Origin of the sequence: Dyella sp. AD56 (assembly GCF_002878475.1) — a bacterium.
Lineage (GTDB): Bacteria > Pseudomonadota > Gammaproteobacteria > Xanthomonadales > Rhodanobacteraceae > Dyella.
The window spans coordinates 115,343-172,533 of the sequence record NZ_NRDP01000015.1 but is presented as its reverse complement, the minus strand read 5'-3'; the positions used below and the strand labels follow the sequence as shown (position 1 = coordinate 172,533).

The following is a 57,191-nucleotide window of genomic DNA, read 5'->3' as shown; positions in this document are numbered from 1 at the left end:
CGATCACAGGCGCCCTCGCCTTTTCGCTGCTGATGGCCGGCCATGTCGCCGTTGCCCGCGCCGATGCGCCATCCCCAGACGTGAATGCCATCGTCAAAGCGGTGATGGAAGACCAGTACGGCACCCAGTACGACAGCAAGCACGCATGCTGGACCTTTGCGCATACCTCCGAGCAGGGGAATGCGTTGACGTATTGCATGAGTGCGGGCAAGCCACAGATGGTGGATACGGCAAAGGGCAAGTTGCTCTACGTCTACGCCGCCAATCGGTATGACATCCACGACGACGATCGCTATAACTACGGTCATGTCGATCCCGGCCTGATGGGCGCTTTCGCCGTGCGGATCGATGCGAAGGGGCAGTGGACCTATCAGTCGCTCGATAACGCCATGGAGTTTGGTTCCAACGGTTATTGCGGCTGCAACAAGGCGGATTTCGTCACCTTGAGCCAACAAGGCGATGCCGGTTGGTTGTTCATCAGTGGCGGGGTGTGGCAGGGCACCGTCGTCGCTGACTACAACATCGTGATGGCGCACAAGGGTGGCTTTGTCGACGTCAGCAAGATTCCCCAGGTTAAGGAATCCGCGCAGGACGTCGAATACAACGTCAAGGTTGCCTCTGCTCCGGCTGGGTCGGGCATGTTTCCGCTCGATGTGACCAAGACCAAGGGCGGTGCAACCGTCAAAACGTTCCAGGTGAAGTTCGATCCCAAGGCTTTCGCATACGTGTTGCCTGCGGGAGATTGAGCGCGAAACGCCCGCGCTACTTTTGACTATTCAAGGACGAAGACATGTCAAACACGACCGATGATCGCTGGAACACTGCCAGGCAGGACTTGGCTAATGCCGCCGCCAGGGCGGGTGTCGATCCAGGGGTGCTGGCCAAGATTGCCGGCTTCGAATCACAGTACAACCCGCATGCGCGTCCCATTGCGTCCCACAAACATGCGGAACTGAATTCGGTGACGCAGTTCGATGGCGTCAAAGCCATGTCGTCTGCCTACGGCTACGGCCAGTTCACCAATGACACGTGGACGGGCATGGTGCGCCAGTACGGCGAAAAGTACGGCGTGATCGATGCTCGTCACCTGACCGAGGCGCAGGCCAACGCGCCTGAATTGCGCAACGACACGACGTTGCAGGCGGGCATGCTGGCCGAGTTCACTCGCGAGAACATCGTGAAAGGTGCCTGGCTCGGCGGCGCGGATGCCGACGCGAACGTGTATGCCCTGCATAACCTGGGCGGCGCGGGTGGCGCAGCCTTCCTGAAGGCGGTGCGCGAGCATCCAAACGAGCGTGTGGACGCTGTGCTCTCTGCCAATGTCATCAAGCGCAATCCGGGACTCTATGGCGACGGCACTGGAACAGTGGAGGCTGCCTACACGCGCATGGGGCAGCAGATGGAGCGCTATGAGCACTACGCGGAAGACATCCGGCACGTGACGCCCAGTCAGACAGCCGCCGCATCCTTGTCTAAGTCGCAGCCGGCGTCGTCACCGCACGTGCAGGAGCCGCCGCACGCCACGCCGACACATGCAACGCGGCCCGCAGATGTGCTGAGGGAAGGTGCCCATGGCGAGGATGTTCATGCACTGCAGGAGCGACTCGAGAAGCTCGGCTACACCGGCGTCCGGAACACCAGCCTGCATGTGGACGGCCACTACGGTCCCGTCACGCGCAACGCCGTCGAGGCTTTCCAGCGCGATCACCATCTGACGCCCGATGGCGTCGCCGGCCCTTTGACCATGAAGCAGCTGGACAACCAGTTCCGCCTGCACGCACATGACGCATCCGCCAAGACGCAAGGAACGCCGCTACTGAACGATCCGGCGCACGCTAACAACGCCTTGTTCCAACAGACCATGGCGGGTGTCCGTACGGTCGACCAACAACAGGGTCGTTCCTCCGACCAGCACAGCGAGAACCTGGCGGCTGCGCTGACCGTTGCTGCGCAGGGCAAGGGGTTATCGAAAGTTGATCACGTCGTGATGAGCGACGACGGCAGTCGTGCTTGGGCAGTGCAGGGCAACATCGATTCGCCATTCAAGCAGATGGCTTCCGTCGATGTGGCGAAGGCCGTCAATACGCCTGTGGCGCAGAGCACGGAAGCGCTCGCGCAGACGGCCAAGGTGGCGCCCGATGCCGCTCAGCAGCCAGCGATGCAGGTTCTTCAGCCCTCTGCCGAGGGGCCGCATCGCTGAGCGCGCTTCGGCATGGGTCATTGCCCGTGCCGGATTACGGCGCCCGTGACGGCGAGGCTGGGTGGCCACGCGATATCAGGGCAACAGCTTGCCCGGATTGAGAATGCCATCCGGATCGAAAGCGGCCTTCACGTTGCGCATCAGATGCAGCGTGGAGGGCTGCAAGGCGAGCGGCATGAATTCCTTTTTGACCAGCCCGATGCCGTGCTCGCCCGATAGCGTGCCTTCAAGCGAAATCACCAGCGCGAAGATTTCAGCGAGGCAGGCATGTGACCGCTCGCGTTCCGCATCATCGCGTGGCAGCAGGTTGACGTGCAGGTTGCCGTTGCCGGCATGGCCGAAGCTGACGATCAGCACATCGTGCTTTTTGGCCAGCGACTTGATGCCATCCACGAGTTCCGGCAGATGGCTGACGGGTACCACCACGTCTTCGTTGATCTTGTTCGGCGAGATGGTGCGCTGGGCGGGCGATAGAGCCTTACGCGCGGACCACAGCGCCTGGGTTTCCTCAGCGGTTTCGGCGACGCGCAGTTCTTCCAGTCCATCCCCGCGCGCCGCACGCGATACGGCATCCACGGCGCTCGGTAGCGTTTCCGGTTCACCGTCCACTTCAATCATCAGCATCGCGCCGGCCAGCGGCACGCCATCGCCGCCGTAATCGCGGGCAAGCTTCAGTGCGACATCGTCAATGAATTCTAACGCGCAGGGCGTGACTGGCTGGGCCATGATCCGCGCGACGGCTCGCGCAGCGGCGGATACGTCGCGATAGGTGGCGCGAAGCGTGCGCAACGCGGAGGGCTTGGGCGTGAGCTTGAGCGTGGCTTCCGTGATGAGCGCCAGCGTGCCTTCCGAGCCGATCAGCAGACGCGTGAGGTCGTAACCCGTCGCGCCCTTGCTGGTGTACGTGCCGCAACGGAAGCCGTCGCCGGTGCCGGCCACTGCGCGTAAGCCCAGCGTGTTCTCGCGCGGACTGCCGTACTTCACCGTGCGCGGGCCCGCTGAGTTGCAGGCGAGGTTGCCGCCGATGCTGCACCACGGCGAGGACGACGGATCGGGTGGCCAGAAGAATCCGTGTGGTTTCAACGCCTGCTGCAGGTCACCGTTGAGCACGCCTGGTTCCACCACGGCGAGTCGATTGTCCGGATCGATGCGCAGAATGCGATTCATGCGCTCGAAGCTGGCGACCACACCGCCGTCCACCGGCACCGTGGCGCCCGTTGTGTTGGTGCCACGCCCGCGTCCGATCAACGGTACGCGATGTTCGCGGCACGCGCGCACCAAGGCTTCCGTCTGCTCGTGCGAAGTGGGAAACACCACGGCATCGGGCAGGGCGTTGCGCCGCGAGTTGTCGTAAGCGTAGGCAAGGCGCTCGGCCATGCCCGTGGCCATCGCGTCGCCAGGAAAGTGTTCACTCAGCGTGCTGAGCAGGGCGTCGGGGAGGTTCATAGGGCCAGTATCCCACTCTCCCGCCATGATCGCCGCCTGCCCGTGGGATCAATTCGCTGGCGGTGTCTGTGGCGCCATCATCTTGGCTGGGGGCAGTGCCGGCTCAGCCGGAAGCAGCGCATCGACCCGTTGGCGGATATAGGGGTAGAACGGGTTGGAGCTGACCCGCAGGATGTCGTCCAGGTTGAGTATCAATGCCCCGCGCTCGCCACGCGGTGCGGCCGAGCCCAGGCGGATACCGAAGTCCTCTGACATGTCCGGCTCGGTACCGTACAGCGGATCATTGGACGGGAACGGTAGAGCGATGTGTGAGAGCGAGAAGATGTTGTCCGGATACAGAATGGATAGCGGCACAGTCGTCGCTGTGGTCTGGCCGGCATCGGTCGTACGCGCAACGGTGTGGTCGTCGTTCTCCGCCGCATTGCTGATAACGGTGGTCGTGAAAGCCTGAGGGCCAGACGGCAGCATGCGGCTGAGGGCGGTGAGCGAGCTCGCCTTGAGCAGCGTGTCGAAGCGGTGGTCGCGATTGACGTCGAACAGCACCACCTCGCTGCCGTTGGCTGGCACATGCGCATAAAGCGTGTGCATCACCGCGGAGGCGCTCACCGTATCGTCCACCACGGACTGAAAGGCGAGGATGGGCGGCAGGCGGGAGAGCTGCTTGTCGCGCGCCATGCGCAGCATCTGGCTGCGGATCGCATCGGTAAGCAGATAGGTCTGGCGTGCCGCATTCACCGGGAACGAGTTGTACTTGTACGGGTTGTATTCCGGTAGCAAGTCCAGCCACGCCGCCTTGGCAAATCGCGGCAGCATGGCGGGCAGGCCGGCGAGCCCGGCGAAGCGGGCGAAACTGGTCACGCCGATCATTGGTGACAGCAGCACAAGTCGCGTGGGCATGGTCAGGTCACTGTGCTCGCAAGCATCGAGCGTGTACTTCACCGCGAGCGCACCGCCGTTCGAATAGCCGACCATATGGATAGGCGCATTCGGCCCCACGCGCCGGCGCGCCTCACGCATGGCAAGCCGCGTAGCGGCCAGCCAATCCGGCCAATCCACCTTGGTAAGCGCCGCCGGTACCGTGCCGTGACCCGGCACGCGCAAGCCGATAGCAACAAACCCATGCGCCCGATACAGCTCAGCGATGTCGCGCAGGCTGTACGGCGAGTCGGTCAGACCATGGATAAGCACTACCGCGCCCACCGGTGTCCCCACAGGTTCCAGCACGTACGACCGGTTCCAGTCGTGAGCAAAATGGCCCGGATACATCGGCGCGCCGTCGAAATACCGGTTGGAGACGACACGCTGGGAAGGCTCCAGTTTGTCGGTGACCTGCGTTTTCACCTCATCGAAAGCGCGCTGTTCGGCAGCCAGATAGCCGGGCCAGTCGCTGGCGTCGAGCTGCGAGGGTGACAGTTCGTCGGGGACGAAGGTCTGCCACGGGGCAAGCGGTTCACCCTGCTGCGAATCCCAGGCGCGGATGCCCAGCAGCGAAACGAGGAAGACCAGGACGATGACGGCCGTCCATTTGCCCAGCTTGATCAGTACCCGAACCATGGCTTCCCCGCGAACGATGCCGCCATCGGCGACAGGCGGCAGCAGTCTGCCTCAAAAAGCATGGGAAAACCGTAGAGGAAAACCGATGCCGGCCGTACGCCGCCGGCTCGACATCGATGTTAGGCCTATGGGCTGGCTCAGATAGCCAGCTTGGGAATATCCACCTTGGGCAGCAAGCGCGCGGTGAAGTAGCGATCCTCGTAATAGCGGATCTTGTCGCACAGCACCGGGTGAGGGATGCCTTCGTAGAAGAACACCTCCTTCTCCGGGCCCATGGCCTTCAACTCCTGCGGAAGCATCAGAGCGCGGCGTTCTTCCGACTGGCTGCGCGACTTGTCGTTACGCCCCTTGGTCACGTTCTCCTTGCGCACGGTGGTATAGCCGAGCATCTCGGAGTAATCGTTGGCGTCCTGTTGCTCGCGCGGCGCGTAGACAATCTGCAGTGCGTGGTTGGTGATAAGGGCGCGGGATATGTCCTTGCCGTAGGCGGCATCGAGCTGGGCCATGCTCTGGATGATAGGCAGCAGACGAATGTTGTAACCCGCCATATAAGCCACGGCGGTGGCGATGATCTCCACCTTGCCGATCGAGGTGAACTCGTCCATCAACAGCAAGCACTGGTGCTTCAGCTCAGGGTTGTTCTGCGGCAGCTCTTTGGTATTGAGGTTGATCAGCTGGCTGAAGAACAGGTTCACGATCAGCCTGCTCTCGGCCAGCTTGTTGGGCTGAATGCCGATGTAGATGGTCATCTTCTTCTTGCGCACATCGGTGAGCAGGAAGTCGTCCGTGCTGGTGGCCTCATCCAGCACCGGATTGATCCAGGCGTTCAACGGCTCCTTGAAGGTGCCAAGAATGGAGGCGAAGGTTTCGTTGGCCTGCGAGAGCAGATTAGCGAATGCCGACTGCGCATTGCCGCTGAGGAAGGGCTGCTGCGCCAGATGGCCGTACAGCTGCCGCAAATCGGTGCCGTCGCCGGAAGAGAGTCGGTACACATTGCCCAGCGTTGGCTTGACGCGCAGCGCCTGCGGCAGGCCTTCACGCTCGTCGGCGTCCCATTTTTCGAACAAATAGAGGGTGAAGGCCATGAACGCATTACGCGCCTGACTGACCCAGAACTTCTGGTCGTCCGAGCCATCGGGATAGAGCATGGCCGAGATGCTCATCAGATCCGATACGCGGAAGGCGGGGTCGTTGGACACATAGCTCAACGGATTCCAGCGGTGCGTACGGCGATCTTCGGCGAACGGGTTGAACAGGTAGATTTCGTGGCCCTGGCTGGCTCGCCAGCCGCTGGTCAGCTCGAAGTTCTCCTGCTTGATATCCAGCACCACCGCGGACTCGCGGTACTCCAGCAGGTTGGGAATGACCACACCCACACCCTTACCCGAGCGGGTAGGCGCCGCGAGTATCACGAACTGCTGGCCGCTCAGGCGTACCAGATCACCCTTGTATTTGCCCACCAGGATGCCGTTGTCGGACGCCTTGAGCATGTCCTTCTTGCGCAGGTCGCCGCCATGCGCGAAACGGGCATCGCCATGCATCGCCTGCTTCTTGCGGCGGGACAGTGGATACAGCGATACCAGCCACAACAGCACCGGTATGCCAAAGCCGAGATAGCCCGCCCAGCGGAGGCGACCGATATAGGGCTGCACCTGCGGCAAGTCGAGTGCGCGCACGTAGTTGAGGTAGGTATTCCACGCTAGCGGCTCGTTACCGAGACCCAGGAATTTCAGGGCGAGGAAACCGGAAAGGTACTCGCCAGCGATGATCGCCAGCAGAGCCAGTCCAATGGCAACGTACACTTTGGTCTTGCTCATGCAATCTTCCTGAAGCGTTTCCTGGCGGGTCCGCGCCGGGTTTCGGGGTGGATACGAATGTCGGTCGAACCGTTGGATCGAGGCCTGTCAGGGGCCAGCCATCGGTGCGTTTGGTTGCAGTTGCTGGTTGGGTGCGTTTTGCGCCAGCGCGTGCCCTGCTTGCGGCTGAGCCTGCTGCTGCCATGTCGCACTGCTTCGTTCAATCGGAGTAGCCATGGCCTGTGCCGTATCCACATGCGCAATGCGCTTGAATGGCGACTTGAGGTCACCTTCCACTGCATAGGCACGCGAGGCATCGTCGCTGAGCACCACGTGGTGAATCTGGTTCATGCCGCCCTGACGCGCCGCTACAGTCAATGCCGCCGCAAGATTGTCGCTGCGTTGGTCTGATGAGCGCTGATGCGAAGCGTCGAGTTGCTGGACGGCACCGCGCGCCTGCTGGAAGAGCGCATGGTCGGGATGCGCCGCGTCGTTGAGCATGGATTTCTCCGCGGCCGGCTTGTTGTCAAACCATGAGCCCGGATGGCTCAAGGTATCGAACACTTTCGAGGCCTTCTCGCTTGCGGCTTCCTCTGCAGCGTGCAGCGCCTTGCCTGCGCTCTCGAACGCATGCTCAGCACCCGCGGCGACGTTCCTGGCGGCGTCACCGACCCTATGCGCAGCCGATGTCGCTGCGTGCTCGACGGCAGCCACATCACGTACCACCTCGTTCTTGACGGCAGTACCTGCGCGTTCGGCGGCTTCGACAGCTTCGTGCGCCACATGCGTTGCGGCATGCCAGCCTTCGGTCGCTTTCTCGGCCACGGTGTGGCCCACCGCCTCGCCCGCATCCACGACCGTTTTGGGAATCTCCCAGCCAAGGGACAAGCCCTTGCGCAAGTCGCCCACGTCGTTGCGATAGCGGTCGATCATCTGCTGGTGCTCGCGATACAGCGCCTCACCTTGCGGCCCGACGATCGAGTGGCCAAGCAGCTTGCTGTCCGGCACAAAGTTATCGATGGCGTGAGCGTTGAAGTCGATCGCCTTGAACGGATTGCGCGGGCTCAATAATGTGCTGTCGTCGCGATAGCCAGCCTTGGTCAGCGTGTCGATATCCTGCTGCACGGCATAGGTGCGTACTTCGCCAAAGTGCGGGCTGGCCGCACTCACCACGTCTGTGGCACGCACGTGGTCGATCACTTGATGGCCGCCCTCGGGCACGCCCTGCCACAGCCCGGCAGCACCATAGGCGTTGAAGGTTTCGCCCTTGAGTCCGAACTTGGATGCGTTGATTTCCGCAAGCGTGCCGCCAAGGGAGTGGCCGGTTACCGTCACCGGCATGGGGCCGGTTTCCTTCTCCAGCGCATGCACCTGATCGAGAACGCGCTGGGTGAAGGCGATGGCGTCAGGCGATTGAGCGTTGACGCCAGCGATCACCATGCCCGCATCGGTACCACCGTCTTTCAGTGGCTCGCGATCGAACTCCGTACCGCGGTACGCAATGATGACCTCATGCGTATCCAGGCGCTCATAGGCCGTGGCCTGAAAGCCCGTGCCGGTGTCCGCGTAGTCGAGGGCCTTGTAACTGACACCACCCAGTTCGACGCGCTGCCCTTTGACCGGTGTCTGGTAGGCGTTCTGCGAGAGCAGGGCGTAGTCGGATGTGCTGACCGTCATGGGGTGATCTCCTCAGCGGTCAACGTGGCGGAGAAGGTGCTGGTGGGATCTTTGTAATCCTCACGACGTGCTCGGCCGCTGTCCGTCAGGGAGGGCGCGTCTGGCTTGGTCGAGTCTTCGTAGAAATGTTTGGAGAAGTAAGTGACAACCGGCGTACCGGCCTTGATGTCCTTCAGGAAGATCGACGGGCTGAAATCCATCTTGCCGACTTTCAGCTCAATGCCGGCCGCCACCAGTTCCCACTGGCAAACGCCAAGGCCGTAGTAGTCCTCATCGACAAAGCGATCCGCATACAAGGTGCCCTTGTAGACGTTGTCGCTCACATGCGTGAGCGTCAGGGGAATGTGCTCCTGCGGTACGACCGTGGCGCCACTGATGGGCGTCAGAGGTACGCAACGACCATTGCTGACCTGGTAATCGACCGAGCCAGCCACGCTGTCGAAGGGGCCTGGCGCTCCGTCGATCCTGAGCGTGATGTCGTAACGCTGCTTGGGAGTCGGATTCTGCTTGATGTCAGGCTTTTTCATAGGGCTACCGCAGGCGGAAGAGGTCAGGGCAAGGAACAGGGCAAATGCGATCCCGTTGGACGAGTGTCGCCAGCTCCTTGGTCTAGGGATAGCTATCGACATGGTCGATACCTCCGTGGTGTGCAATGAGCCTTCCAGGTCGGAGCCATTGCGATGATGTTGCATATCATCATTGCTGGTACTCCTCGGCGGTCAGCATCGTGGAGAAGGTATTGCCGGAATCCCCATAGTCTTCCCGACGTGGGTTGCCGCTGTCGTTGAACGGGGGCATCGCGGGATTATGTGCACCAGTATCGACTTGCTTCGACAGGTAGATGAGGACTGAATTGCCGGGTCGAACGTCCTTCACGAAAAATCCTGGACTGAAGTTCATCCTGCCGACTTTCATATCGAAATCTGCGGCCATGATCTCCCAGTGACATACACGAAGCCCGTAGTAATCCTCGTCGACGAAGCGGTCCACATGGAGCTTGGCCTTGTAGACCTTGGTGCCCGCCTTAGTCAGCGGATCTGTATACGGCTGATTGGCGAAGGCCGGCTTTCCGTCAGCGTCGTGAGCTGAAGACGAGGTCGGTTTGGCCGAGCTCAACACTTATTTTATTTGCCAAAAGCAAAAGGACAGACGGCGGTATACAGCCTCGCCGATACCGGGTTGAAGCACTCTTCGTCGGTAACCACGTATGTGCCGGTGGCCGGATCTAAGGGGGCCCAGCAGTCCGGCGGCCAGCCCAGCGTACAGAACAGGAAAGGGTTGTTGTCGTAATACGGAATGACGGTATAGAACGGCGTAGCGATGGCGCTGGTACCTATCGCCATCAAAACAACGGCAAGCAGCGGTTTGAACAGTCGCATATAACGGTCCTTCGTCAGCGGGTGGAGTAAGCATCTAGCCGGTGGTCGTCCCTTCGCTTAAGTAGACGCGAAGGTTCGACCCGGAGGCTTTCAACGTATATGTTCCGCGGTAGGTACGGGCTGTTGGTGCGCTAGCGTGGCGGAGTGTTCTCGCTCCAGGTCTAATGAACTTGGATCGGACGGCTGCAGGCGGTGTAGTAAGTGTGGCAATTGTTCGCGCCGGCGCTTTTGCATGTGCTCATGCCTCTCTGCGACGCTTTCTCGATAGTGGTGTCGGCGGCGGCGTTATACCCAGAATCACTTACCGTGAACGCAACGCAGCCGTTCTCGTAGGGTATTTCTACTTTGCATGCGGCCCCGCCTTTCTGTTTGCAATCAGCCATGGCTGCTCGCTCTGCAGCGCTCTGGCTTAGTTGGTCGATGGCGACGCCAAGCACACCGTGTGGTTCATCCGACGCGATGGCGCCCCATCGCGATTCCCACTTAGGGGGCGGCGGTTGGGGTGCTTGAGATTGCTCCGGAGGTGGCTCATTGCCAGGTAAGCAGGTGCTCACGCCTCCGGCGGTCGAGAGGATATCCCCAGGAGCGCATCCGGCAACTTGTGCGTTCGCGTGCAAGGACATCGCGCCCATGACAAGCATTAGGCACATCAGAGTGAAGGCTTTCATATTTGCGTGCCTCCGGATTTGACGGCGTCTTGGTTGGCTACAGATTGAGCGAGACCGCGAGGCGTTGTGGCGGGGTTGCTGAACCCACCGCTGCCGTGCTGCTGTGTTTGGCTGGTTTGACTGGTGGCAGGAGCCCCACCTCCGGCGTATGCAGGGTTGTATCCGCCGCCGCCACTATAGGCAGAACCGCCCGCTTGCTTGCCGGCGCTCACCTGTGGCGCCGGAATGAAGTTACCCATAGCGCCGTTGAAGAAAGCCGCCGCCATCGGTGGCGTGGTGATGATGATTACCGTCATCAACAGGCCGACACCACCCTGCTGCATGGCAGCGGTATTGAAGCCGGGGTTGCCCAAGCCCGCGAGGCGGGTGATGAGGTCGGCCGACCAGATGGCACCGGCGACGCGATAGGTGAGGTCAAGCACGATGGCGATCATGCCGCTGAGTACGGCCATGGAGAACATGGTGCCGACAGCATAGGTGAGCCATCGCCGGAAGAGGTCTTTGGTCTGATCAAACATCAGGCTGAGTATGAACAATGGACCGAGGCCTACGATAAGCGCGAGCGCCACCTGATACATCAATAGCATGGCGCCCGCAGTCATCGCCGGTGCAGCAATACCCAGGGTGGCGAGCAGCGAGGCGCGCGCTTTGGCGTTGTCGGATACGACATCGCCAATAGGTACCTGCACCATGTCGATGGCGCTGGAGGCGGCGGACACGAGCACGAGATTTTTATCGATCTGCGATGCGGGCGAACTGTCCGATCCGTTGACGATCTGATTGACGGCTTCCGGTAGCTGTTTGTAAAGCAGGTCGTACAGGTCGCCACCGCCGACCGACCAGGCTTTGGCTGCCGCAACGATCAGTGAAACTTTGATCATGTGCGTCACGGTGGTCATCATGGACTCGTGCGACTGCCCCGTGACCATGCGGTAGCCCCGGAAGAAGACCCACAACGTCACCAGGATGAACGCGAAGTTCGCGACCCAGCCGGTGGCGTTGCCCATCATGTCAACGCCGTACTGCTCAACCTTATTGGTGAGGTAGTTGTAGATCAGTGCAAAGTATGCGGAGTCCATGGGCTTTCACGATGTTCAGGTGGGGCCTCGGCGCAACATGATGGAGTGGTTTCCCATCACGTCACGAGCGCTGGCTTTGGATCAGTTGCCGACGGACAGTGCTGCGCCGAAGGTGACGACCTGCATGGCATTGCCGAGCATGGTGCCTTTCATGGCGGTCTGGGCGAGCATGGACTGTCGTTCCTTGAGGGTGGCGATGATCGCGTCGTCCGCCTTGATCTGCTGGTCGACATTGGCCATCTCTACGCTCAGTGCGTTCTGCGACTGGCTGGTCTGGGCCTGTGAAACTTGGCGGCTGCCAGAGGCGAAGGCGTCGAGACTGTTCAGGCCACTGACGAGACTGCTCAGATTGTTGGAGTAGTCATTCATGCGGTTGAGCATCCCGGCCACGATGTTGTACTTGTGGATCTGCCGCATCACGATCTGGTAGCAGATCTGGGTCTGCTGGCCCTTGATATCACTGCTCATGTCCACGCCGAAGACATTGGCGACCATGCTAACGGGATCGGCGCCCGGACATTGGTTCGTTGCCGTGGTCTGCGCATCGGAGTCGCTGATGATGGGCAGACTATTCGAGATGGGCAGCAGATTGAGACCCATGCTGCTGATGGTGTTCTTGATGGTGCTGTAGGTCTGTTCCAGCTGGCTCAGCTGATCGGCCAGGCTGGTGATCTGCGTCGCCTGGTTTGCCGTTACCAAGCCCTGCATGGTGGGGTCGTTCACAATCCACTGGGCATTCGCCGGCATGACCGTGAACCCGCCAACGGAAAGACAAGCCAGAAGCGCCACAATCTTGATTTGTATGCGATGCGTGAGTGGACGAATCATGTCGGATGCCTCTTTGGGTGGCGGGTAAAGTGTTGCGGTTAAAGCTCAATGGGCCGCGCGGCGAAGCGGTGCTTCAGTCTTGGTCTTGCCCTTGCCGCTGCCTTTGCGCTGGTCGTAGAACGTCTGCAGCCATTGTTCCGGGCCCAGGCTGTCGACCGGAGCGCCTGCGGCATCTGCGTGCTCCTTGAGTACGCGATGCATGATGTCGATGTTGTCGGTAGATGCGGAGATCACTGCCAGGGAGTCATCCATACCGCGCAGGTTCAACTGGCAAACAGCCGATGCGTGGCCTTGTTTGACCAGGAAGCACCGCGAACGCTCGTCCAGGCTGACCACCACCTGATACTCCGCCTCGGTCAGCTTCAGCCCCTCCACGTAGTCTTCGCGGCTCGCATTGGGGTTGGGCAGCAGAACCATCGTGGCGGTCTGCTCGATGAGCGAGGCAGCGATGTCGCTGGCCAGTGCGTCTTCCGGGCTTTGCGTGGCGAAGATGCCAAGGCCGTTCTGCTTACGGATGGTCTTCTGCTTGTTCTTGGCGAACTCCTTCAGGCCGCCCTGGCCATCGAGGATCTTCCAGAACTCGTCCATCACATAGATGAGCGGCCGACCGTCGATGAGCTCTTCCAGTCGGTGCAGCAGGTAGTTGATCACCGGTACGCGCACTTCCGGGTTATCGATCACGTCGGTGTAGTCGAAGCCGATGATCGGGGCCTTCTTGAGGTCGATCGTATCCACCGGGTTATCAAACACCCAGCCCAGCGAGTGGCCCGTGGTCCACTTGCGCATGCGGATGAACAAGCCGTCGTCACCCATGTTGGGCAGGCTCTTCTGGAAGTTGGCCATGGTTCGCAGGTGCATCGGCGTATCGAGGATGTTCTCCACCGCGCGGTGGATGTCCTCTTCCTCGCGGGAGCTGTAGATCGTTTTACCGGCCAGAACTTTGATGAGCTCAACCAGGAACTGGACGTTGGCTTCGGTACGCTGGCACTGGAAAGGATTGAAGCCGGTGGGCTGCCCGTTCTCCAGTGCCAGGTAGTTGCCGCCACAAGCGCGCACGAAGATCTCCGCGCCACGATCCTTGTCAAAGAAAAAGATAGTCGGCGTTGGCGAGAGCTTCTGCACTTGGCTGAGCAGGAAGTTGATCAGTGCGGTCTTGCCGGTACCTGACTTGCCGATCACCATCGTATTGGCGATGGCTTTTTCACCCAGCGAGTTCTCGTTGGGATGGGTGGCATGGAAGTTGAAGTAATAGGCCTGGCCGTTGGTGGTCTGCAGCGTAGTAACGCAGTCCCCCCACGGGTTGTTGGCCTTCTTGCCGGTGGCGAAGTTGTGCAGCGGCGAAAGCCCAAGAAAGTTCAGTGAGCTGACGTTGGCCAGACGCGTGCGGTACTTCCAGTTGCCTGGGAACTGCGCATAGAACGCCGAGGTGACAGCTAGATCTTCCTTCACCGAGACGAAACCCGCGTTGGAAAGCTCTGCACGTGTGACCGCTAGCTGCTGCGCCAACAACTCCTGGCTAGTCGCGTAAACGGCCATGGAAAAGTGATATTCGCCGAGAACAAAGTTGCCGGACGCCAACTGGTCCATGGCGTGGTCTAGCTCGATGATCTGGCTCACGGCCTTGTCGCCGGAGGAGATCATCATGCCCTTGGTACGTTCCAGCGCCTTGATCGCATCGTGGCGGCCCATAGGGCTGAACGAGTGGGTGATGACGTACTCGAAGTCCAGGTACTTCAGGCCGTTGAGAATGCCGGGGTAGGTGCCCTCCGGGTATTCCTTGACGTTCAGGATGGCGCCGAAATGGCTGACGCCGCTCGGCGTGGTGATTGCGAAATCGCCACTTTTGGCCGAAAAGCGCAGACGGCTGATCGGGAGATAAGCGGGCACGGGTGCAGATAGCACCGGCACAGGTTCATCCATGCGGTTCAACAGATAACCGAACAGCTCTAATGTTTCGGAGAACACCAAGCCGTTGGACGCTTCGTACATACCGAGGCGGTACGGAGCATAGTCCTTGAGTACAGCCTCCACGTTGCCGGCTAGCTCGTTGACCGTGGCGACCGCGTGAGCTTGCGCGGATTCGAGCTGACCGACATCCGACGTCTTGTCCTTGAAGCGTTTGCCGCCGACTACCGGGCGGTAGATCAGCGTCAGGTACAGCTCGTTCTGCATCAGCTTCTGACTCGACAGTGCATCGTAGTACTGGTCGGACATCTGCTGATTGAATGCTTGCTTGAACTCACTGTGATCACGCAGCCGTCGACGACGTCGTACGTCGTGAACCCAGAAGGCTACGTTAACGAAGTCGGGCGCACGCAGCGTCTGCAGCATGCGATTGAAGGTGTTATGGCGGTGCTCCAGCTCCCACTCATCGCGCCCGACGAAGGGTAAGCCTTCAAGGCGCCACGTCATCAGGTAGTCGCCCTCAACGGTCTTGATCACCGTTGGCGATACATGGGTGGACAGCGGAACGTGTGCGCTGATGGGGGCGTCTGGGGTAAACATGAGGGGAGCTGCCGGTCAAGGGTAAGGGTGAGGTCTTCGACGGAGCAAAACAAAACGTGGAGTAGAGGCATGGGCTGCTATCTGGCTTGCCGCCCATGCCTTACGCCATTACTTCTTCCTGTCGCGCGAATCGCGGTAGCTGTTGGGAGTGAACGCCCACATGCCGTCATGCAGCTGCAGATTCCGTACGCGTGTGCGGAACTGAAGACGCAGGCCAAGCAAGCGGAAGATCAACTCGTCTCGCTTGGCCATCTGGCGCATCACCATGATGGCTGGCGGTATCAGCAACAGAAAGTAAAGATTGAAGTACATGCCAAGCAGCAGCCCGCCGCCCGCGACCAGAAAAAAGGGCACGTAAGGTACGCCCATGAACATGGGCGGGCGGGTGCAGCCGCGAAACAGCACGTTCTTATGCATAGTGCTGCAGAAACTGCACGGCCGAATGCACGTGATCCAGCAGCATGGTGGTGTTGTTGGAGGTGCCGCCGCAGGTGGTGCTGGCGCTGGAGCTGCCGCCGATGACCATCTTGGCGATCTGCGCGGCAGCGCCGATGAGCACGCCGCCGATGAGTGCCGGCGCCACCTCGGTGATGCGCTTATGCGCAAAGGCGATCTGATAGCCGGAGAAAATGATGGCGATCGTCACGATGGCAAACGATGCGACGTTTAGCAGCGTGTTGACGGTACCGAGAACGCCGCAGAGGTTGGATTGCGCATCATCGGCGAACGCCATGCCCGGAAGGATGATGGCAGCCGTCATGGTCAAGATGACGGCGCGATCCAGCATGCGCTTGCGCTGGGCGGTGGTATTGATGAAGGGTTTGATTGCCATGGGTGTCTTTCCTTGTCGATCGATTGAGAGTGGTTGGAAGTGGGCACCGCGACGCGTCTCGCTGCACGTCCGTAGCATTGGCCCTGCCGGGACTCGACCATTCCGCGACAGCGGAACTATCGGTGCTTGGTATCCGAAGGAAGTCGCGGCGTCTTGCGAGTCATGACGTCGCGGGCTTTCCGTCGGTGTATGTCAGATTTCAAAACACGAAGGCGTCGTCATGCCCTCCCAGTCGAAGATCTGCGCGATCGACTCCCGGCTGTGATGCCGCTGTTTCCTGCTTAGGGGCTGCCACAGGATCGTTGGGGCCACGCACTTGCGGTTCGAAGATGTCGTTATTCGACGGTGAGGCGGGTATTGCCGGATCAGGGGCCGGCAGATGCGTGCCGGCCACCGCGGCGGCCTGGATATCCAGCGCCGAAGGCTGTGATCCCGAAGCTGCCGGTTCAACCTCGGCTGCATTTGCTGGTAGATGGGTACCCGCAACGGCCGCGGCCTGGATATCCAGGGCGGAAGGTGGCGTATTGGTAGGCGACTCCCTGCTGGGTATCGCCTGCGCTTCCGGCATCAGGTTCTGCGCGATCTTCGCCACGGCAGCGGCGCCGGCATTGTCGATGACCGAACTGCGCATGCGGACCAAGTACTCGGACGCGGTCATGGGTTGGGTACGCGTGGTTTGCGCGAGTTGGATAGGAGTGGCGCGCGCCTGTCCGGATATCGCGGACGACGAGCGATTCATCGAGTCAAACACCTTCTGCACGTAGCCGTCTTCGTAGCCCTTGGCGAAGTTGCCCGAGTAGTAGCAACTGAAGGCTTTGCCCCAATCGCCGCCTGCCTGTGCGTAACACTGGGCCAGGATCTGGGTGCCTGCCACCAGGTTAGGGCACACATCGAAGGCTTTCTCGTACGAATCGAGGCCGAACTTTGCAAAGTTGGTGCGATTGACCTGAGCGATGCCCAACGAGTAGTTGTAACCCTGGCTTTCCAGCATGCGTGCCGTGGCTACAGCTTCGTCAAGGTTTTGTGGCTGTCGCTCGAGGTGCGCGCCGACCACTCCGATAGCGAACGGGTTGCTGCCGGATTCCACGTTGACCACGTGCTGCATGACCTGTGCCGGAACGGCGAGTTCATGACAGCTGGCGATGTTGGCGATGGGCATCATCCGTGTCTCCCTTATCCGTGGTTGCCTTCGGCCTGGCGGCCAGGGTTGAAGTCGATACCGGTGATGTAGCGACGGCCGGCATGTGCCTTGATATGCACCACGATGTCGATGGTCATCATCAGCAAGCGTTTGATCGTGGAGAACTCGAGCCCCGAGCCTTCATTGGACGCTTTCACCATCAGCGCCAGCTGGTCCCAGGTCTGCTCCGTGCTGCCGGCATGGCAACTGGTGATGGAACCCGGGTGGCCTGAAGCGCAGTTGCGGATGAAGTAGAACGACTCATCGCCACGCAGCTCCGCGAGGATGATGCGGTCGGGCTTCATGCGAAGGCAGGCTTCCATGCAGCTCTTGGCCGTGACATTGCTGGCACTCTGGCCGCCCTTGGAATAGAGCAGGTGTACGACGTTGGGCTGATCAATGAACAGCTCACGAGCATCCTCGATGGTGACGAGGCGCTCATTGGCCGGGATGTGGTGCACCAGCGACTTCATGAAGGTCGTCTTGCCGCTGCCGGTGGCACCGGAGACGACGATGTTCTTCTTGTTGAGCACCGCTTGGCGGAAGAAATCCGCGTAGCGACGCTGGGAGCGCAATTGCAGTAGCTCGCGATCCTGTTCGCTGATGCCGTGGGTGTCTTCAAGAATCTCGTTGAAGAAGCCGTCGTCCTGGTACTGCGCCAGTGTCTTGGTCTGCTTGGAGGGCAAGCGAATGGTGATGGAAATGCTGCCTGCCTCCACCGCCGGTGGGATAACAAATTGCGCGCGTTGCCCTGTGGGAAAAGTCAGGGACACCACCGGGTCGACATCGGTGATGCGCTGGCCGGTGTTGCTCTCATTGACCACGGCTGTGCAGAACTGGCGGGCACGATCGAAGGTCAGCGAGGGCATCTCCACCTTTTGCCACTGGCCGCCAGCTTCCAGATACAGCTCTCCCGGCCGATTGACGCAAATCTCCGTGACCTCGGACGAGGCCATGAATTCCTGGATGCCCAGCACGGAGTACTGGTACTCCAGGAATTCGTTCGGAATGTTGGCGAGGGTTTCGTCGGCCATGGTCGTTGGGCGGGATCGATTAGTAGCGGGCGAGCACGCCGGTGAAATCCACGTCTTTGGCGACGTAGATGGTCACAACGGTGCCTTGGTTGATGGTGACGGTCGCGGGGCGATTGGCGGACCGGCGAACGGCCTGGTTTGCAAGATCCTGGACGGTCTGCGCGGTGTTGCTTTCGAACGGCTCCTGGACCACGACGCCGTTGGCGGCAACGGAATTGGTCTTGGGGCCATGTTCGGCCGCCTCGTACTTGAACGCGTCGCTGAGCATGCTGATCAGCAGTGCGGAACTGATGCGACTGGCCCAGTGCGCGTTGTAGTAGCCCGGATGGCCTGCGCCGCCCAGGTTGTCCACGCCAGGGCTGGCCATGTTTACGTCGATGCCGGTCGGAGTGACGATGCGATCCCAGATGACTGCAACGCGGGGGCCGTTGGGCTCTTGGCTATAGCTTCCCAGCACCTTCGAGCCCTTGGGGAGCAAGAGATGCTTGCCGTTGAACGAGTACACGGGCTCAGTGACGATGCAGGAAGTGAAACCCGGGATATCGGTGATGATGTGGGTTTCCAGCACGCAACGGATGTAGGTGCCCCGCAGCATGAGGCTGTCCGGGTGCGTCAGCGGTTGCGCGTTTGACACATCGGGGAGTGCTTTGGCGCCATACGCCGAGTTGCCGGGCATGCGGAAACGATTGGTGCCGTCATCGCCGCCAGGCATACCTGGGATGCCTGGCATCCCAGGCGGGAACGGCCCACCGTTGCCGCCTTGGGGCAAGGCCTGTCCACTGCCGTCCACTGAACTGACGCCCGAGGCACGCTCTGCAGCGGCAATGCGACGTTCGAGCAGCGTCGGCTCATGCGGACCGACGGGGCCTGCGGGCCTGCTGTTTTGCGGCAGCGGGGGCGCTAAGGCAATGGGCTGCTGTACAACTTGTTGTGGCTGAGCGGGGGCGAGCGGCAGGGGCGGAGCCTTAGGGGCCTCTGGTACGCGGACCGTCTCCTCTTTCTGCGCTTGGGGCTTAGCGTTCTTCTGGGAATTGCCTGCGAAGAACATCCATGCCCCGGCGAATACGAGCAGCCCCGCCAGTGCGGCGAGCATGCCCATCGCGCTGCGGTTCATGCTGCGCAGCTCATTGGATTTCAGCTGCGGCGCGCCTGCATCAAGGTCAGGCGAGGATTGCTGCTGGTGATGGGCAGCATAGGGATTCGCGTTACCACTCGGCTCACGTGGTGGCACGCCCTGGCCAGAGCCGCCGTTGCCCTGCTGTTCTTCTTCGTAGTGGTTCATTTGGCGGTGTTCCTGCGCAAACCAACGACGTTGTCGCCGTGACGAATGACCAAGAAGGGATACGTCCCGTGGACAACGATGGTGTTGCCCTCCACGGTCGTATTGACGACGGAATCTTCGCCGTGCGCGGTCTCACGCATATAGACGGAAGGGAAGTTTCCGGTAGGAAACTGCTTCATGTCGCTCATCTTGATGTAGGTGAACTGGCCGTCGTCATACACATTGACGGGCACCAGCCACGGCGCCGCCTTCGAGCGTGTCGCATAGTCATAGTTGAAGTTGTAGTAGCGCCCTTTCACCAGGGATGTATTCAACTCCGGCGTCTGCGAGGCCTTGATCGCTTCGTTCGAGAACGAGGTGTCGCCGGGGTAGGCGAACGTGATCTTGTATTGCACGCCTTTCGTGCGCGCCTGATCCAGCGTGTGCCAGTCCGTGGCGACCACTTTGAGCTCGAAGATGTACGAGTGGGTGGCCGTGCGTATCATCAGATTCGTATCCACATCGACGTTCTTCGGCTTGATGTAGAACACGTTGTCACGACGGTTCAGCTCCCATCCGCTGCTGAAGCCGGTGCTGTAGTCGAGGATCTTTTCGTTGGGGCTGAGCTCGATCTGCGTGGTAATGCCAAGGCCAGTGCGGACCTGATACACGCGATCAGCCTGATAGTCGTATTGCTGCACTGCCTGCGCGTGGACGTTGCGAGGCGTAGTGACTGCCGCGAGGCAAAGCGCGGTAGCCAGGGCGAATTGACTCAGTCGGTTCATCACCCACGCCCTCCGTTAGGGTTGGTCCGGGGGCTGGTGGCAGGTGTTTGACGTGGCGCAGACGGTTCCTGGTTGCTTTCAGGAATCGTCGGTGGCGGAGGGATCACGCCGGGCTGCAGTGCTTCACCCACACTGGAACTACTGGCGGGTGCACCGGTGCCGGGCTGGTGGGCAGCACTTTCATCGCCAGTGGCAGGCACTTCGTCGGGTGGCGCGGTCGCATAATCGCTGTCGACGCGATACTCAGTCACCTGGAACCCGAGAGGGTTTTCGATGCGGTACTGCTCGTCCATCCGCAAGTTGGTCTTGTAGGTGAAGGAGATCGTCGCGATCTTGCTGTCCAGCGGTACGGTGGCACCCGTCTGCTTGTCGTACACGCTGCGCTGGAAACGTACCGTGGCGCCCTTCGGGGGCGTGTCGGGGCCGCCGCCCAGTAGCACGATGCTGAGAATCTTCACGCGAACGGCGCGATTCCTTCCGTAGATCTTGGATGGGCTGGCTTCGTTGCGTGGCGAATACAGCTCGGTATACGCGGACGCGACGCTGGACGCCGACATAGTTTGTACGGTTGCCCAGTCGCGCAGGTTGATCATCGCCGAGTCATACGATTCGCGCGCGAGAACGAAGTGCGCGATGTTGCTGCGATTGATCGCCTCGCTCGTCGTGATGCGCTTGTTGTTGAAGTCGTCGGTGAGGCGCGCGACGGTGCTCGTGCCGGTGTAGGCATCAGCCATCACCACGAACGGCACCTTCTCTTTCAGCGGCAGCATGTAGAAATAGCCGCCGGCCAGGATCAGCGACATGCCGATGGCCGAGAACGCGACCCACCACGCGCGACGTTCGCTGCGCCTGGCGAGATCCGCCACGGTGATCTCGAAGTTGACCGACTTGGCTACGGCCTCATCGATCTTGGTGGAAGTCTTTTTCTTTAACATCTGCGAAAGCCCTGCGCGGTCATCTCAACGGTTCCCTGGTCGACGTTACTTGGCCTGTGCAGGCATGGTGTTCTGAGGAGGGGCAGTGCCTTGCTGGCTCTCGCTCGTGGGTGCTGCGGCGCCACCGCCCGCAGCGCTTGCAGCGCTTACGCGTATCTCATGGCCGTCCGTAGTGACCGACACGCCCTGAGCCGCATAGATGGACGAAAGCTCGGACGCAGCCGAATAGACGTCCGTGGTGTGGATCTGCGTGACCGCCTTGTACAAGGTGTAGTCCGACTGCAGCTGATAGGAGAACTGCAGGCCGGCGTCCTTGGTCCAGCGCCTGAGCATGGTGCGAAGCGTTTCGTCCATCGGCGCGGCGTAATAGGTATAGGCCTGGTTGAGCGGGATTTCCGAAGGGGTGTCCTGGAAATGGTTCACTGGTTTCCACGAGCCGCGGAAGTCCTTGGCCGGTGGTGTGCCGCAAGCAGCGAGGCTCGCCGCGGCCAGCAGCACACAGCACGAGAGGGCACGCTTGGAGAGTTCCTTTTTCACGACGTACTCGCAGACTGGATAGAGAGGGTGGTTACGTTGGAGAACTTCAGTGGCCCGGTGTTTCGATCACGCACATCGGCACGCGCCAGCCTTAGGGGTGGCGTTGGAAAGCGACGGATTCAGTGTTGAGGCTGTATGAGTTGCGAGAAAACACGTGCCACGTGAGCACGCATGCGATCAGCGCCAGCCGGCGAGCGCATGGGGTTTGACGCAACAGCGGGCAGCAAGCGTGTCCGCAAGATGATGACCGTAGATTCCATTCCGAGCTCCCTGTTCCTTGGTCCAGCGACGCTGTGGGCGTTCTGGAATTCCCGCCGGTGCCCGCGATATCGCCGCGTGGCAGCGGTAGGCACCTTATTTAGTAGATCGCACAGATTCTTCTCATGACTACCGTCAGCACCGAAAAATGTGACGGAGTCTGCTTACTTTTTCCCGCATGTCGCTTGTGTTGCCGAATATGTGCAGGCGTATGACGCCACTACTGCGGTCGTGGCCTTCACATTCAAACGTTTGGATAGCCAGCGCCCCTGTCCCAGAAACACGCAAAACAAGTGCATTTCAACTCGACGGACACATGCCTGCTTTTGCAGACTGGTTTGAAGCCGTGAAGTGGTGTCTGGGAAAACGGTTTCACATGTAAGAAAGCAACGGTCTTGCGTTGCTGACTATTGTGCTGAGAAAACTCTTAAAGTGTGTCAGCAATGAAACGATTGACGTGTAGGGTTTTGACTACGCGTGATGAGAGGATTCGTATCATGTCGTGTCAGATTCTTGATGAATCTGAATTTGGTGGCGCGTTGCGTTCACGTTTGACGCATGCGGCCATGGTGCTGAGGCGCGAAGTGCTCAGCAGCTTTCGAACGCGTTGCGCCAATGATTCATGCGCGCGTTGGTGATCGGGCCGTCGTAACTAATTACGTCGAAACGGCAGGGCTGTTGCGCGCGTTTCGGATGGGCGGCGAGCCACAGTTCTGCGGCGGCGATGAGGCGAGCTTGTTTGCTCGCGGCGACAGAAATGGCGGCGCCGCCATGAGTGGCGTGGAGCCGGTGGCGAACTTCTACGAAGACAACGGTGCCGCCTTCGAGCATCACTAGATCAAGTTCGCCGTAACGCGTGGTGTAGTTGCGATCGAGCACAACGAAGCCTGCGCGTTGGAGTTCCGCGCAGGCGCGTTCTTCAAAAGCGGCGCCAGCCGCGCGCATCAATGCTGCGTGGCAGGCTGTTCGGTCGGCGGCTGCTGCGGGGTGCCGGTCGCATCAGTCGGCGGTGCCAGTGCGGGCGCGGTGTCCATCTGCAAGCTGCCGTTGATCGGATGGGCAAGGCCATCCTGGAACTTGGCCCATACCAATACACGTCGAATGCGACCGAACTGATCCGACGTCAGCTGTCCGCTCGCGCCCGGTAGGTAGCTGCCCGCGTGTGCGCGCAGCCAGTCGAGGTAGGGCGCGAGGTTCCACGCGTCCATGCCAAAGGCGAATAGGCGCGCGGAGGTGCCTCGTGCGGCGGGCAGCTGTGAGGCGACGTCGGCGTGGTTGGGCAGGCCCGGCTGCGCATCGAACATCCACGGCGCATCGCAAAATTCTACGCCTTCGAGGTCGCGATTGGCGCTGGCGTCATCCGTGCCGGCATAGATATGTGAGGTGCCGAACACCGGCAGGTTCACACGGGCGAGTTTGATCTGCGGCAGCAGCAGACGTGCCTGCTGGGGGCGCATGCTGATGAACAGGCCCGTGTTGCTGCTGGTGCTGGGGTCACCGTTGTCGGTGGGCATGCCGAGGCCGGAAATGGTGGAGGCAAAGTTGACCCCGCTGCCAGCCAGATTGCCGGTGCCGGCCACTTTTCCGCCGCGCGCTTCAAACTCGGCCTTGAACGATTTGGCTGCACGCTGCGCGAAATCGTCGCTGCTTACGATGACGAAGGCGTTGGTGATACCGCCTTCCGACATGTGATCGGCAGCTTGCGCACCTTCGGTTTCCGGCAGCAGGCCAAACTCGCTGACGCCATTGGAGGGCAGGCTCTTGTCGTCCGGATGGTTGAGCGCAAGCAGCGGCACGGGCAGCTCTGGCAGGCTGAACAGCGCGGACACCTCGCCGCGGGTCAGCGGACCAATGACCAGTTGCGCGCCATCGGTCACCGCCTGCTGGTAAGCCTTCACTGCACCATTGGTGGTGCCACCGCTGTCGTAGATGCGTACAGGCGGACGCGGTGTGTGGTTACGCGCGGAATCGGCATAGGCCGAAAAAAAGCCTTCCCGAATCGCCGTGCCCGCCACTGCAAGATTGCCGCTGGTCGGCAGTAGTAGGGCGATATGGGCGGGCATCTTGAAGCCCTCGCGCACGTTGGCGCCTTCGCCCGGGATCATGGTGCCCACTTCCTGTTCGAGCGCGGGCGCCGGACGTGCCACAGCCACACCGAGCTGCGTCAGCGCTTCGTTGACCCAGGGCAGCATGCGATCGCTCGGCTGCATGGCTGCAGCGCGTTGCTTGAGCGGGTCAACGCCAAGTTTGCTGAGCAGGGAGACGATCTCCTTGCGATTCTGCGCTTGGTCCAGACCGCTCAATTGAGCATCCATCTCTACGCGCGAGCGCGCGGCACCCCACAGATCGCCGGTTTGCTGCATCGCCTGGGAGCGCAGCTCCAGCAGTCGTAGCTGGAGTGCGGGAGGTACGCTGATGTTGGGTTGGGTCGTCAGTTGCAGGGCGCGCGGTGCGTTGTGTTGCTTCAGCGCCCACTCGGCCTGCAGTAAGTCGAGTCGGGAGGGCTCGTCATCGGTGAGGCGCTGGCGGCGGATGCCATCAAGCAGCGGGGCGGCGCGATCAAGCTGGCCTTCCTGGCGGTAGGCCTCGGCGGCAAGCAGTTGATAGTGATCGCGGTTGCCGCCGGTCTGAGCCAGTGCGAGATACGCCTGGGCGGCTTCATCGAACTTGCCCTGCTGCACCAAGGCATCGGCTTGCTGGCTGGCCGCGATTTCGGCGGGCGACTTTTGCGCTGCCGGTGGTACGCAACCAACGAGTGCAAGAGAAATCAGCAGGGCAACGCCTGCGGCGCGATACAAGCGCATGGCCAAATCCCTTCGAGCTTTTTTGACGACGTGGTGGAGCGGATGGGCGATGATAGCCCATTGGCTCGCCGCACTAATGTCCAGGAAACAGCAAGATGTCACAGATTCAGCCCGGCCTGCTATGGGTGGTCGCCACGCCGATCGGTCATCGGGATGACTTTTCCGCGCGTGCTGTGGAGACCTTGCGTTCAGTTGCGGTGATTGCCGCTGAGGACACCCGGCACAGTCGACCCTTGCTCATGCATTACAACATCGGCACGCCGCTCGTGGCGCTCCACGAGCACAACGAGCGCGAAATCGTCGATGCCATCGTTCGTCGTTTGCTGGGTGGTGAATCGGTGGCGCTGATTTCCGATGCGGGTACTCCACTTATTAGTGATCCCGGGTTTCGTATGGTGCGCGCGGCTCGCGCGGCGGGCATCCGTTGCGCGCCAGTGCCCGGTGCTTGCGCGGCCATTGCGGCGCTTTCCGTGGCTGGATTGCCCAGTGACCGCTTCGTTTTTGAGGGTTTTCTGCCGCCCAAGACGGCCGCGCGCCGTACGCGCCTGCAGGAACTTGCGGGCGATGCGCGTACGCTGATCTTTTACGAGTCTTCGCATCGCGTGGCCGAAAGCCTGGCCGATATGCGCGATGTGTTTGGTGAAACGCGCGAAGGCGTGCTGGCGCGTGAGCTGACGAAATTGTTCGAGACTGTCATCGATGTGCCGCTCGGTGAGCTAGCGGCTCGCGTGGCCAGTGACCCGAATCAGCAGCGCGGCGAGTGCGTGATTCTCGTCGCGGGGCGTGGCGAAGAAACGGATGCGCGCGAAGCGGAGGGGCGGCGTGTGTTCGCCATCCTGCGCGAGGAACTGCCGCCGGCGAAGGCGGCCAAGCTGGCGGCGGCGATCACGGGCGCGCCGCGCAAGCTGCTCTATGAGGGTTGATGGGGCCTCAGGCCGGCATCGCCCGTAAAAAGCCCGATTCTCATGGGGCTTTGCTCGCTGTGTTCCTTTAGAATAGGCGGTGGAGTCGGCCGGACAGTCGCGTCGCGCGCAAGCGCATCGAGGAAAGTCCGGGCTCCATAGGGCAAGGTGCCAGGTAACGCCTGGGCAGCGCGAGCTGACGGCCAGTGCAACAGAGAGCAGACCGCCGAACGGCGCCTTCGGGCGTGCGTGGTAAGGGTGAAAGGGTGCGGTAAGAGCGCACCGCGTGCGGGGCTAACGCCGCATGGCACGGTAAACCCCACCTGGAGCAAGACCGAATAGGGGAACGATAACGCGGCCCGCGTTGTTCCCGGGTAGGTTGCTGGAGCCTGGCGGTGACGCCAGGCCGAGAGGAATGACTGTCGCGCCGCAAGGCGTACAGAACCCGGCTTACAGGCCGACTCCACCTCCTTCACAACCGATCGTCACCGTCGCGCCCCAGTCGGCGCGGCGGTGACGGTTGCGTCTGATGCGCCATGAATGGCGATTCATGTCCGGGCGCTTTCCAGGCGCACGGAAGCATGACGGATGGCACGGTCGTGGAGCAAAAAATCCTAGCCATTCAAACACCTTGGGGTATTTCCTCAGAAATGGCTGGAATTACTGCCAGATCACCGCCTTTCTCATTGATTCACAAGAAAAATTTCCTTGACAGTCTCAGGGGGCGAGACTATCGTGGGTTCCTGTGTGAAATCGTGGGAATTAGTGGAGTCTTAGCGTCGTGTTCCAGGGCGAAACCGCCATCACCGTTGACGACAAGGGCCGGCTGGCCATACCGACCGCGTATCGCGAGTTGGTGGCCGATGCCTGCGCCAATCGTCTGGTGATCACCTACAACCCCTTCGAGTCGGGCTGCCTCTGGCTGTTCCCGTACGCGGAGTGGGAAAAGGTGCGCGACCAGGTCAACGCACTTCCCAAGGTCAAGGCGGCGCATCGCGACATGCAGATGAAGCTGGTGGGTGCCGCGGCCGTTGTCGAGCCCGACTCCGCCGTGCGCATCCTGCTGCCGGCGAGCCAACGAGCGACCACGGGCATCGAGAAGAAGGCGGTTCTGCTGGGCATGGGCAACAAGTTCGAGCTTTGGAGCGAACTGGCGCACTTGGCCAAGATCCGCCAGACCATCGGCGAAGACGAGATCACCAACGAGATGGCGGAGCTGCAGCTGTAACCGGCAACGGTGGCGGCGGGCGGTGGAGTGAACGGGACGCGAGCGGGAGTGCGGCGGCATGGCCGAGCAGTTGAAGCACATCCCGGTGATGCTGGGTGAAGCAGTGGAGGGTCTCGCCGTGCAGGCTGGCGGGCGTTATCTCGATGGCACCTTCGGACGCGGCGGCCACGCTCGCGCCGTGTTGTCGCGCCTGGGCCCCAATGGTCGGTTGTTGCTGATGGATCGCGACCCCACCGCCATCGCCACGGCGCAGGCCGAGTTCGCCAGCGATCCGCGCGTGTCCATCCGCCATGCCAATTTTTCCAGCATGGCTGAGTGGGATGAGACCGCCGGCGGTCTTGACGGCATCCTGCTCGACCTCGGCGTGTCCTCACCCCAGCTCGATGAAGCCGCCCGCGGCTTCAGTTTCATGGCTGACGCACAGCTGGACATGCGCATGGACACAACGCAGGGCGAAAGCGCTGCGGACTTCCTCGCCCATGCGTCGGAAAAAGAGATCGCCGATGTGCTGTGGAACTATGGCGATGAGCGCTTCAGCCGCAAGATCGCTCGCGCCATTGTCGAAGACCGCACTGAAAACCCCATCACGCGTACCGGTCAACTTGCGGCGCTGATCGAGCGCCTGATCGGTCGCCGTGAACCCGGCAAGCATCCAGCCACCCGCAGCTTTCAGGCCCTGCGCATCCGTGTGAACGGCGAGCTGGAAGCGCTTGAGCATGGCCTCAACGCGGCGCTGGATCTGCTGAAGGTGGGTGGTCGCCTGTCCATCATCAGCTTCCATTCGCTGGAAGATCGCGCTGTGAAGCTGTTCATCCGCGACCACTCCGGTCGCGTGCAGGGCAGTCGCCGCGGTCCGCCGGTGGTCGCCGCACCTGCCCGCCTTGCTGCTGTTGGCAAGGCGCAGTTCCCGTCGGAAGAAGAGCTGTCCGTCAATCCGCGCGCCCGTTCGGCGGTGCTGCGCGTGGCGGAGAAGCTCGCATGAAGGTACTCGGCGGCCTCTTCATGTTCATCCTGATCGCGGCGGTGCTTTCCAGCGCCATTGCCGTGGTGTGGACGCGCCATGAGAGCCGCGTGTTGTTTGTCGAGCTGACTCGTCTACAGAATCAGCGCGACGACCTCAACATTGAATACGGCAAGCTCGAGCTGGAGCAGGCTACCTGGGCCGAACCGCGTCGCGTGGACGACGAAGCGCGCCAGGTGCTCGGCATGGTCAATCCCAAGCCGCAAGACATCCAGTTGGTGCGCCGATGAAGCCGCGTCCGCGCACATCTTCTTCGTCCCGCCGCCACGCTGCAGCTCCCAGCGCGCGCCGTCGCATGTTGCTGGTGGGCGCCGTACTCGCGGTCGCCTCGCTGGCCCTGGTGGCCCGCGCATTCGATATGCAGGTGGTGCGCAAGGACTTCTACCAGAATCAGGCTGACGCCCGCATCCTGCGCGAAGTGCCGATTGCGGTGTCGCGCGGCACCATTTTTGATCGCAATGGCGAGCCCTTGGCGGTATCCACGCCGGTGGTGTCGATCTGGGCCAATCCGGCGGAAGTGCTGGACAACGAGGACAAGCTGCCGGCGCTGGCCAAGGCCATCGGCATGGACCCGGATGCGCTCAAGCAATATCTGGCGCAGCGCTCCGAGCGTGAGTTTGTCTACCTCAAGCGGCAGATGCCGCCCGATGCTGCGCAGGTGGTGCTGGATCTGGCGGTGCCGGGCGTGAATGGACAGCGAGAGTTCCGCCGCTTCTATCCGTCCGGCCCGGTGACGTCGCACGTGCTTGGCTTCACCAACATCGACGACCACGGCCAGGAAGGCTTGGAGCTGGCCTTCGACGACTGGCTGGCCGGCAAGGAAGGCCGCAAGCGCGTCATCCGCGATCGCCAGGGCCACGTGGTGGAAGACCTGGACCTGGTGCGCGCGCCGCAGCCGGGTCGCGACATCACGCTCAGCATCGACCGCCGCATCCAGTTCCTCGCCTACAACGAACTGAAGAACACCATCCAGCAGTCGAGCGCCGACTCTGGCTCGATGGTGATCATCGACGTGCGTACGGGTGAAGTGCTGGCCATGGTGAATTGGCCGACCTACAACCCGAACGCCCTACGCGGCAGTGATCCGTCCAGTCGGCGCAACCGCGCGATGACCGACGTGGTAGAGCCAGGCTCTACCATCAAGCCGGTCTTGATGGCCGCTGCACTGTCCAGCGGCAGGTACACGCCGACCGGTCCGCTGGTCGATACCGGTAACGGTCACTTCTTCTATATCCGCAAGGACATTCGCGATACGCACTCGAACGGCATGCTGTCGCCCACAGGCATCATCGCCAAGTCCAGCAACATCGGTGCTGCCAAGGTAGCGCTGACGCTGGATACCGGCCTGATGTATGACACCTATCGCGCGTTCGGCTTCGGCGCCAGTACCAACAGCGGCTTCCCCGGCGAAGCATCCGGCTATCTCAGGCCGGGCAAGAGCTGGGGCATGCTGGAGAAGGCGATCCTGGCGTATGGCTATGGTCTCAACGTGACGCCGCTGCAGCTTACAAATGCCTACGCCACCATTGCCGACAACGGCGTGATGCACTTGCCCACGTTCGTGAAGGGCTCGGATAACGAAGCCAAGCAGATCATCGATCCCAAGATCGCCAACGAACTGGTGCAGATGATGGTGGCGGTGACGCAGCCGGGCGGTACAGGCGCGCCGTACGCATGGATTGCCAACTACGGCGTGGCCGGCAAGTCGGGAACGGCGCACAAAGCGACGGCCGGCGGCTATTCCAGCAGCAATTACAGTTCCGCCTTTGCGGGCATCGTACCCGCATCCAATCCGCGTCTGGCGGCGGTGGTGATCGTCGACAATCCGAGGAAAGGCAGCTACTACGGTGCGCTGGTTTCCGGTCCTGTGTTTTCCAAGGTTCTGGATGGCGCACTGCGGCTTCTGGACGTGCCGCCGGACAACATTGGCCGCTGGTACGTCGGCGGACCTTTGCAAGGACAGAACGGCCTAACAGGAAGCAAGCCGCCCGCTGTCGAAACCGTAGATGACGCACCGGTCGATGAGACTCCCCAATGACCGCGCGCCTTGATCAGCTACTCAAAGGCATCGCCGAGACCCCAGGTGTCGGCGATATCGTCGTTTCAGGGCTTACGCTTGACTCGCGCCAAGTGCGTCCGGGTGATGCCTTCTTCGCTCTGCGCGGCACGCGCGAGCATGGCATTGCCTTTGCCCGTGGCGCTGTCGAGCGCGGCGCGCGCGTGGTGTTAGCCGAAGCACCGGCGGCGCATGTCGAGGGCATCGACGCGCCGGTGCTGTGGGTGGATGGCCTGCACGGCAAGGTCAGTGAGATCGCCTCGCGTTTCTTCGGTCGCCCATCCGAATCGCTGCGGGTGATCGGCGTGACCGGCACCAATGGCAAGACCTCAACGGTTCAGCTGCTGGCGCAGGCGCTGGAACATCTGGGCCATCGTGCCGCCACCATCGGTACGCTGGGCGCCGGTCTGCATGGCCGACTCCAGGAAGGCGAGCGGACCACGCCGGATGCGATCAACGTGCAAGGCCTGCTGGCCTCGTTCCGCGATGACGGCGCGACGCACGTGGCGATGGAGGTGTCCTCGCACGCGCTGGAGCAGGGACGCGTGGCGGCGGTGGCGTTCGATGTTGCCGCTTTCACCAACCTCACCCGTGATCATCTGGATTACCACGGCAGCATGGAGGCCTACGGCGACGCCAAGGCCAAACTGTTCGCATGGTCCACGCTCGATGCCGCCGCCATCAATATCGATGATGCCTTCGGCCGCACGCTGGCGCATCGGCTGCCGCAGGGCGTACGCGCCTTGTGCCTGAGCGCTGAAGGCGACCTGGACGCCGACGTTCGCGCCACCCACGTGGTCACTTCGGCGGAAGGCCTTGCCTTCGCCCTACAGACGCCGTGGGGCAGTCACGACATCCGCAGCCGTCTGCTGGGCCGCTTCAACGTAGCCAACCTGCTTGCTGTGATCGCCTGCCTGGGCGCACTGGGTGAGCAGTTCGAGCGCATCGTGTCTGCGATCGAGGTGCTGGAGCCGATCAACGGTCGCATGAACCGCCTCGGTGGTGTTTCCGACTTGCCACTGGTGGTCGTTGACTACGCCCATACGCCGGATGCGTTGGAGCAGGCGCTTAACGCGCTGCGTGCGCACTGCGACGGCAAGCTGATCTGCGTGTTTGGCTGTGGCGGCGAGCGTGATGCAGGCAAGCGTCCGCAGATGGGCGCCATCGCCGAACGTCTGGCGGATCGCATCGTCGTTACCGACGACAATCCGCGCGGCGAGGACGGTGACGTCATCGTCGCGCAGATCGTGGCCGGGCTGAGCCAGCCCGACATGGTCATCGTGGAGCGTGATCGGGCGAAGGCCATCGAATTCGCGCTGTCCTCGGCCCAGCCGGGCGACGTCGTGCTGATCGCCGGCAAGGGTCACGAGACATATCAGGAGGGCGCGCATGGCAAGCGCCCGTTCGACGACCTGGCCGTTGCGCGTCAGGCGCTGGAGGTACGCGCATGATGCGCTTGAGCACCATCGCGCTTTGGACTCGGGGTCGCCTGGTGGGTGGCGATGTGGATGTGACCGGCGTGTCCATTGATACCCGTAAGGTGCAGGCCGGCGATCTGTTCGTCGCCATCAAGGGCGAGCGCGTTGACGGTCACGACTTCCTCGCCGATGCGCAGGCCCGCGGGGCCATTGCCGCGCTGGTAACGCGTAAGGTCGATTCCTCGCTGCCGCAGGTGGTGGTGGATGACACTGCGTTGGCGTTGGGTGACCTGGCGAGTGCGGTACGTGCGCAGAGCAATGTGCGCGTGATCGGCATTACGGGTTCCAACGGCAAGACCACGGTGAAGACGCTAACAGCGTCCATTTTGTCGCGTCACGGTCGCACTCACGTCAACGCCGGCAACTACAACAACGAACTGGGTCTGCCGCTCACTCTGCTGACCATGCCGCAGGACACCGAGTACGCCGTGCTCGAGATGGGCGCAGGGAAGCCGGGTGACATTGCCTATCTCGCCGCCATTGCACGGCCTGATATCGGCCTCGTGAATACCATTGCGCCGGCGCATCTTGAGCGCATGGGTAGCGTGGAAGGCGTGGCCGAGACCAAGGGCGCGCTGTATCAGGCGCTGCCGGTGGACGGCGTGGCGATCATCAATGCGGACGATGCATTCGCTAGCTTCTTCGCGGGGCTTGCCGGCTCGCGTCGACAGCTGCGTTTTGCGCTCAGCCACAAGGCCGATGTGGGTGCCGACATCGTCGATCAGCGCGTGGATGGCTCGCACTTCGTGCTGAGCACCCCGGCTGGTGATGCTGATGTGCATCTGCCATTGGCGGGCCGCCACAACATCGCCAACGCGATGGCGGCTGCGTCGATCGCGCTGGCGCTTGGCGTGCCGCTCGACACCATTGTGGAAGGCCTGGAGCAAGTGCCGGGCGTGGCCGGGCGTCTGCAGCTCGAGCACATGCCGGGTGGCTGGACGTTGATCGACGATAGCTACAACGCCAACCCGGGGTCGGTTGGCGCCGCCATCGACACGCTGGCGCTCGCCGAGGGCGAACGCTGGCTAGTGCTGGGCGACATGGCGGAGTTGGGTGATAACGCCGCCGCGCTTCACGCGGGCATCGGCGAGCGTGCCCGCAAGCACGGCATCAATCGCCTGTTCGCTGTTGGCCCGCTCAGCGCATCGGCGGTGAAGGCGTTTGGAGAGCACGGCGAGCATTTCGCCGACAAGGCGGCGCTCTCGGCGGCGCTCAAGCAACAACTGCATGGCGGCGTCACGTGCCTGGTCAAGGGCTCGCGTTCCGCCGGCATGGATCAGGTCGTTGCCGCACTTCGCGACAACAAGGGAAAAGGGGAGGGCGCATCCGATGCTGCTTGAATTCGCAGACTGGATGGCACGGCACTTTACCGCCCTGCACCTGTTCCAGTACATCACGTTCCGCACCATCATGGCCGCGCTTACCGCATTGGCGATGTCGCTGCTGTTTGGTCCTGCGCTCATCCAGAAACTGGCGGATCTCAAGGCCGGACAGGTGGTACGCAAGGACGGCCCGCAGACGCATCTGTCCAAGGCCGGCACGCCGACCATGGGGGGCGTGATGATCCTGCTCGCCGTGACGGTTTCGACCATTCTGTGGACCGATCTGCACAACCGCTACGTCTGGCTGGTGCTGGCCGTGATGTTGTGCTTCGGCGTGATCGGTTTTTACGACGACTACAAGAAGCTGGTCTTGAAAGACAGTCGTGGCCTTGCGTCGCGCTGGAAGTATTTCTGGCAGTCGGTGTTTGGCCTCGCCGCCGCGCTGTTTCTCTATTACACGGCTCCGCAGGCGACGGGTGTGGCGCCCGTGGCGGAAACGGCCTTGTACGTGCCGCTCTTCAAGCAGGTGGCGATTCCGCTGGGCATCCTGTTCGTGGTCGTTGCCTACTTTATGATCGTGGGCTTCTCCAACGCGGTGAATCTCACAGACGGCTTGGATGGCCTTGCCATCATGCCGACTGTGCTGGTTTCCGGCGCGCTGGGCGTGTTCGCGTATCTCGCGGGTAACCGCCTGTTCTCCGAATACCTGGGCATCCCGTCGATCCCCGGCGCGGGTGAGTTGGCCATCTTCTGTGGTGCGCTGTCAGGCGCAGGGCTGGGTTTCCTCTGGTTCAACACCTATCCGGCGCAGGTGTTCATGGGTGACGTTGGCGCGCTGGCCATCGGCGCGGCTCTGGCGGCCATCGCGGTGATCGTGCGCCAGGAGATCGTGTTGCTGGTGATGGGCGGCGTGTTCGTGATGGAAACCGCCTCGGTGATGATCCAGGTGGCTAGCTTCAAGCTGACGGGCAAGCGCGTGTTCCGCATGGCGCCCATCCATCACCACTTCGAGCTCAAGGGCTGGCCTGAGCCACGCGTGATCGTGCGCTTCTGGATCATCAGTGTCGTGCTGGTGTTGATCGGCCTCGCCACGTTGAAGGTGCGCTGACATGATCTTCGACGCCACCCAAGCCAAGCGACGACAAGGACCCCGCGGCAGTTTCGACATGCCGCTGTTGATCGCGCTCGTCGGTCTGGCTTGCGTCGGTGTCGTGATGGTCGCGTCCAGTTCGATCGCGGTGGCTGAGAGTCAGCACATCGGCGCGTTCTATTTCCTCAAGCGCCACCTGTTGTTCCTGACGTTGGGCGTGGTCTTGGCCAGCTTCGCCATGCGCACCGAGCTGAAGCTGCTGGAAAAGCATGCTTATTTACTCTTCGGTGGCGCAGTTGCCTTGCTGATGCTCGTGTTTGTGCCAGGCATTGGCATGAGGCTCAACGGTGCACACCGTTGGCTCAACTTCCGCATCACGAGCTTCCAGCCAGTAGAAGCGGTCAAGTTGATCTTGGTCATCTACACCGCCAGCTATTTGGTGCGCCACCGCGAAAGCGTGGAGTCGAGCTTCTGGGGCCTGTTCAAGCCAATCATGGTGGCGGGCATGTTTGTGGTGCTGCTGCTGGCGCAGCCGGACTTCGGTTCGGCCACGCTGATGATTGCGGTGACCATCGGCATGATCTGGCTGGGTGGCGCCAAGCCTGTCTATCTCGGTGGCATGGGCCTGCCGGTGGTAGCGCTGCTTTGGTTCGTGGCGAAGTTCGAGCCATACCGCATGCGTCGCCTGACCTCGTTTGTCGACCCCTGGGCCGACCCCTTCAACGACGGATTCCAGCTGACGCAGTCACTCATGGCGATCGGCCGTGGCGAATGGACAGGCGTCGGCTTGGGTTCGAGTGTGTTGAAGCTGTCGTACCTGCCCGAAGCACATACCGACTTCATCTTTGCCGTGATCTCCGAGGAGTTCGGCCTCGTTGGCATCCTGGTGGTGATGGGGCTGTTCGCCCTCACCGTAGGGCGCGGTCTCATCATGGGCGTCAAGGGCATGGAACTTGGCCAGCGTTTCGCCGGTTACGTGGCTTGCGGCATCTCGCTGATGATCGGCCTGCAGGCGATGGTGTCCATTGGCGTGAATCTCGGCGCATTGCCCACCAAGGGCCTGACCTTGCCACTGATCAGTTACGGTGGCTCGTCAATCGTGCTTACTTGCGCGATGGCGGGCGTGCTGTTGCGTACCACCTACGAGATCAACCGCGCCATCGATGCGCGCCAGATGGCTGCGCGCATGCCAGCCAGCGCGGTGCCCGATGCGAACATAGCCGCCGCCCCCGGGCGTGAGGCGGTGACCGCATGAGTGAGCAGCGGCCCGTGCTGATCATGGCTGGCGGTACCGGTGGCCATATCTTTCCTGGCCTTGCCGTGGCCGAGGCGCTGCGTGCACAGGGCGTTCCTGTGGTTTGGTTGGGCGCAGAAGGTGGCATGGAAACCAAGGTGGTGCCAGCGCACGGCATTGAACTGGTGACCGTGCCGGTGGGCGGCTTGCGCGGCAAGGGCTTGAAGACGCGCTTGATGGCGCCGCTGATGCTGGCGCGAGCGCTGTTCTCTTCGTTGTCCGCATTGCGCAGGATCAAGCCGCGTAGCGTGCTGTCGATGGGTGGCTACGTAGCCGGCCCTGGCGGTGTGGCAGCACGCATGACGCATCGTCCGCTGCTCGTGCACGAACAGAACCGCGTCGCGGGCTTCACCAATCGCAAACTCGCGGGTCACGCGCAGCGCGTGTTGGAAGGCTTCAGCGATACATTGCCCAATGCCGAATGGGTGGGCAACCCGGTGCGTAGCGCCATTGCCGCCTTGCCGGCGCCGCGCGAACGCATGGCCGGTCGCGAGGGCCGCCCACGCCTGCTGGTGTTGGGTGGCAGTCTCGGTGCACGCGCGCTCAACATCGCCCTGCCGCAGGCGCTGGCGTTGATGTCACTTGCCCAGCGTCCGGAAGTGCTGCACCAGTGCGGTAACCGCGGTATCGACGAAGCACGCGCAGCCTATGCCAAGGCCGGCGTCGAGGCACAGATCGTGCCCTTTATCGAAGACATGGCTGGCACGTACGCGTGGGCCGACCTGGCCGTCTGCCGTGCAGGCGCGTTGACGCTGGCCGAGCTCACGGCTGCCGGGCTCGGCGCCATGCTTGTGCCGTTCCCTTATGCGGTGGATGACCACCAGACCCGCAATGCGGAGGCGCTGGTCGCCGCGCATTCGGCCGAATTGATTCAGGAGAAGGATCTGGACGTACAGCAGTTGGCGCAGCGCCTGGAAGCGCTGTTGGATGATCGCGAGCGCATGATCGCGATGGGTGAGGCTGCGCGCACGCTAGCCAAGCCTGATGCGGCGGAAGTGATCGCCCGTGCCTGCGTGGAGGTGGCCGCATGACGCCGCGTCGCCTGCTTGCGCACGAAGACCTGATGACCACCTTCCGCCGCGTGCACTTCATCGGCATTGGCGGTGTAGGCATGAGTGGCATCGCCGAAGTGCTGCACAACCTTGGCTATGCCGTGTCGGGCTCTGATCGCTCTAACTCGCCGACGGCACAGCGCTTGGCGAGCCTGGGTATCGTCGTCCATGTGGGCCACGAGGCCGGGCACATTGGCGATGCCGACGTCGTGGTCACGTCCAGCGCCATCCGTTCGGACAACCCGGAACTGCAAGCCGCGCGTGCTGCGCGCATACCGGTGGTTCCGCGCGCGGAAATGCTGGGCGAACTGATGCGCTTCCGTCGCGGTATCGCCATCGCGGGCACGCATGGCAAGACCACCACTACCAGTCTCGTCGCCAGCGTGCTGGCCGAAGCCAACTACGATCCGACGTTCGTGATCGGCGGCCAGCTCAATGCCGCAGGCGCGAATGCGCGCTTGGGCACGGGCCAGTACATCGTCGCCGAAGCCGATGAGTCGGACGGATCGTTCCTGATGTTGTCGCCGGTGATTGCCGCGATCACCAACATCGATGCGGATCACCTCGAGAACTACAACAACGACTTCGCGCAGGTAAAGAAGGCGTTTGACGACTTCCTACATCGCTTGCCGTTCTATGGCCTTGCCGTGCTGTGCGTGGATGATCCGGAAGTGGCCGCGCTGGCCAAGTCCACCACGCGCCGCGTGATGACCTATGGCATCGATGCCCAGGATGCCGACGTGCGTGCGAGCAACCTCTCGCAGCATGGTTTCGAGATGCATTTCGACCTGTGGCTGCCGGGCCGCAACGACGCATTGCACATCAAGCTCAACCTGCCGGGCCATCACAACGTGCTCAACGCACTGGCTGCAGCCACCATTGGTTGGCAGCTGGGCGTGGAGGCCGAGGCGATTGCGCATGCGTTGCAGAACTTCCAGGGTGTAGGCCGTCGCTTCCACCGTCGTGGCGAGATCGCGCTGGACAAGGGCTCGGTGCTGTTGGTCGACGACTACGGCCATCACCCGCGCGAGCTCGCTGCCGTGTTTGCGGCTGCGCGTGGCGGTTGGCCAGATCGCCGCTTGGTGGTCGGCTTCCAGCCGCATCGCTACAGCCGCACGCGCGACCTGCTGGACGATTTCGCCAACGTATTGGCCGAGGCCGACGTGCTGGTGCTGACGGAAATCTACGCGGCGGGCGAAGCGCCGATTGCTGGTGCCGATGGCCGCGCGCTGGCGCGCGCCGTGCGTGCACGCGGCAAGGTTGATCCGGTGCTGATTGATCATCCTCGCGACTTGAAGGACACACTGCCCGCGCTTCTGCGCGACGGCGATCTATTGCTGTTGCTCGGCGCCGGTGACATTGGTGCGGCAGCGGTGGAGCTGGCTAATGCCGGCAACCTGAGGACGAACAAGTGAGCAAGACGATGACCGATCCTGCACAGTTTGGCCGCGTCGCCGTCGTCTTGGGCGGCAGCTCGGCCGAGCGCGAGGTGTCGCTGGATTCTGGCCGCAACGTGCTGGCCGCGTTGCAGGCCCGTGGTGTCGATGCTCATGCGATCGATGGCATTCCAGCGCTGCTGGACGCCGTGCGCGCAGGTCACTTCGCGCGTGTGTTCAACATCCTCCACGGTGGCGGTGGTGAGAACGGCGAGCTGCAGGGTGCGTTGCAAGCATTGCGCGTTCCCTTCACCGGCTCGGGCGTGCTGGGTTCTGCGCTGTCGCTGGACAAGGTCCGCGCCAAGCTGGTGTGGCAGGCGCTTGGCTTGCCCACGCCGAAGTTCAAGGCGCTGCCGCGCGGTGCAGACGTGCACGCCGCCGCCCGCGAGATCGGCTTCCCGCTGATCGTGAAGCCGGCCTGGGAAGGCTCGAGCGTGGGCGTCACGCGTGTATTCAAAGAAGAAGACCTCGACGCCGCCGTGACGCTGGCACAGAAATACCCCGGCGACATGCTGATGGAAACGCTCATCGAAGGTGGCGAGTACACCGTCGGTATCCTCCATCGGCAGGTGCTCGCCAGCATCAACATCGTGCCCAAGGGCGAGTACTACGACTACAACGCCAAGTACGTCGCCGAGGACACCCAGTACATCTGCCCGGGTCTACACGGTGACGCCGAACGCGAAATGCAGGAACTTGCCCTGCGCGCGTTCGATGTGTTGGCGTGCTGGGGCTGGGGGCGCGTGGACATCATGCGTGATAAGCAGGGCCGCAACTGGCTGCTGGAAGTGAACACCGCACCGGGCATGACCTCGCATTCGCTGGTGCCCAAGGCGGCGGCGGTGGCTGGTATTGATTACCAGACGCTGTGCTGGCGCATTCTCGAAACGAGTTTCCGGGAGGACGTGTGAGGGGAACCGTCCGCCTCATTGCCTGGGTTTTGGCCATTGCGCTCGTGGCGCTGCCGATCGTCGGCGTGCTGCGCGGATGGTTTGCGGCCAATCGTTGGCCGGTGACCCAGCTGATGGTGCAAGCCGAGTTCAAGCATGTGACCGAGGACGAGCTCCGCGCGGTCGTCATGCCGCGTCTCGGCAAAGGGTTCTTCGCGCTCGATATCGATGGCGTGCAGAAGGCCGTGGCCACGTTGCCCTGGGTGGAGTCGGTAGAAGCGCGCAAGCGCTGGCCCGATACGTTGATCTTGCGCATCTACGAGCGTCAGCCGTTCGCACGCTGGAACGAGAAGCAGCTGATCAGTCGTCAGGGCCTGGTATTCGACGTGCCGGATGTGTCCGCCAATACCGATCTTCCGGACCTGCGTGGTCCTGACGCACGCCTTGCCGAGGTGGTGAGCTTCTATGCGGAAACGCAGAAGGCCTTCACCAACACCAAATTGAAAATCACTGGCGTCTCGCTGACCGAGCGCGGCAGCTGGAGCCTCACCACGAGTAGCGGTGCGCAGATCATCATCGGTGATCGCGATCAGGCCGGTCGCCGCCTGCGCCGCTTCCTCGATGTCTATCCACAACTGATGGCGGGCCATTCCGATGGTTTCGCCTATGCCGATCTTCGTTATACCAATGGATTTGCCGTTCGATGGCCGCCCCAGGCGAGCACCGTGAACGCTGGAGGCTCCCCCCGCACATGAAGACCAAGAACGACAAGCAACTGGTGGTCGGCCTCGACATCGGCACCTCGAAAGTGGTGGCGATCGTCGGCGAGTACGAACCGGGTGAGCCGATCGAAGTGATCGGCATCGGCACACATGTGTCACGCGGCATGAAGCGAGGCTCGGTGGTGGATATCGAGTCGACCGTGCACTCCATCCAGCGCGCCGTGGAAGAGGCCGAGCTGATGGCGGGCTGCGATATCCGCTCAGTCTATGCATCCATTTCTGGCAGCCACCTGGAAACCAAGAACTCCCACGGCACCGCGCCGATCCGCGATCGCGAAGTGACGCCGGGTGACCTGGAACAGGTGCTGGAAGCGGCGAGCGCCGTGGCGATCCCGGCTGATCGCAAGGTTCTTTATAAGGAGTCGCAGGAGTACCGCATCGACGGCCAGGACGGCATTCGCTCACCGGTGGGCATGAGCGGCGTGCGCCTAGAGGCGAGCGTGCATCTGGTCACCGGCGCAGCGGCAGCGGTGCAAAACATCAGCAAGTGCATCCAGCGCTGCGGCCTCACCGTCGATGAGCTGGTGCCGTCAGCAGTGGCCAGCGCCAAGTCTGTGCTGACCGATGACGAACGCGAGCTGGGCGTGTGCTTGGTCGATATTGGCGCGGGCACCACCGACATCTCCATCTATACGCAGGGCGCGATCCGCTACACCAAGTCGCTACCGGTGGGGGGTGATCAAGTCACCAACGACATCGCCTATGGCGTACATACGCCGACCGCTCATGCGGAGGAGATCAAGATCAAGTACGCCTGCGCGTTGGCGCAGCTGGCCCATGCCGAAGAAACCATCCAGGTGCCGAGTGTGGGCGATCGCCCGCCGCGCCGCCTGGCTCGCCAGTCGCTGGCGCAGTCGGTGCAGGCGCGCTACGAGGAAATCTTCGAGATGGTGCAGGACGAGCTGCGCCGCTCCGGCTACGAGAGTCTGGTGGCGGCGGGTGTGGTGCTCACCGGCGGTGCTTCGCGCATGGAGGGTGCGCTGGAGCTGGCCGAGGAGATCTTCCACAAGATGGTCCGCGTCGGCGTGCCGCAACACGTCTCGGGCCTGGGCGAGGTTGTCGCTAATCCGCTTCACTCCACCGGCGTTGGCCTGCTGCTGCACGGCGCGCGCTCCGGCGGCATGCGCGTGAGCGGGCCGAGCGGCGGCAGCGTGGGTGGCCTGGTCGACAGGCTGCGCGGTTGGATCACCAAGAATTTTTGATTTTCGGATGGGGCAGGAAGCCCCGTCCAGGACGAATGGATATTCGTCCACCACCAAGGGGCGACTGGAATGTCGACACCTGCGGTTACAACGACAACGAAGCTCTACGGAGGACGGGAAATGTTTGAACTGATCGAAAAACTCGCACCGAATGCAGTCATCAAGGTCATCGGCGTGGGCGGCGGTGGTGGCAACGCCGTGGCTCACATGCTCAATGCAAACATCGAAGGCGTCGACTTCGTCGTCGCCAACACCGACTCACAGGCCATGAAGGCCTGTGGCTCTCGCACGCACCTGCAGCTTGGTGCCAACGTAACCAAGGGCCTGGGTGCCGGCGCTAACCCGGAAGTGGGTCGCCAGGCTGCGCTGGAAGACCGCGAGCGCATCGAAGAGATGCTCGAAGGTGCCGACATGGTGTTCATCACTGCCGGCATGGGTGGTGGTACCGGCACTGGCGCTGCGCCGGTAGTGGCCCAGCTGGCCAAGGAAAAGGGCATCCTTACGGTGGCCGTGGTCACCAAGCCGTTCCCGTTCGAAGGCCGCCGCCGCATGCAGGTTGCCGCCAAGGGTATCGAAGACCTGTCGCAGCACGTCGACTCGTTGATCACCGTGCCGAACGAAAAGTTGCTTTCGGTGCTGGGTCGTGAAGTCACGCTTCTTAATGCGTTCAAGGCCGCCAACGACGTGCTGCTTGGCGCCGTACAGGGCATTGCTGACCTGATCACCGCCCCGGGCCTGATCAACGTCGACTTTGCCGACGTACGCACGGTGATGTCCGAAATGGGCATGGCGATGATGGGTTCGGGCACCGCTCGCGGCGACGACCGCGCACAGGCCGCCGCGGAAGCCGCCATCAACAACCCGTTGCTGGAAGACGTCAACCTCAACGGCGCCTGCGGCATCCTGGTGAACGTCACCGCGGGACCGAACTTGACCATGCGTGAGTTCGACGAGATCGGCCGCATCATCCACGACTTCGCCAGCGAAGACGCCACTGTGGTGATGGGTACCTCGCTCGACCCGGAAATGCAGGACGACGTGCGCGTCACGGTCGTGGCCACCGGCCTCAACCGCGCGACCGCCCGCCAGACGCAGCGCCCGGTCGTCACCCAGCAGGTGGAGATACGTCAGCGTCCGCGTCCGGTCGTGCTGCGTACCGGCACCGGCAACGAAGTGGTCGACTACGCCCAGCCCGAAGTCACCATGACCAGCCGAGTTGAGGCCAGCAGCCAGGCCAAGAGCGCTGATCCGAGCTTCGACTACCTGGACATCCCGGCTTTCCTGCGCCGCCAGGCCGACTGATAAAGCTGACAGGGCAAATAATTTGAAGAAAAATTGAACAAACGGCCGGTTTCACTTGTCAGTAACGAATCGCGCATGGGATCCGCCTCGGCGGAACCCTTGTCCGAGCCCGCTTTCCCTGCCTTTTGAGGGCAGAGGGCGGCTTGTCTGACGCTGTTCCGGTGCTCGTTCTTGAGATGTAGGGCCATGCTTCATGGATGAGCATGACCGGCCTGGAAATGATTTCCGCGGCCGGTCCGACGCCCCGAGACCGGATCCCGTCCCGGTCTTGGGGCGTTGCGCTTCATTCAAGTCATTGAAAGTGCTTGGAAAAGTACTGATCGCCCCACGAATGGATTTCATTCGTGAATGAAAGGAACATGAAAGGGTGAACAGTGTGTGTGGCGCGGATCGCCTTTTCACAGGTTAAGACTGTGTTAGCATCCGTTCCCTAATTTGGCTGCTGCCCCTTACAGGTACCAAAAAAATGATCAAGCAGCGTACGCTCAAGAACATCATTCGCGCCACAGGCGTCGGTCTGCATACCGGCGACAAGGTGTACATGACGCTTCGCCCCGCCGCCCCGAATACGGGCATCGTGTTTCGTCGTACCGATTTGAATCCGCCGGTCGAAATCCACGCGCGCCCCGACAACGTCGGTGACACGCGTCTGTCGACCACGCTCGTCAACGGCGATGTGCGGGTCTCGACGGTGGAGCATCTGCTCTCCGCGATGGCCGGCCTCGGCATCGACAATGCTTACGTCGATCTTTCCGCGCCGGAAGTGCCGATCATGGATGGCAGCGCGGGTCCGTTCGTGTTCTTGCTGCAGTCTGCCGGCATCGAAGAGCAGAACGTCGCCAAGCGCTTCATCCGCATCAAGAAGCCGATCAAGGTGCAGGATGGCGACAAGTGGGCGAGCTTTGAGCCGTTCGAAGGCTTCAAGGTTGGTTTCTCGATCGAGTTCAACCACCCGATCATCAGCAAGCGCACGTCGCGTGCCGAGATCGACTTCTCCACGACATCGTTCGTGAAGGAAGTGAGCCGCGCCCGTACCTTCGGTTTCATGCGCGACATCGAGATGCTGCGCGAACATAACCTCGCACTCGGCGGTTCGATGGACAACGCCGTGGTGCTCGACGACTACCGCGTGCTCAACGAAGATGGCCTCCGTTACGAGGATGAGTTCGTCAAGCACAAGATCCTCGACGCGATCGGCGATCTCTACCTGCTTGGCCACAGCCTGGTTGGTGCCTACTACGCCCACAAGTCGGGTCACGAACTCAACAATAAGCTCCTCCGTACCCTGATGGCCGATGCCTCTGCCTGGGAAGAGGTCAGCTTCGCGGACGATCCGGCGACCTCGCCGATCTCCTATGCCCACCCGGCGCAGGCGATCTGATCGTTCCGCCGATCAGCTAAGTCCTCGACAAATCTGAACAAACTGAACGGCCGCGTCCAAAAAGACGCGGCCGTTTGTTTTGTGATATATCTCGCGCTTTCTCTCGGCAGCTGTTCACGTACTGATGACATCGGGGTCTGTCAGGTCCGTGGGGGCGTGGTATAAACCCATACGCACCGATCGAAGGGTCGGTGTCAGGGATGTATCGCTTTTGAGTACGTCGGAGCCCAGAGTCAGCGGGTTTCGTCGGATTGGGAATCAGAAACTTCGGCGACGGACGCCAACTCAAGGAACAGTTCCCGTAATTCGGGGTCTGTGGTTGAGGCCGCGGCGGCTCTCAGGTGAGAGGCGGCGGCTGGCGAAAGCGGTTTTGACCGATCCGGCACGATGTCTACCGGTAGAGGGGGGGCCACTTTCACGGTGACTGAATTGGCGTACGTGCCTACGGCGCGTGCGGTCGAGAGGATTTGTGCCTGGAGTAGGCGCAGCCTGGCGGCCAGAGCCGATGACGGAGCCAAGAAAATAAGACGGCCGTCTTGCAGGTTGGCGAAACGAACTTGCTCGCGGAGTGGTGACGGTAACGTCTGGCGCAGTGCGCGATCCAATGCATCCAGCTTCCGGGCCTTGCGAGCCAGTGAAGCAATGGGGCCAAACTCGGTGATGGCTTTTAGTCCAGAACCGGTGCGGCGAGAGGGTTTTGGAGCGTCGCGCTGCATGGATGCCGACATCTTCTGACGTAGAACAACATGCAAATCATACTTGTGTCCCGCACCAAAAAGGTGCCCAAAACTTTCAATCTCGCCGACCGGCGCCTGCGCTATCGCCTGATGGGGGCGGCTGCTGCGGCGATCCTGGGGTGTGCGGGATTGGGCGGCGCGGTGGCCATGGTCGCGGCCAGCCCGCATGACCGGGCGTTGACGGAGATCCGTCGGCTTCGTCAGCAGGTGCAGCAGCAGAACGATCAGCTCGCCGGTATCCGTAAGGATTCCCAGCGCGACATCGATGCACTGGCCGTAAAGTTGGGTCAGCTTCAAGCACAGTCCACCCGTCTCAATGCCTTGGGCGAGCGCCTGACCCAGGTCGGCAAGCTCGACGATGGCGAATTCAATTTCGACGAACAGCCGGCGGTCGGTGGTGTGGAGGATGCGTCGGACAGCGGGTATTTGCTGCCCCAGAACCTGGATACCAGCATCAATCAGCTCGCCAACCAGTTCGACAGTCAGCAGGCGCAGCTTTCAGCGCTGCAAAGCCTGCTGCTGGATGCCAAGATCGAGTCCAATCTCAAGCCCACTGGGATGCCGGTCGAGGGCTACATTTCCTCCTACTTCGGTGGCCGGCCCGATCCGTTCAGCGGGCATAGCGCTTACCACACGGGCCTGGACATCTCCGCTCCCAAGGGGACGCCGGTCCACGCCGTGGCCGAGGGCATGGTGACCTACGCCGGTGACCGCACCGGCTATGGCGAGGTCATCGAAATTGACCACGGCAACGGCTACATGACTCGCTATGCCCACAACAGCAAGCTCGAGGTCCACCCGGGCCAGCGCGTCCACGTGGGTGACGTGGTGTCCGAGGCGGGCTCTACCGGCCGCTCGACCGGTTCGCACGTGCATTTCGAGGTCTGGTACAAGGGCCGCGTGGTCAATCCGCTGGCTTTCGTGAAGAACCATCGCTGAGCCGCGTCCCAAGGGCGTCCGATGGCGCCCTTGAAAGCCTTTGTGCCCGACGCCACTCCATGGTCGGGACGATGATTTAGGGGAGTGCGCGGTGGTCGCCCGTCAGGGAGAACCACGTTGCGACGCTGGCAGGAACCTGCGGCGGCAGGGCGTTTGGGATAGCCGGCTGACCCTAGTATCATCAATCCTTTCGTCCTGCCCGGATTTGCCGTGGCAGGCGTTCACGAATCCTGATCCGGAAGATCGATGCTCAACCGTGCCCTGACGAGCCTTTTCGGTAGCCGCAATGAACGCGTGCTGCGCCAGCTCTCCAAGAATGTCGCGCGCATCAATGCGCTGGAACCCGAGTTCGAGAAGCTGAGTGACGACGCCCTGCGCGGCAAGACCGACGAGTTCAAGCAGCGCATCGCCGCCGGCGAGTCGCTGGACAAGGTCCTGCCGGAAGCCTTTGCCGTCGTGCGCGAGGGCGCCAAGCGCGTGCTCGGCATGCGCCATTACGACGTACAGATGATCGGTGGCATGGTGCTGCATTCGGGACGTATCGCCGAAATGCGTACGGGTGAAGGCAAGACCCTGGTCGGCACCCTGCCGGTGTACCTCAATGCGCTGGAAGGCAAGGGTGTGCACGTAGTCACCGTGAACGACTATTTGGCTCGACGCGACTCGGCGCAGATGGGCAAGCTGTATGGCTTCCTGGGCTTGTCCACGGGTGTGGTTTGGCCGGGCATGGATCATTCGGAAAAGCACACGGCCTACTCGGCCGACATTACCTACGGCACCAACAACGAATTCGGCTTCGATTACCTGCGCGACAACATGGCGCTCAGCAAGGACCAGCGCTACCAGCGCGGTCTGCACTACGCCATTGTCGACGAGGTCGACTCCATCCTGATCGACGAAGCGCGCACCCCGCTGATCATTTCCGGCCCGGCCGAGGATTCTCCGCAGTTGTACCTCGCGGTGAATAAGATCGTCCCGAAGATGATCCGCCAGGAGAAGGAAGACAGCACGGGCGATTATTTCGTCGACGAGAAGCAGAAGCAGGTGCACCTGTCCGAAGAGGGCATGTCGCACGCTGATGAACTGCTGCGCCAGGCCGGTGTGATCGATGCCGATAGCGGCTTGTACGATTCCAAGAACTTGGCCGTCGTGCACCACCTCAACGCGGCACTGCGTGCCAACGCCATCTACCACCGCGACGTCGACTACATCGTTCGCGACGGCGAGGTGATCATCGTGGATGAATTCACCGGCCGCACGCTGGCGGGCCGTCGCTGGTCCGACGGTCTGCATCAGGCGGTGGAGGCGAAGGAAGGCGTGCCGATTCAGCGCGAGAATCAGACGCTCGCCACGATCACCTTCCAGAACCTTTTCCGTATGTACAAGAAGCTGGCCGGCATGACCGGTACAGCTGATACGGAAGCTTACGAGTTCCAGCAGATCTACGGCCTGGAAGTGGTGGTGATCCCCACCCACAAGCCGATGATCCGCCAAGATAATCCCGACATGGTTTTCCTTGCCCAGAAGGCCAAGTACGGCGCTGTGATCGAGGACATCAAGGATTGCCACAAGCGCGGCCAGCCTGTGCTGGTGGGTACCACGTCCATCGAGGTATCCGAGCTGTTGTCGGATCTGCTGCGTAAAGAAAAGATTCCGCACGAGGTACTCAACGCCAAGCAGCATGAGCGCGAAGCGCACATCGTGGCCCAGGCGGGCGCGCCGGGTTCCGTGACCATTGCCACCAACATGGCGGGTCGTGGTACCGATATCGTGCTGGGCGGCAGCCTGGAGGCGGCGTTGGCTACGTTGCCGGAAACGGCGACCGACGCCGAGCGGGCCAAGGCCCGGGCCGAGTGGAAGAAGCTGCACGAGAAGGTGCTGGAATCTGGCGGCCTCCATATCGTGGGCACTGAGCGCCACGAGTCGCGCCGTATCGACAACCAGTTGCGTGGCCGCTCGGGTCGCCAGGGCGACCCGGGCTCCTCGCGCTTCTATCTGTCACTGGAAGACAACCTGCTGCGTATTTTCGCCGGCGATTGGGTCGGTCGCTGGATGCGCATGTTCGGCATGAAGGAAGAAGATGCGCTGGAAGACCGTATGGTCAGCCGCCAGATCGAAAAGGCGCAGCGCAAGGTCGAGCAGCACAACTTCGACATCCGCAAGCACCTGCTGGAGTTTGACGACGTTGCCAACGACCAGCGCAAGGTGATCTACAGCCAGCGCGACGAACTGCTGGTGGTGGACGATGTGTCGGACGCCATCGCTGACATCCGCGACGACGTGGTCACCGACTTGGTGCGCCGCTACGTGCCGGTCGACAGCATCGACGAACAGTGGGACCTCGCCGGTCTCGACCGCGAGCTCGAAAGCGAATTCGGTTTGTCGCTCAGCCTGAAGACCTGGGTCGATCAGCAGCATGAGATCGACGACAAGATGATCCTCGAGCACGTGCGCGAAGCCGTGGAGCAGCTGTTCAAGGCGAAGGAACAGCAGATCGGCAGCGACACCATGCGTCAGCTCGAAAAGCACATCATGCTGAGCGTGGTGGATAACGCGTGGAAAGAGCACCTGGCGAGCATGGATTACCTGCGTCAAGGCATCTATCTGCGCGGTTACGCACAGAAGCAGCCGAAGCAGGAGTTCAAGCGCGAGTCGTTCGAGCTGTTCTCCAGCATGCTTGATCGCATCAAGTCCGAAGTGGTGCAGATGCTGGCGCGTGTTCGCGTTCGCAGCGAAGAAGAAGTCGCCGCGATGGAAGCCGAGCAGCAGCGTCTTGCCGACCGCCTGCAGCGTCAGATGCTGGCCAGTGGTGGCGGTGCGCCAGTCGCGGCGCTTGGTGCCGATGCCGAGGCGGTGGCTGCCGGGAGCATGTCTGCGCCCGTGGGTGGACCGGAGCAGGATGGCCCGCGCGTGGGCCGCAATGATCCGTGTCCTTGCGGGTCGGGCAAGAAATTCAAGCATTGCCACGGTCAGCTGAACTGATACGAGAAACCCCGCTTCGGCGGGGTTTCTTTTTGGCGTTGCTGCTGGCGAGAGACGGGATTTTCGTTCGTTACATCAGAGCTCGGTGCTGAAGTGCATTGACTGTGTTGGTCCTCAGCATCGAGTTCAGCGCCGCAGCGGGCGGCAACAACGAGACGACTCAATCTCCGCCTGGAACCTTCTTCCGATATGGTTCCGCATCCACTGTCAGATACTGCGGCTCCTCCACATCCAGTCGCAGGGCAGTGAGTTGCCCGCCCCACACGCATCCGGTGTCGATGGCATAGATGCCCAGGCCAGCGAAGCGACCCAGCGCCGACCAGTGCCCGCATACGATGCGCGTCTCGCGCCGGCGCATGCCAGGAACTTCAAACCAGGGATACATGCCAGGTTTTTGCGTCCCGGGTATGCCCTTGCTTTCGAAATCGATACGTCCCTGGATATCGCAGTAACGCATGCGGGTGAGCGTATTGATCGAGGCACGCATGCGTTCGACGCCTTGCAGGCGACTATTCCATGCGGCCGGGCGATTGCCGAAGAGGTTCTTCAACAGGCGCGGGTGGCGTGGGCTGCCGAGTTCCCGTTCGATTTCCTGGGCCGATCGCTGTGCCTGGCGCAGGGTCCAGATCGGGGCGAGGCCCGCGTGCACCATTGTCCAGTTGAGCTGCTCGTCGTGATGCAGCAGCTTTTGCGAGCGCAGCCATTCCAGTAGCACCGGCGCATCGTCCGCGAACAGCACTTCGCGCAGTTCGGGATTGACCTTCGACTGCGCTTCCGGGCGTCGTTGCGCGATAGCGAGCAGGCTCAGATCGTGATTGCCCAGCGTGATGATCGATTGCTCGCGCAGGCTGTGGATCAGGCGCAGAGTCTGCAGAGATTGTCCGCCGCGGTTGACCAGATCGCCGCAGAACCACAAGCGATCACTGGACGGGTCAAAGCGGATCTTGTCGAGCAGGCGTTGGAGTTCGGGATAGCAGCCCTGCACATCACCGATTGCGTACGTAGCCATCAGTGCAGAGTGCGCGGAATCGAAAGCGTGAACGGCGGGATCGGCGCTTCGAAGCGCGTGCCGTCGTCGGCCAGCATCTGATAGCTGCCCTGCATGATACCCACGGAGGTCTCCAGCACGGCGCCCGAGGTGTATTCGAACTGGTCGCCGGGACGGATCCACGGTTGTTCGCCGACGACCCCTTCGCCAGTGACTTCCTCAACCTTGCCGTTGGAATCGGTGATGATCCAGTGACGGGTCAGCAGGCGCGCGGCGACGTCGCCCGCATTGTGCAGCGTGATCGTGTAGGCGAAAACATAGCGGTTGTCGCCGGGACGGGATTGGTCGGGGACAAAGCGGGGTTCGACCTGCACGTCGATCGTGTAGGAAGATCGTTCATTCATGCCCCGATTGTAAGGGTTGTCGTGCCGCATGGGTGAAGCTTGCAGGCGACTCGCTGAATACGAGAAGCCCCCCCGAACGGCCGATGGTCGATCAGCCGGCGGGTACGCGTGCGAGGCGGACGTAATCGTGCGGGGAAAGTGTTTCGGCGCGTGCCTTAGGGTCGACGTCGGCACTCATGATCGCGTTGGCATCCATGAGATTCTTCAGAGCATTGCTTAACGTCTTGCGACGTTGCGCGAAAGCGGCCTTCACGATCGCGTAAATGCGCTCCGGGTCAGCATCGGGCAACTGCTCAGGGGGCAGCGGTACCAGCCTCACCACGGCCGAGTCCACCTTCGGCGGCGGCCGGAAGGCACCGGGCGGCACCACGAAGAGGGGCTCTACGCGGCAGGCTAGCTGCAACATGACCGAAAGGCGTCCATAGACCTTGCTGCCTGGCTCAGCGGCCATCCGGTCCACCACTTCCTTTTGCAGCATGAAATGCATGTCCTGGATCGCACGCGCGTGTTCCACGCAGTGGAACAGGATGGGGCTGGAGATGTAATACGGCAGGTTGCCGGCGACGCGCAGCCGTTCCACGCCGTGGCGGTGCGCGAGTGCAGTGAAGTCCACCTTCAGCACGTCGGAGTGGATGATGTTGAGTTCACCGACGCTGGCGGCGCGTGCCTGCAGGCCAGGGATCAGGTCCGTGTCCAGTTCGATCGCCGTGAGTTTGCCCGCCGCCGCGAGTAGAGGAAGCGTGAGTGCGCCTTCGCCGGGACCGATCTCCACCACGAAGTCGTCCGGACGCGGAGAAATCGCGCTGACGATGCGCTCGATGTAGCGCTTCTCGTGCAGGAAGTGCTGGCCGAAGCTTTTCTTGGGGCGGGCGTTCATGAAATTCCTTGCAGATGGACGCGGCGGCGTGCCACGAGCTCAAGCGCCATCTTCGCTGCTGCGATCAGGCTGGACGGATCGCCGCGACCCGTGCCGGCGAGATCGAGTGCTGTGCCGTGATCGACGGACGTGCGAATGAAAGGCAGGCCCAGCGTGAGGTTCACCGTGCGATCAAACGCTTCGCTCTTGAGTACCGGCAGTGCCTGATCGTGATACATCGCCAGCACGGCGTCATAGCGCTCTCGCATTGAGGGCACAAAGGCCGTATCGGCGGGCAAGGGGCCGAGCAGCCGCATGCCCTGAGCGCGCAGTTCGTCGAGCGCGGGAATGATGGTATCGAGTTCTTCGCGTCCGAGGTGACCGCCTTCGCCCGCGTGTGGGTTGAGGCCGAGTACGGCGATGCGTGGCTCAGGCAGGCCAAATTTATTGTGGAGTTCGCGATGGACGATGCGCAGCACGCGCACGAGCGCGTCGCGGGTGATCGATGCCGGTACGGCGGAGAGCGGGAGGTGTGTGGTTGCCAGTGTCACCCGTAGCTCCGGGCTTGCCAGCATCATCACCACGTCGGCGTTGGCGCGCTCGGCGAAGAACTCCGTGTGGCCACTGAAGCGAATGCCGGCTTCGTTGATCGAGGACTTCTGCAAGGGCGCCGTGACGATGGCGGCGTAGCGCCCGCTCATGCAGCCGTCAGCAGCTTCGGCCAGTGTGGCGAGTACGTGCCGGGCGTTGGCTGGGTCGGGCGTGCCAGGAGTCTCTGCGGCATCCAGCGGAATATGCCGGATACGCAATTGGCCGGGTCGGCGCTCCGTGATGTCGGTGCCGTCATCGTCGATTAGCTGGACGGGCTGACCGCAGCGCATGGCGGCGCGCTCCAGCAGGTTTCGATCCGTGACTGCAACGAAATTGGCCGCCAGCGGAGTGGCGGCCAATCGGATAAGCAGTTCGGGACCGATCCCCGCTGGCTCACCTGCGGTGATGGCCAGCCGGGGGAGGGTCTGGGCGTTCAACGTGGCCTCAGGAGGACTTCTGGCTCTGCTGGGCGTTCGGGTCGCGCAGTTCGGGTACCAGAATGTTGACGTAGGCGCCGGAACGCATCTCGCGCAGGTAGTCCTCATACGCCTGCTCGGCCTTGCGGTTACCAATGGCCTGGCGGGCCTGGTTGCGCTCCAGCTCGTCCGTGCGGTCGCTTTGGCGGGTGCCGAGGCGCTCAAGGATGTGCCAGCCAGCTTCGCTCTGGAACGGCTGCGAAACCTGCTCGTCCTTCAGATCGTTCAGGTGCTGGGCAATGGTGGAGCCCCAGTCGTTCTGCATGAACCAGCCCATGTCGCCGCCGTTGTTCGCGGTGGTGTCGTCCTTGGAGTTCTCCTTCGCCAGTTTCGCGAAGTCCTCATGTTTGTTGACGAGGCGGTTATACAGATCCTCGGCTTTCTGATGGGCCTGCTCCGGCGTCATCAGCTCGCTGGGGCGGATCAGGATCTGGCGGGCATGGAACTCCTGCACCACCTGGCGGCTGGGCTGGCGCTGCTCGATCAGCTTCAGGATATGGAAGCCGGTCGGACCGCGCATGGCCGGGGAGACGTCGCCGGGCTTCATGTTGCCCACGGCGTCGGCAAATGCCGGCGGGATTTCGTCCATGCGACGCCAGCCAAGGTCGCCGCCTTCGAGGGCATCCTGACCGTCCGAATAGCGGATGGCGGCCGCATGGAAGTCCATGCCGCCCTTGATGGCGTCGACGGCTTGGGTCGCCTTGTCCTGGGCTGCCTTGATATCGGCGGCGCTGGCGCCGGCCGGTACGCTGACCTGGATGTGCGCCAGGTGGACCTCGCCCGCCTTGTAGGTGGGGCTGGCCAGCATGTTGTTGATTTCGCTATCGGTAATGGTTACCTGGTCGCGAATCACGCTGTCATGCAGGCGCTGGGCGACCAACTGGTCGGACAACTGGTGGCGAAACGCGGCAAAGCTGCCGCCGTCGGCCTCCACGGCCGCGCGCAGCTGTTCCGGTGTCATGTGGTTCTGCTGAGCCACGGCATTCACTGCCTGGTCGACGTCGGCGTCAGACACGCGGATACCCTGGTCGTCGGCGCGTTGGACCTGCAGTTTCATCAGGACGAGGCGATCCAGCACCTGGCGCTGCAGCACGTCCATCGGGGGCAACTGGCCCGGATTGCTGGCGTACTGTTGCTGGACCGAACGCACGGCCTCGTTCAGCTCGCTCTGCAGGATCACCCCTTCGTCCACCACCGCCACGATACGGTCGAGCGGCTGGTTGCCCTGAGCCGTCTGCGGCAACAGTTGGGCATGAGCGGGCAGGGCGGTCGCGGTGGCGACCGCGAGCAGGAAGAACGCGAGAGGCTGCTTCATCAGAGTCCGGGGCCTTCAATCGCCGTAGGCGACAGGGAAGTTATTGATAACCAAGAATACCATTGCGCAGGATGTTTTCCGACTGACCGGAGAAGTTACCCATGCCCTTGAACTGCACTTCGAACATGATCGCCGTATTGGCCGAGCCAACCTGTGTCGTGGTGTCATAGGTGTTCACGTAACGGCGGGCCACCAGGCGCAACGCCACGCAACAGCTGTCGTACTGCACGCCGGCCGTGGCCTCCACAGTCTTTTTGTCAAGTACTGAGTAGGCCCAGTGGCCGATCAGGCGCCAGCGGTCGGAGAGGGGATAGACCACGGAGGCATCGTATTGTTCCAGTAGGGGCGTTTCCGAGCCGGGCTGTCGACGATAGCGGTAAGAGAAGTTGACGACGCCATCAGTCTTGAGACGGTACTGCACGCCGATGGCGCCAAGGTCGGTGAGACTGGTGTTGGGATTCCACTGATACTGGGACGTGACCTTCCAGTCGTCGTTGAGCTGACTGGTCAGGTCGATAACGTAGTCGGAGCCCGACCAGTTGGTGGCGGGCGTAACCGTATTGAGGCTGTTGGGCAACTGAACGCGCTGCTGAGTGAAGTAGCGGATCTGTCCGAAGTCGATGGACAAGCGCTCCACGCCGTTGTTGTCCAGCAGGCGCGTGGTCAGCATGGCGCTGAGATTATTCGCGTTGATCTGGCGGTCCCCGCCGGAATACGTGTTAGGCGTGAAAAGCTCCCAGGTGTCGAACGACATCAGGTTGGTGTCGAAGAGCGGGATATTGTTCTGGTTGCGATACGGGATATATAGGTAATACAGGCGCGGCTCGAGCGTCTGCGTATAGCTGGTGCCGAACAGCGATGTGCTTCGATCAAAGATCAAGCCGTTGTCGATGCTGACGATCGGTAGCGAGCGGCTGGGGGAGCCGTTGGTAAAGGGTGAGGTTTGCCCTGGTGCGAGTAGGCTACTGTAGTTCGGGCCATTCCCGGTGTAGCCGAACTGTTGGTAGTTGCCGATCAGGTCATAGCCGGTATAGCGGTAGGCGACCCTTGGCTTCACGAACCACGCGGCACCTTGGAAATCGGCCTGGATATAGGGATACAGGTCTAAGCGGTTGCCCTCGACCGCTTCATCCTTGCGGAATGCGACGGCCTCGGTGTTGGCGCCGACATCGAGCCAGCGGTTGATCGGGTAGTCCACAGTGAACGTGGCGCGCGGCCAACGTTTGTACTGCACGGTCGAGTCCGGTAACGAGTAGTCGACGTTCTGGTAGTAGTCCGCGCCGATGCTGGCGTTCCAGTACACCTTGTTCCACCACTTGCCACCGCCCGAAATGTAGGTGGACGAGGTCAACTGGCCGACGGATGTCGTGTAGAGATCGCTGCCGAAGTCGCGGAGATAGTTGCGATCGGATGCACGATTGACGCCGATATTGAGCGACCACGGCCCATAGATCTGCGTGTGATCGTTGTACTTGAGCAGCCAGCGGTTCTTGCCGTCGGTATTGGCGGTGCCGTCCGGATCACTCTGGCCGTTGTCGTGCGGCAGAAACTCGAAATTGATCTGTCCCAAGCTGCCGGGCACCAGATAGCGGAATTCGCTCGCCAGCATCACACCACGATCGGCATAGAGGCGGGGGTCGAGCGTGGCGTCGTAGTTGGGCGCCAGGTTGAGGTAGTACGGCGCGCTGATCGTGAACCCAGAGCGGCTGGAGCTGCCGAAGGAGGGCGTCAGGAAGCCGGTCTTGCGATCATCGTTGATCGGGAACGAGAAGGTCGGCAGCCAGAAGAACGGCACGCTGTACAGATACATCGTGGCGTTGTGCGCCACGCCCTCGCCAGTCTCCTTGTCCATGCGGATGTCCTTGGCATGGATCTCCCACACATGGTTGCCCACGTCGCAGGTGGAGTATGTGGCGACGAAGTAGCGGCTACGCTGGTCGTCCAGCATCTGGCCCTGCACCGCCACGCCGTTGCCGCGGTTAGTCAGCATCTGATAGGCGACGTTGTCGGCAATGGCTGTACTGGCATCTTGATTGCCGCGGATATGGTCCGACGAGGTGAGCTGCCCGGCTTCCTGGTAACGGACATTGCCACGCGCATCGAAGTCGGTGGTGTCCTGGTTGTAGTCAGTTACGTCCGACTGAATGCGCTGGTCAGCCCGGTCCACCTTCACGTTGCCTTCCAGGTGGTAGATGCTCTGGTTCGAGCTGTCCACGCGTTCCGCCACAACGTATGTGTTTGAGGTGTTGCGGACCGAACTGTCCTTGCTCATCGTCGGGTCGTAGAACGACAGCATGGCGTTAGGCCGACACATGCTGTAGTTCAGCGGGCGCTGCGGGCAGCGGTACGTGCCCAGCGGGCAGGACGGCACTGTCGACCGCGGAGCGTTGCTCGGCGGAGACGTCGGTGAAGGCTGATCGGGGTTAGTCGGCGCCGTCGGGCTGGGCTGATCCAATGCCGACTGTGCCTCGACCGGGCCACCGAACAGGGCGAGGGCGGCGGCAACCGCCAACAGGCGGCGAGGGGGCAGGTGGCGCGGAGGGAGCTTGGGCGTCACGATGGCAGTCTGTCGGCTGGGAGGCTCGTAAAACTAGCAGAAAGGCCCCGTGGACGGCAGTTGGTAGGGTCACCCCCGAGAACAGGATTCAGCATGACTGATCAGAAAACAGCCAAAAGCGATGACCAGTGGCGTGCTGAGCTGACGCCGCAGCAATATGCGGTGTGCCGGTGTTCGGCGACCGAGCCGCCGTTCAGTGGCAAGTGGTACCGCCACAAGGTCGCGGGGACTTACGTCTGCGTGGCTTGCCGGGTGCCGCTGTTTGCGTCCGAGGCCAAGTACGACTCGGGCTCAGGTTGGCCAAGCTTTTTTCAGCCGCTGACCCGTCAAGCTGTTGGCCTCCGGCAGGACGAGAGCCACGGCATGCGCCGCACCGAGGCGCGCTGTGCCGCATGTGAGTCGCATCTGGGGCATGTCTTTCCGGATGGCCCCAAGCCCACTGGCTTGCGCTATTGCATCAATTCAGTGGCGTTGGATTTCGTGCCCGCCGGCGATTGATTCAAGCTTCGAGCAGTTCGCCTACGTGGGCGGCGACGCTGGTGGAGAGGGCGAGCAGGTTGTAGCCGCCTTCCAGGGTCGACACGATCCGGCCCTGGGCATGGGCGTGCGCAACATCGACCAGCCGCTGGGTGATCCATGCGTAGTCTTCGCTACCCAGGCGCAGATCGGCCAATGGGTCGTTGCGATGCGCATCGAAGCCCGCCGACACCAGCAGCAGCTGTGGCCGAAAGGCGTGCAGCCTTGGAATCAGCACGCCTTCCCACAACTCGCGAAATTCATAGGAGCCGTCCCCAGGCGATAGCGGTGCGTTGACGATATTGCCAACGCCGTGCTCATCAGGGCTCCCCGTTTCCGGGTACAGCGGCATCTGATGACTGGAGATAAACAGCACGCGCGGCTCGCGGGCGAAGATGTCCTGCGTGCCATTGCCGTGATGGACGTCGAAGTCGGCGATGGCCACACGCTTGAGGCCGTGCTCGGCCATGGCATGCGCCGCGCCCACGGCCACGTTGTTGAACAGGCAGAAGCCCATGGCGCGCTCAGGCGTGGCGTGGTGCCCGGGCGGACGCACCGCGCAGAATGCCTTGCCGCCCTGGGCGCTCATTACCGCGTCCACGGCCGCCACCACGGCGCCGGCTGCGCGTAGCGCGGCTTCGGCCGAGCCGGCCGACATCAGTGTGTCTTCGTCGAGGCGGATTGTGCCGTCCTGAGGCGCGATGCCGAGAATGTGCTCTACGTGTTCGGCTGCATGCACGCGCAGCAATTGCTCGCGCGTGGCGCGAGGCGCCTCGATGCGGTCGAGCGCGGCGAAGCGATCACTGTCCAGTGCCTGCAGGACGGCGCGAAGGCGGGCCGGGGATTCAGGCTGGGCCGGGCCGGGATCGTGCTGCAGACAACTGGCGTGGGTGTAGAGCCGCAGCATCGAGGATCAGGCCTGAGGCTTTCGCCGACGCTCGTGATTCCAGAGCACCTCGCCGTGACCGCTGGTGCGGGCCAGCACGCGAGACACGACGAACAGCAGGTCGGAGAGGCGGTTGAGGTAACGCTGCGCCTGGGGACGCACTTCCTCCACACGCCCAAGTCCAATCACTTCGCGTTCGGCGCGGCGGCACACGGTGCGTGCGAGATGGCAGCAAGAGGCCGCCATGCCGCCGCCAGGCAGGATGAAGTCTTTAAGCGGCGGCAGCGGGTCGTTGAACGCATCGAGCACCTGTTCCAGGCGCTCGATATCAGCGTCGTGGACCATCGCCATGCCGGGAATGCACAGCTCACCGCCGAGGTCGAACAGATCGTGCTGCACCTGCGTCAGCGCTTCCCGCACATCGTCGGCGACACCGTCGGATGCCAGCACCATGCCTAGCGTGCTGTTGAGTTCGTCTACTGTGCCGTAGGCGGAAACACGCAGAGAATCCTTGGCTACGCGCGAGCCATCGCCAAGGCCGGTGCTGCCGTCATCGCCCGTGCGGGTGTAGATCTTCGAGAGGCGGTTACCCATAGAGATCAGCGCGACAGCCGGGAGGAATCGGCATGACCCAGCAGGCGCGACAACTGCACCACCAGGCCGTGCATCACCAAGCCAAGCGCCACATAAAGCACCGTGGTTTCGAGGAAGAAACCGTACCAGTCAGTCATGTTGGAGAACCACGCGGCG

Annotated in this window: 51 protein-coding genes and 1 other RNA gene (2 of these 52 running past the window's edge); 22 read left to right on the top strand and 30 right to left on the bottom strand. The window is 62.0% G+C overall.

All coding sequences use genetic code 11. The annotated features are described in order from the left end of the window. Both DyAD56_RS11760 and DyAD56_RS11755 read left to right on the top strand, forming a co-directional pair. Positions 1-746, top strand: partial view of a hypothetical protein gene (locus DyAD56_RS11760; protein WP_102302953.1) — the 3' portion only. It extends 13 nt beyond the left edge of the window; the window shows 746 of its 759 coding nt (coding positions 14-759); its start codon lies beyond the left edge, outside the window; it ends in the stop codon at positions 744-746. A gap of 44 nt (positions 747-790) precedes the next feature. Beyond that, positions 791-2,200: an XVIPCD domain-containing protein gene (locus DyAD56_RS11755; protein WP_102302952.1), complete on the top strand. Its 1,410-nt coding sequence runs from the start codon at positions 791-793 to the stop codon at positions 2,198-2,200. Between the two features lie 75 nt (positions 2,201-2,275). Here the strand turns inward: DyAD56_RS11755 and DyAD56_RS11750 are convergent, their stop codons facing one another. The 20 genes from DyAD56_RS11750 to DyAD56_RS11650 form a co-directional block, all read right to left on the bottom strand. After that, entirely contained in the window at positions 2,276-3,646 is a 1,371-nt protein-coding gene (locus DyAD56_RS11750; protein WP_102302951.1) for an FAD-linked oxidase C-terminal domain-containing protein, read from the bottom strand. 48 nt (positions 3,647-3,694) lie between these two features. After that, positions 3,695-5,200, bottom strand: a complete 1,506-nt coding sequence (locus DyAD56_RS11745) for an alpha/beta hydrolase (protein ID WP_102302950.1) — start codon at positions 5,198-5,200, stop codon at positions 3,695-3,697. Positions 5,201-5,337: 137 nt separating this feature from the next. Further along, positions 5,338-7,017 (bottom strand): type IV secretory system conjugative DNA transfer family protein, encoded by a 1,680-nt coding sequence (locus DyAD56_RS11740; protein WP_102302949.1) that lies wholly within the window; start codon positions 7,015-7,017, stop codon positions 5,338-5,340. Positions 7,018-7,104: 87 nt separating this feature from the next. Then, the gene (locus DyAD56_RS11735; RefSeq protein ID WP_102302948.1) at positions 7,105-8,673 is read right to left on the bottom strand and encodes an XVIPCD domain-containing protein; all 1,569 of its coding nucleotides are present in this window, start codon (positions 8,671-8,673) and stop codon (positions 7,105-7,107) included. Further along, complete coding sequence (locus tag DyAD56_RS11730; protein WP_102302947.1) at positions 8,670-9,200, bottom strand: hypothetical protein; 531 nt, start codon at positions 9,198-9,200, stop codon at positions 8,670-8,672. Before DyAD56_RS11730 ends, DyAD56_RS11735 begins: the two co-directional genes overlap by 4 nt. A gap of 169 nt (positions 9,201-9,369) precedes the next feature. Then, positions 9,370-9,789 carry a hypothetical protein gene (locus tag DyAD56_RS11725; RefSeq protein WP_146010489.1) on the bottom strand — a complete coding sequence of 140 codons (420 nt, stop codon included), beginning with the start codon at positions 9,787-9,789 and terminating at the stop codon, positions 9,370-9,372. Between the two features lie 8 nt (positions 9,790-9,797). Next, entirely contained in the window at positions 9,798-10,052 is a 255-nt protein-coding gene (locus DyAD56_RS11720; RefSeq protein WP_102302945.1) for a hypothetical protein, read from the bottom strand. A gap of 664 nt (positions 10,053-10,716) precedes the next feature. Continuing rightward, entirely contained in the window at positions 10,717-11,799 is a 1,083-nt protein-coding gene (locus DyAD56_RS11710) for a type IV secretion system protein (protein WP_102302943.1), read from the bottom strand. 81 nt (positions 11,800-11,880) lie between these two features. Next, positions 11,881-12,627, bottom strand: a complete 747-nt coding sequence (locus DyAD56_RS11705) for a hypothetical protein (protein ID WP_102302942.1) — start codon at positions 12,625-12,627, stop codon at positions 11,881-11,883. Between the two features lie 45 nt (positions 12,628-12,672). Next, a complete protein-coding gene (locus tag DyAD56_RS11700) occupies positions 12,673-15,132 on the bottom strand; it encodes a VirB4 family type IV secretion/conjugal transfer ATPase (protein WP_102302941.1) in 2,460 nt (819 codons plus the stop codon). Between the two features lie 108 nt (positions 15,133-15,240). Further along, on the bottom strand, positions 15,241-15,549 hold the full coding sequence (locus DyAD56_RS11695; RefSeq protein WP_102302940.1) for a VirB3 family type IV secretion system protein: 309 nt from the start codon (positions 15,547-15,549) through the stop codon (positions 15,241-15,243). Further along, entirely contained in the window at positions 15,542-15,964 is a 423-nt protein-coding gene (locus tag DyAD56_RS11690; RefSeq protein WP_102302939.1) for a TrbC/VirB2 family protein, read from the bottom strand. The genes DyAD56_RS11695 and DyAD56_RS11690 overlap by 8 nt, the downstream gene beginning before the upstream one ends. A gap of 199 nt (positions 15,965-16,163) precedes the next feature. Further along, positions 16,164-17,126, bottom strand: coding sequence for a lytic transglycosylase domain-containing protein (locus DyAD56_RS24505; protein WP_102302938.1), 963 nt, complete (start codon positions 17,124-17,126; stop codon positions 16,164-16,166). Positions 17,127-17,137: 11 nt separating this feature from the next. Further along, positions 17,138-18,178: a P-type DNA transfer ATPase VirB11 gene (gene virB11 / locus DyAD56_RS11680; RefSeq protein WP_102302937.1), complete on the bottom strand. Its 1,041-nt coding sequence runs from the start codon at positions 18,176-18,178 to the stop codon at positions 17,138-17,140. Between the two features lie 19 nt (positions 18,179-18,197). After that, entirely contained in the window at positions 18,198-19,460 is a 1,263-nt protein-coding gene (locus tag DyAD56_RS11675) for a TrbI/VirB10 family protein (protein ID WP_102302936.1), read from the bottom strand. Continuing rightward, positions 19,457-20,224 carry a TrbG/VirB9 family P-type conjugative transfer protein gene (locus tag DyAD56_RS11670; RefSeq protein WP_102302935.1) on the bottom strand — a complete coding sequence of 256 codons (768 nt, stop codon included), beginning with the start codon at positions 20,222-20,224 and terminating at the stop codon, positions 19,457-19,459. The genes DyAD56_RS11675 and DyAD56_RS11670 overlap by 4 nt, the downstream gene beginning before the upstream one ends. Then, positions 20,224-21,159: a type IV secretion system protein gene (locus DyAD56_RS11665; RefSeq protein ID WP_102302934.1), complete on the bottom strand. Its 936-nt coding sequence runs from the start codon at positions 21,157-21,159 to the stop codon at positions 20,224-20,226. Before DyAD56_RS11665 ends, DyAD56_RS11670 begins: the two co-directional genes overlap by 1 nt. Positions 21,160-21,204: 45 nt before the next feature. Continuing rightward, the gene (locus DyAD56_RS11660) at positions 21,205-21,696 is read right to left on the bottom strand and encodes a TcpQ domain-containing protein (protein ID WP_146010488.1); all 492 of its coding nucleotides are present in this window, start codon (positions 21,694-21,696) and stop codon (positions 21,205-21,207) included. An 846-nt stretch (positions 21,697-22,542) separates the two neighbouring features. Beyond that, positions 22,543-22,899: a YraN family protein gene (locus DyAD56_RS11655; protein WP_102302933.1), complete on the bottom strand. Its 357-nt coding sequence runs from the start codon at positions 22,897-22,899 to the stop codon at positions 22,543-22,545. Beyond that, positions 22,899-24,758, bottom strand: a complete 1,860-nt coding sequence (locus DyAD56_RS11650; RefSeq protein WP_102302932.1) for a penicillin-binding protein activator — start codon at positions 24,756-24,758, stop codon at positions 22,899-22,901. Before DyAD56_RS11650 ends, DyAD56_RS11655 begins: the two co-directional genes overlap by 1 nt. 95 nt (positions 24,759-24,853) lie before the next feature. On the opposite strand from DyAD56_RS11650, the gene rsmI reads away from it, so the two are divergent. The 17 genes from rsmI to lpxC all read left to right on the top strand — a co-directional run bounded on the left by rsmI (position 24,854) and on the right by lpxC (position 43,194). Then, complete coding sequence (gene rsmI / locus DyAD56_RS11645; protein ID WP_102302931.1) at positions 24,854-25,681, top strand: 16S rRNA (cytidine(1402)-2'-O)-methyltransferase; 828 nt, start codon at positions 24,854-24,856, stop codon at positions 25,679-25,681. Positions 25,682-25,762: 81 nt separating this feature from the next. Continuing rightward, an RNA gene (gene rnpB, locus DyAD56_RS11640) (RNase P RNA component class A) lies at positions 25,763-26,129 on the top strand. A gap of 312 nt (positions 26,130-26,441) precedes the next feature. After that, positions 26,442-26,888, top strand: coding sequence for a division/cell wall cluster transcriptional repressor MraZ (gene mraZ, locus DyAD56_RS11635; protein ID WP_102302930.1), 447 nt, complete (start codon positions 26,442-26,444; stop codon positions 26,886-26,888). 58 nt (positions 26,889-26,946) lie between these two features. Continuing rightward, positions 26,947-27,870, top strand: a complete 924-nt coding sequence (gene rsmH, locus DyAD56_RS11630; protein WP_102302929.1) for a 16S rRNA (cytosine(1402)-N(4))-methyltransferase RsmH — start codon at positions 26,947-26,949, stop codon at positions 27,868-27,870. After that, the gene (gene ftsL, locus DyAD56_RS11625; RefSeq protein WP_074545733.1) at positions 27,867-28,139 is read left to right on the top strand and encodes a cell division protein FtsL; all 273 of its coding nucleotides are present in this window, start codon (positions 27,867-27,869) and stop codon (positions 28,137-28,139) included. Before rsmH ends, ftsL begins: the two co-directional genes overlap by 4 nt. Then, complete coding sequence (locus DyAD56_RS11620; RefSeq protein WP_102302928.1) at positions 28,136-29,947, top strand: penicillin-binding protein 2; 1,812 nt, start codon at positions 28,136-28,138, stop codon at positions 29,945-29,947. The genes ftsL and DyAD56_RS11620 overlap by 4 nt, the downstream gene beginning before the upstream one ends. After that, on the top strand, positions 29,944-31,416 hold the full coding sequence (locus DyAD56_RS11615) for a UDP-N-acetylmuramoyl-L-alanyl-D-glutamate--2,6-diaminopimelate ligase (RefSeq protein WP_102302927.1): 1,473 nt from the start codon (positions 29,944-29,946) through the stop codon (positions 31,414-31,416). Before DyAD56_RS11620 ends, DyAD56_RS11615 begins: the two co-directional genes overlap by 4 nt. Next, on the top strand, positions 31,413-32,783 hold the full coding sequence (gene murF / locus DyAD56_RS11610; RefSeq protein WP_102302926.1) for a UDP-N-acetylmuramoyl-tripeptide--D-alanyl-D-alanine ligase: 1,371 nt from the start codon (positions 31,413-31,415) through the stop codon (positions 32,781-32,783). The genes DyAD56_RS11615 and murF overlap by 4 nt, the downstream gene beginning before the upstream one ends. Next, positions 32,773-33,873, top strand: a complete 1,101-nt coding sequence (gene mraY / locus DyAD56_RS11605) for a phospho-N-acetylmuramoyl-pentapeptide-transferase (protein ID WP_102302925.1) — start codon at positions 32,773-32,775, stop codon at positions 33,871-33,873. Before murF ends, mraY begins: the two co-directional genes overlap by 11 nt. A 1-nt stretch (position 33,874) precedes the next feature. Next, positions 33,875-35,110, top strand: coding sequence for a putative lipid II flippase FtsW (gene ftsW / locus DyAD56_RS11600; protein WP_102302924.1), 1,236 nt, complete (start codon positions 33,875-33,877; stop codon positions 35,108-35,110). After that, the gene (murG, locus tag DyAD56_RS11595; RefSeq protein WP_102302923.1) at positions 35,107-36,180 is read left to right on the top strand and encodes an undecaprenyldiphospho-muramoylpentapeptide beta-N-acetylglucosaminyltransferase; all 1,074 of its coding nucleotides are present in this window, start codon (positions 35,107-35,109) and stop codon (positions 36,178-36,180) included. The genes ftsW and murG overlap by 4 nt, the downstream gene beginning before the upstream one ends. Beyond that, positions 36,177-37,616 (top strand): UDP-N-acetylmuramate--L-alanine ligase, encoded by a 1,440-nt coding sequence (murC, locus tag DyAD56_RS11590; protein WP_102302922.1) that lies wholly within the window; start codon positions 36,177-36,179, stop codon positions 37,614-37,616. The genes murG and murC overlap by 4 nt, the downstream gene beginning before the upstream one ends. Beyond that, positions 37,613-38,548, top strand: a complete 936-nt coding sequence (locus DyAD56_RS11585) for a D-alanine--D-alanine ligase (RefSeq protein ID WP_102302921.1) — start codon at positions 37,613-37,615, stop codon at positions 38,546-38,548. Before murC ends, DyAD56_RS11585 begins: the two co-directional genes overlap by 4 nt. Then, a complete protein-coding gene (locus DyAD56_RS11580; protein WP_102302920.1) occupies positions 38,545-39,282 on the top strand; it encodes a cell division protein FtsQ/DivIB in 738 nt (245 codons plus the stop codon). The genes DyAD56_RS11585 and DyAD56_RS11580 overlap by 4 nt, the downstream gene beginning before the upstream one ends. Next, positions 39,279-40,511, top strand: coding sequence for a cell division protein FtsA (ftsA, locus tag DyAD56_RS11575; RefSeq protein WP_102302919.1), 1,233 nt, complete (start codon positions 39,279-39,281; stop codon positions 40,509-40,511). The genes DyAD56_RS11580 and ftsA overlap by 4 nt, the downstream gene beginning before the upstream one ends. A gap of 120 nt (positions 40,512-40,631) precedes the next feature. Beyond that, positions 40,632-41,813 carry a cell division protein FtsZ gene (ftsZ, locus tag DyAD56_RS11570; RefSeq protein WP_102302918.1) on the top strand — a complete coding sequence of 394 codons (1,182 nt, stop codon included), beginning with the start codon at positions 40,632-40,634 and terminating at the stop codon, positions 41,811-41,813. 466 nt (positions 41,814-42,279) lie between these two features. After that, a complete protein-coding gene (lpxC, locus tag DyAD56_RS11565; RefSeq protein ID WP_102302917.1) occupies positions 42,280-43,194 on the top strand; it encodes a UDP-3-O-acyl-N-acetylglucosamine deacetylase in 915 nt (304 codons plus the stop codon). 233 nt (positions 43,195-43,427) lie between these two features. On the opposite strand, the gene DyAD56_RS11560 is transcribed toward lpxC, so the two are convergent. After that, a complete protein-coding gene (locus tag DyAD56_RS11560; protein WP_102302992.1) occupies positions 43,428-43,910 on the bottom strand; it encodes a DciA family protein in 483 nt (160 codons plus the stop codon). Between the two features lie 30 nt (positions 43,911-43,940). On the opposite strand from DyAD56_RS11560, the gene DyAD56_RS11555 reads away from it, so the two are divergent. Together DyAD56_RS11555 and secA are read left to right on the top strand one after the other, a co-directional pair. Further along, positions 43,941-44,870 carry a M23 family metallopeptidase gene (locus tag DyAD56_RS11555; RefSeq protein ID WP_102302916.1) on the top strand — a complete coding sequence of 310 codons (930 nt, stop codon included), beginning with the start codon at positions 43,941-43,943 and terminating at the stop codon, positions 44,868-44,870. Between the two features lie 246 nt (positions 44,871-45,116). Beyond that, entirely contained in the window at positions 45,117-47,852 is a 2,736-nt protein-coding gene (secA, locus tag DyAD56_RS11550; protein ID WP_102302915.1) for a preprotein translocase subunit SecA, read from the top strand. Between the two features lie 160 nt (positions 47,853-48,012). Here the strand turns inward: secA and DyAD56_RS11545 are convergent, their stop codons facing one another. From DyAD56_RS11545 to lptD, 6 genes are all read right to left on the bottom strand, one after another. Beyond that, positions 48,013-48,861 (bottom strand): symmetrical bis(5'-nucleosyl)-tetraphosphatase, encoded by an 849-nt coding sequence (locus tag DyAD56_RS11545; protein WP_102302914.1) that lies wholly within the window; start codon positions 48,859-48,861, stop codon positions 48,013-48,015. Further along, the gene (gene apaG, locus DyAD56_RS11540) at positions 48,861-49,244 is read right to left on the bottom strand and encodes a Co2+/Mg2+ efflux protein ApaG (protein ID WP_102302991.1); all 384 of its coding nucleotides are present in this window, start codon (positions 49,242-49,244) and stop codon (positions 48,861-48,863) included. Before apaG ends, DyAD56_RS11545 begins: the two co-directional genes overlap by 1 nt. Positions 49,245-49,335: 91 nt before the next feature. Beyond that, positions 49,336-50,121, bottom strand: a complete 786-nt coding sequence (gene rsmA, locus DyAD56_RS11535; RefSeq protein ID WP_102302913.1) for a 16S rRNA (adenine(1518)-N(6)/adenine(1519)-N(6))-dimethyltransferase RsmA — start codon at positions 50,119-50,121, stop codon at positions 49,336-49,338. After that, positions 50,118-51,128 (bottom strand): 4-hydroxythreonine-4-phosphate dehydrogenase PdxA, encoded by a 1,011-nt coding sequence (pdxA, locus tag DyAD56_RS11530; protein WP_233202391.1) that lies wholly within the window; start codon positions 51,126-51,128, stop codon positions 50,118-50,120. Before pdxA ends, rsmA begins: the two co-directional genes overlap by 4 nt. Before the next feature lie 7 nt (positions 51,129-51,135). Further along, positions 51,136-52,482, bottom strand: coding sequence for a peptidylprolyl isomerase (locus DyAD56_RS11525; protein ID WP_102302911.1), 1,347 nt, complete (start codon positions 52,480-52,482; stop codon positions 51,136-51,138). A 40-nt stretch (positions 52,483-52,522) separates the two neighbouring features. Continuing rightward, positions 52,523-55,039, bottom strand: coding sequence for an LPS assembly protein LptD (lptD, locus tag DyAD56_RS11520; protein WP_102302910.1), 2,517 nt, complete (start codon positions 55,037-55,039; stop codon positions 52,523-52,525). A 93-nt stretch (positions 55,040-55,132) separates the two neighbouring features. Between lptD and msrB the strand changes: the two genes are divergently transcribed. Beyond that, complete coding sequence (msrB, locus tag DyAD56_RS11515; RefSeq protein WP_102302909.1) at positions 55,133-55,537, top strand: peptide-methionine (R)-S-oxide reductase MsrB; 405 nt, start codon at positions 55,133-55,135, stop codon at positions 55,535-55,537. A 1-nt stretch (position 55,538) separates the two neighbouring features. Here msrB and DyAD56_RS11510 read toward each other — a convergent pair whose 3' ends face one another. The 3 genes in view from DyAD56_RS11510 to DyAD56_RS11500 are tightly spaced (at most 6 nt apart) and all read right to left on the bottom strand, a layout consistent with a single transcriptional unit that may run on beyond the window. Beyond that, positions 55,539-56,462 carry a histone deacetylase family protein gene (locus tag DyAD56_RS11510; RefSeq protein ID WP_102302908.1) on the bottom strand — a complete coding sequence of 308 codons (924 nt, stop codon included), beginning with the start codon at positions 56,460-56,462 and terminating at the stop codon, positions 55,539-55,541. 6 nt (positions 56,463-56,468) lie between these two features. Further along, a complete protein-coding gene (locus DyAD56_RS11505) occupies positions 56,469-57,035 on the bottom strand; it encodes a cob(I)yrinic acid a,c-diamide adenosyltransferase (RefSeq protein WP_102302907.1) in 567 nt (188 codons plus the stop codon). Positions 57,036-57,040: 5 nt separating this feature from the next. Beyond that, positions 57,041-57,191, bottom strand: partial view of a hypothetical protein gene (locus tag DyAD56_RS11500; RefSeq protein ID WP_102302906.1) — the end only. It continues 455 nt past the right edge of the window; 151 of the gene's 606 nt are visible here — the last part of the coding sequence; its start codon lies off the right edge, out of view; it ends in the stop codon at positions 57,041-57,043.

Bases quoted from the DNA above. Each gene is read 5' to 3' on its own strand.
- DyAD56_RS11735 (WP_102302948.1), bottom strand. From the start codon at position 8,673: ATGACGGTCAGCACATCCGACTACGCCCTGCTCTCGCAGAACGCCTAC.
- secA (WP_102302915.1), top strand. From the start codon at position 45,117: ATGCTCAACCGTGCCCTGACGAGCCTTTTCGGTAGCCGCAATGAACGC.
- rsmA (WP_102302913.1), bottom strand. From the start codon at position 50,121: ATGAACGCCCGCCCCAAGAAAAGCTTCGGCCAGCACTTCCTGCACGAG.
- DyAD56_RS11560 (WP_102302992.1), bottom strand. From the start codon at position 43,910: ATGCAGCGCGACGCTCCAAAACCCTCTCGCCGCACCGGTTCTGGACTA.
- DyAD56_RS11730 (WP_102302947.1), bottom strand. From the start codon at position 9,200: ATGAAAAAGCCTGACATCAAGCAGAATCCGACTCCCAAGCAGCGTTAC.
- DyAD56_RS11620 (WP_102302928.1), top strand. From the start codon at position 28,136: ATGAAGCCGCGTCCGCGCACATCTTCTTCGTCCCGCCGCCACGCTGCA.
- DyAD56_RS11510 (WP_102302908.1), bottom strand. From the start codon at position 56,462: ATGCTGCGGCTCTACACCCACGCCAGTTGTCTGCAGCACGATCCCGGC.
- rsmI (WP_102302931.1), top strand. From the start codon at position 24,854: ATGTCACAGATTCAGCCCGGCCTGCTATGGGTGGTCGCCACGCCGATC.
- DyAD56_RS11525 (WP_102302911.1), bottom strand. From the start codon at position 52,482: ATGAAGCAGCCTCTCGCGTTCTTCCTGCTCGCGGTCGCCACCGCGACC.
- DyAD56_RS11755 (WP_102302952.1), top strand. From the start codon at position 791: ATGTCAAACACGACCGATGATCGCTGGAACACTGCCAGGCAGGACTTG.
- DyAD56_RS11750 (WP_102302951.1), bottom strand. From the start codon at position 3,646: ATGAACCTCCCCGACGCCCTGCTCAGCACGCTGAGTGAACACTTTCCT.
- DyAD56_RS11545 (WP_102302914.1), bottom strand. From the start codon at position 48,861: ATGGCTACGTACGCAATCGGTGATGTGCAGGGCTGCTATCCCGAACTC.
- DyAD56_RS11710 (WP_102302943.1), bottom strand. From the start codon at position 11,799: ATGGACTCCGCATACTTTGCACTGATCTACAACTACCTCACCAATAAG.
- DyAD56_RS11700 (WP_102302941.1), bottom strand. From the start codon at position 15,132: ATGTTTACCCCAGACGCCCCCATCAGCGCACACGTTCCGCTGTCCACC.
- DyAD56_RS11705 (WP_102302942.1), bottom strand. From the start codon at position 12,627: ATGATTCGTCCACTCACGCATCGCATACAAATCAAGATTGTGGCGCTT.
- ftsA (WP_102302919.1), top strand. From the start codon at position 39,279: ATGAAGACCAAGAACGACAAGCAACTGGTGGTCGGCCTCGACATCGGC.
- DyAD56_RS11740 (WP_102302949.1), bottom strand. From the start codon at position 7,017: ATGAGCAAGACCAAAGTGTACGTTGCCATTGGACTGGCTCTGCTGGCG.
- murC (WP_102302922.1), top strand. From the start codon at position 36,177: ATGACGCCGCGTCGCCTGCTTGCGCACGAAGACCTGATGACCACCTTC.
- ftsL (WP_074545733.1), top strand. From the start codon at position 27,867: ATGAAGGTACTCGGCGGCCTCTTCATGTTCATCCTGATCGCGGCGGTG.
- DyAD56_RS11690 (WP_102302939.1), bottom strand. From the start codon at position 15,964: ATGGCAATCAAACCCTTCATCAATACCACCGCCCAGCGCAAGCGCATG.
- DyAD56_RS11650 (WP_102302932.1), bottom strand. From the start codon at position 24,758: ATGCGCTTGTATCGCGCCGCAGGCGTTGCCCTGCTGATTTCTCTTGCA.
- DyAD56_RS11555 (WP_102302916.1), top strand. From the start codon at position 43,941: ATGCAAATCATACTTGTGTCCCGCACCAAAAAGGTGCCCAAAACTTTC.
- rsmH (WP_102302929.1), top strand. From the start codon at position 26,947: ATGGCCGAGCAGTTGAAGCACATCCCGGTGATGCTGGGTGAAGCAGTG.
- DyAD56_RS11745 (WP_102302950.1), bottom strand. From the start codon at position 5,200: ATGGTTCGGGTACTGATCAAGCTGGGCAAATGGACGGCCGTCATCGTC.
- virB11 (WP_102302937.1), bottom strand. From the start codon at position 18,178: ATGGCCGACGAAACCCTCGCCAACATTCCGAACGAATTCCTGGAGTAC.
- DyAD56_RS11655 (WP_102302933.1), bottom strand. From the start codon at position 22,899: ATGCGCGCGGCTGGCGCCGCTTTTGAAGAACGCGCCTGCGCGGAACTC.
- ftsW (WP_102302924.1), top strand. From the start codon at position 33,875: ATGATCTTCGACGCCACCCAAGCCAAGCGACGACAAGGACCCCGCGGC.
- murF (WP_102302926.1), top strand. From the start codon at position 31,413: ATGATGCGCTTGAGCACCATCGCGCTTTGGACTCGGGGTCGCCTGGTG.
- mraY (WP_102302925.1), top strand. From the start codon at position 32,773: ATGCTGCTTGAATTCGCAGACTGGATGGCACGGCACTTTACCGCCCTG.
- DyAD56_RS11695 (WP_102302940.1), bottom strand. From the start codon at position 15,549: ATGCATAAGAACGTGCTGTTTCGCGGCTGCACCCGCCCGCCCATGTTC.
- apaG (WP_102302991.1), bottom strand. From the start codon at position 49,244: ATGAATGAACGATCTTCCTACACGATCGACGTGCAGGTCGAACCCCGC.
- DyAD56_RS11505 (WP_102302907.1), bottom strand. From the start codon at position 57,035: ATGGGTAACCGCCTCTCGAAGATCTACACCCGCACGGGCGATGACGGC.
- DyAD56_RS11675 (WP_102302936.1), bottom strand. From the start codon at position 19,460: ATGAACCACTACGAAGAAGAACAGCAGGGCAACGGCGGCTCTGGCCAG.
- murG (WP_102302923.1), top strand. From the start codon at position 35,107: ATGAGTGAGCAGCGGCCCGTGCTGATCATGGCTGGCGGTACCGGTGGC.
- msrB (WP_102302909.1), top strand. From the start codon at position 55,133: ATGACTGATCAGAAAACAGCCAAAAGCGATGACCAGTGGCGTGCTGAG.
- DyAD56_RS11720 (WP_102302945.1), bottom strand. From the start codon at position 10,052: ATGCGACTGTTCAAACCGCTGCTTGCCGTTGTTTTGATGGCGATAGGT.
- DyAD56_RS24505 (WP_102302938.1), bottom strand. From the start codon at position 17,126: ATGATGCCCATCGCCAACATCGCCAGCTGTCATGAACTCGCCGTTCCG.
- DyAD56_RS11615 (WP_102302927.1), top strand. From the start codon at position 29,944: ATGACCGCGCGCCTTGATCAGCTACTCAAAGGCATCGCCGAGACCCCA.
- ftsZ (WP_102302918.1), top strand. From the start codon at position 40,632: ATGTTTGAACTGATCGAAAAACTCGCACCGAATGCAGTCATCAAGGTC.
- DyAD56_RS11665 (WP_102302934.1), bottom strand. From the start codon at position 21,159: ATGTTAAAGAAAAAGACTTCCACCAAGATCGATGAGGCCGTAGCCAAG.
- lpxC (WP_102302917.1), top strand. From the start codon at position 42,280: ATGATCAAGCAGCGTACGCTCAAGAACATCATTCGCGCCACAGGCGTC.
- DyAD56_RS11670 (WP_102302935.1), bottom strand. From the start codon at position 20,224: ATGAACCGACTGAGTCAATTCGCCCTGGCTACCGCGCTTTGCCTCGCG.